A 57,345-nucleotide genomic window follows, 5' to 3' on the forward strand; every position below is an offset into this window, starting at 1 on the left:
GGCAGGCTCCGAACAGCCTGGGCATGGGCCCGCTGGGCAGCGCCCCGTTCGCCTCGGCGCAGCCCAGCGGCACCATCGACGTCTTCTGGAAGGGCAGTGGTGCCGGCAGCGGCAACATCTGGCACACCTTCTGGAACGGCGGCCGGATCTGGGCGCCGCCCGGTGACCTCGGCGGGAACATCGCCGAGAGTTGACCGGACATCGGACATCGGACATCGGACATCGGATATCGGACATCGGTCGAGCGGGCAGCAGCCCGCTCGACCGGTGACCGTCCGAGGACCGGCACCGTTTCTGCGGTGCCGGTCCTCGGTGTACCCGTACCGAGCGACGCCGGCGCGGTCGGCACCTGGGTGGCTGTGGCGGCGCCGGAGGACGGGCGCCGCCGGTCCGGGGTCAGCGCTCGGAGTGGCCGGGTAGGGGACCGTACTCGACGCAGTACGAACAGTCGCAGCTGGTGAGCGAGTTGGCCTGGCAGTGGGCGGTGGGGAAGTACCGCCCGGCGCAGGGCCCCGGTTCGACGGAAGCACCGTCCTCGGGCAGGGTGCGTCGGCACGCGCCGCAGCGGACGGCGACCGCCACACCCACCCGGCGCAGCTCGCGGGCGGCGGCCTCCGCGAGCTCGAACGGCACGTCGGCCAGGAGGGTGGCCGTGCCGGAGTCCAGGACCTGGCCGCTGTGCCACAGGCTCAGTCCGGTCACCCGGCGGACGGCCTTGAGGCGCGCCGCCCCGCGGGGCGAGACGCCCGCCAGCGCCACGGTGAACTGCGGGTCCTCCATGCCTCCCCCTCGGTGACGGGTACCGGATCCGGCGACCAGTCAACCCAGTTCGTTGTCGCACGGCCACTGGTTTTCCCGCCGGTGGCAGGCCGCGGGGACCGGGACGACCGGCGGTGCCGTACCGGGGCGACGACGAGGTGTGCGGTCTGTACGTGCTGCCCCTCGCCCGGTGGCCAGGCGGTCGGCCGCACCCGCGTCGTCGGCAGTCCGGCAGGTCCGCAGGTCCGCGGGTCGGCAGGCCCGGTCAGTCGGTCAGCAGGGCCTCGTGGATGAGCTGGACGGGGTGCCAGGAACGGCGTTGCGTCCCGTGCAGGATCTGTTGCCGGCAGGACGCGCCGGTGGCGACGACCACGGTGGATTCGGGTTCGGCGTCGACGGCGGGGAAGAGCCGGTCGCGTCCCACGGTCATCGAGACCTCGTAGTGCTCGCTCTCGTAACCGAAGGAACCCGCCATCCCGCAGCAGCCGGCGTCCAGTTCGACCACCTCGGTGCCGGGGATCCGGCGGAGCAGGGCCAGGGTGGCGGCCGTGCCGACCTCGGCCTTCTGGTGGCAGTGGCCGTGGTAGAGCAGTCGGCGGCCGGCGGGCCAGGCGTCGGGGCTCAGCCGGAGCCGTCCGGCGTCGATGGCCTCGGTGAGGAGCTCCTCCACCTGCCGGACCCGGCCCGCGAGGTCCTTGACCACCGGGTCGTCCGGGTGCAGGGTCAGGTGTTCGTCCCGGAGGGTCATCAGACAGGACGGCTCGCAGCCGGTGACCGGTGAGCCCGGGGCGCTGGTGGCGGCGAGGCGGTGGGCGAGGTCGGCGGACTGCCGTTTGGCGTCGTCCAGCAGGCCTTTGGAGAGGCTGGCGCGGCCGCAGCAGCCCTGGGCCGCGAGGCGGACCCGCCAGCCGGCCCGTTCCAGCAGTTCGACGGCGGCGCGGCCGATGGCCGGTTCGGTGTAGGTGGTGAACGAGTCGGCGAGGAAGGTGAGTTCACCCAGGGGGGTGGCGAGCGGGACCGCGCCCTGGTGGTGGCGGAACCAGCGCGGCAGGTTGTCCCGGGCGAAGGTCGGCAGCGGCCTGGCGCCGGTGATGCCCAGCCGACGTTCCAGCAGTCGGCGGACGAGCCGGTTGCGGCCCGGGAGGTTGGACAGCGGTGCGGTGGCCGAGCCGATCCGGTTGAGCAGGCGGATGGCGCCGAAGACCCGGGACCTGAGCGGCACGCCGTGCAGGTCGTGGTGGTGGGAGAGGGTCTCGGCCTTGAGGGCGGCCATGTCGACGCCGAGCGGGCACTCGCTCTTGCACGCCTTGCACATCAGGCAGAGGTCGAGGATGCCGTGCAGCCGCTCGTCCCCCAGGGCCTGCCGGGGGTCCGGCTCGGAGAGCGCCTTCACCAGGGCGTTGGCGCGGCCGCGGGTGGAGTGTTCCTCCTCGCGGGTGGCCATGTAGGAGGGGCACATGGTGCCGGTGCCGCTCTTGCGGCACAGCCCGATGTTCATGCACCGGTCGGCGGCTCCGCGCATGCCGCCGAGGACCTCGAAGGAGAGCCGGGTGCGCAGTTCGGGCGCGGGCGGCAGGGCGGGGTCGCGCAGGTGGTCGGTCATGGCGGGGGCGTCGACGATCTTGCCGGGGTTCAGCAGGTTCCGGGGGTCGAAGAGCCGCTTGGTCCCGCGCATCGCCTCGTAGAGGTCCCGCCCGAAGAGCAGCGGGTTGAACTCGCTGCGGGCCAGGCCGTCGCCGTGCTCACTGGAGTTGACGCCGCCGTACTCGGTGACCAGGTCGCGGATCTCCTCCGCGACGGCCCGCATGGTGGCCACCTGGGCGGGGTCGGTGAGGTCCACGAAGGGGCGGATGTGCAGGCAGCCGACCGAGCAGTGCCCGTAGAAGCCGGCCGTCAGGCCGTGGCGTTCCAGCACCTGTTGGAAGCGGCGGGTGTAGTCGGCGAGGTGGACCGGGTCGACGGCGGTGTCCTCGACGAAGGCGAGCGGCCGACGGGTGCCCTCGCCCGCCGCCATCAGCAGGCCGAGGCCGGCCGAGCGGACCTTGAGCAGGGCCTGCTGCTGGTGCGGGGTGACCGCGTGCAGCGTGTGGTAGCCGTGGCGGTGGCGGGCCCAGCTGGCGGTCAACTGCTGGAGCTTGCCGCGCAGTTCGCCCTCGTCGTCGCCGCTGAAGCTGACGAAGAGCAGGGCACCGGGGTCGCCCGTCAGGATGCTGCCGAGCGGGGCGTACTCGATCTTGCGCCGGGACAGCTCCAGGATCGTCCGGTCCATCAGCTCCACGGCGGCGGGGTCGCAGTCGAGCGCGGACTCGGTGGCGTCCACGGCGTGGGCGACGGACTCGAAGTGGCCGACGGCGATGACGGTGTGGGCCGGCCGGGGCACCAGGTCGACCAGGGCCCGGGTGGTGACGACCAGGGTGCCCTCCGACCCGACGACGAACTTGGCGAGGTCGAAGGGGCGGTCCGTACGGGCGAGCCGTTCGAGGCGGTAGCCGCCGGACCGGCGCCAGAACTCCGGGGTGCCCTCGGCGATGGCCCGGGCGTTGGCCCGGACGATCTGCGGGAGCCCGCGGTAGACGGCGCCCTCGAGGGTCGGCAGGGCGGCCCGGCGGCGGTGCTCGACCTCGTCGACGGGGGCGAAGTGGGCCGCAGAGGCGTCGGAGAGCACCACGTCGAGCTCCCGGACGTGGTCGATGGTCATCCCGTGGCGCAGCGATCCGCTGCCGCCCGAGTTGTTGCCGATCATGCCGCCGATGGTGGCCCGGTTGGCGGTGGAGGTGTCGGGGCCGAAGACCAGGCCCAACGGGGCTGCGGCACGGTTCAGTTGGGCCTGGACCACGCCGGGTTCCACCAGGGCGGTGCGGGCCTCGCGGTCCAGCGCCACGATCCGGTTGAGGTGCCGGGAGAGGTCCAGGACCAGGCCGGGGCCGACGGTCTGCCCCGCCAGGCTGGTGCCCGCGCCGCGCGGCACCAGCGGGACGCCGTGCTCGGCCGCCGCGGCGACCGCGGCCTGGACGTCCTCCGGGTGCCGGGGCAGCACCACGCCGACCGGGGTGATGGCGTACATGCTGGCGTCGCGGGAGTAGAGGTGGCGGGTGTAGTCGTCGAAGCGGACCTCGCCGTCGAGGTCGCGGCGGAGCCGCTGCTCCAGCGCGCGGGTGTCGGGGTCGGGAGCGGGGGTGGGGGCGCGGTCGGGCGGTGGGGTGTCGGGGGTGCTCGCGGTCATGTCCGGTCGGCTCCAAGCAAGGGAAGGAGGACGGGGTGTCGCGGTGCGGGGGCACAAGGGGGACTGGGAGGTAGCGGGTGCTACGGCTGTCGGAGCACGTCCAGTGCCGCGCCGAGGCCGGCCGGGTCGATCGGCACCCCGGCGAGTTCCAGCCCCAGTTGCACCCCGCCGAGGGTGCCGATGAGGGTCAGGTCGTTGAGGTGGCCGAGGTGGCCGATCCGGAAGACCCGGCCGGCGAGTCGGCCGAGGCCGGCGCCGAGCGACATGTCGAAGCGGTCCAGGACGAGTTCGCGGAACCGGTCGGCGTCGTGGTCGGCGGGCAGGAGGACGGCGGTGAGCGAGCCGGAGTACTCGCGCTCGTCCGCGCACAGGACCTCCAGGCCCCAGCCGCGGACGGCGGCGCGGGTGGCGGCGCCGTGCCGGGCGTGCCGGGCGTGGACGTTGGCGTGGCCCTCGGCGTCGAGGATGCGCAGGGCCTCGTCCAGGCCGTAGAGCAGGTTGGTGGCGGGGGTGTAGGGGAAGGCGTCGGCCCGGTTCGCCTCGATGACCGGTGCCCAGCTCCAGAAGGAGCGGGGGAGCCGGGCGGTGCGGGAGGCGACCAGCGCCTTGCGGCTGACGGCGTTGAAGCCCAGCCCGGGCGGCAGCATCAGGCCCTTCTGCGAGCCGGACACCGTGACGTCCACGCCCCAGTCGTCGTGCCGGTACTCGAGGCAGCCGAGCGAGGAGACCGCGTCGACCAGCAGCAGCGCCGGGTGGCCGGCCTCGTCCAGGGCGCGGCGCAGTTCCGGGATCCGGCTGGTCACGCCGGTGGAGGTCTCGTTGTGCACGACGCAGACCGCCTTGATGCTCCGGTCGGTGTCCGCGGCGAGCCGCTCGGCGAGCACCTCGGGGTCGGCGCCGTGCCGCCAGTCGCCGGGGACGAGGTCCACGGTCAGCCCGAGGGCCCGGGCCATCTCCTGCCAGAGCGTGGCGAACTGGCCGGTCTCGAAGCACAGCACCCGGTCGCCGGGGCTGAGGGTGTTGACCAGGGCGGCCTCCCAGGCGCCGGTGCCCGAGGCGGGGTAGATCACGACCGGGCCCGAGGTGCCGAACACCGGGCCGATCGCCTTCAGCAGGCGGCGCGTCAGTGCGGCGAACTCCGGGCCGCGGTGGTCCGTGGTGGGCGCGGCCATCGCCCTCAGCACGGAGTCGGGCACGTTGGTGGGGCCGGGGATCTGGAGGAAGTGGCGGCCGGTACGGAAGGACATGGGCGTCGAACCTCCTGGAGGCTTGTGCCGTGTGACGGCACGCCGTATCGTGATGCGGCATAGCGGAGCGTAGGCGCCGTCCTCGAAGGGGGTCAAGGATGCAGAGCGTGCTGAATGCGTTGCGGGTGCTGGAGGAGGTCGCCGGGCGGCAGCCGATCGGTGTCGCGGAGCTGGCGCGGGTCATGGAACTGCCGAAGAGCTCCGTGCAGCGGGCGTTGCAGACCCTGCACACCGCCGGGTGGCTGTGCCCGGCGGACGGGACGCCCACCCGGTGGCAGGTCACCGCCAAGGCGCTGCAGATCGGTCGGCGGGCCACCGGTGAACTGGACCTGCGGGACGCGGCCGTGCCGGTGATGGAGGAACTGCGCCGGCAGACCGGCGAGACGATCCACCTGGCCGTGCCGGAGGGCGGCCGGGTGATCCTGGTGGAGCGGCTGGAGACCAGCCAGCCGGTGCGGATCGTCCTCCCGCTCGGGCAGGACCTGCCCGCCCATGCCTCGGCCAACGGCAAGGCGGTGCTCGCCGCGAGCCCCGCCGAGGCCCTGGAGCGCTACCTGGCCGAGGGGCTGGCCCGGTACACCGACACGACGATCACCGAACCCCGGTTGCTGCTGGCCGAGTTGGCGGAGGTCCGGCGCCGCGGCTACGCGACCAACGGCGGCGAGTGGCGCTCCGACGTCTCGGCCGTCGCCGCCGCGGTGATCGGCAGGGGCGGCGTGCCGGTCGCGAGCCTCAGCGTCAACGTGCCCGCCAGCCGGGCCACCGACGACTCGCGGGCGGTGCACGGGGCGCTGGTCAGTGCGGCGGCGAAGCGGCTCGGCGTGGTGCTGGGGGCGCGCGGCTGACGGCTGATCCGCCATCTCTTCAAGGTTCCTGACGCATCGTCAGGAATGGCGGTTCCACTCGGGGGTGACGTTCCCGGCCTCTTGACGGCGGTACCGGCGGCTCCCATGCTTGGCGGCTGATGGAACATGGATTCCATCATGCGAAAACATGCGTGCGCCGATCGTCCGTGTCCGGACGGATCGAGCGTTCTTGCCTTCGCGGTCATCGCCGACTGGAGAAAGCGAGACCCACCCGTGTACCGCCAAGTCTCCGACCCGCTCGGGCACCCCGCCCTTGCCGCCCTGCTCGCTTCGACCCCGCTGCTCGTCCTGCTGGCCCTGCTCGGCGTGCTGCGCCTGAAATCGCACTGGGCCGCCCTCGCCGGGCTGGCCACCGCCTTCCTGATCGCCACCGCCGGCTACGGCATGCCGCTCGGCCAGGCCGCCGACGGCGCCCTGGAGGGGGCCGCCTTCGGCCTGTTCCCGATCGTCTGGATCATCCTCGGTGCGGTGTGGATCAACCGGCTGCAGCGCACCTCCGGGCACTTCGACCTGATCGGACAGACCTTCTCCTCGCTCTCCGACGACGTCCGGGTCCAGGCCGTCCTGATCGCCTTCTGCTTCGGGGCGATGATCGAATCCCTCTCGGGCTTCGGCACCCCCATCGCGGTCACCTCGCTGATCCTGCTCGGCCTGGGCCTGGAACCGCTGAAGGCCGCCGCCGTCGCGGCCTTCGCCAACACGGCCCCGGCGGCCTTCGGTTCGGTGGGCAATCCGATCCAGACCCTGGCCAAGGTCACCTCCCTGCCCGGCGCCGACCTCGGCGCCATGGTCGGCCGCCAGTCCGCCGTCATCGCGGCCCTGGTGCCGTTCGTCCTGCTGCTGCTCCTCGACGGGCGGCGCGGGCTGCGGGAGGCGTGGCCGGTGGCCCTGGTCGCCGGACTCGGCTTCGCCGTCGGCCAGTTCCTCTGCTCGAACTACCTCACCTACCAACTCACGGACCTGGCAGCCTCGTTGACGTCGCTCGCCGCGGTCGTCCTGCTGCTCCGGGTGCGCGGGCGCGGTACCGCCGGGCGTGGTGTTGGCGGTTCCGGCGTGGGCAGTTCGGGTGCGGGTGCTTCCGGTGCGGGTGGCTCCGGCGGGGAACGCGCCCCGCGGCGGGAGGTGCTGCTCGCCTTCCTCCCGTACGCGCTCATCACCGCACTGTTCGCGCTGGTGTCCTACGGCGGCCCGATCGCCCGCTTCGTGAAGGACCAGGACGTCTCCTTCCCCTGGCCCGGCCTCCACGTGGTGACCGCCACCGGTCGGCCGGTGGCGGTCACCACCTTCGACTTCGGCTGGCTCGGCGCGGCCGGGACGCTGCTCCTGGTCACCGGGGTGCTGACCGCCCTCGCCCTCCGGGTGCCGGCCCGGCGGGCCCTGCGCTGCTACCTGGACGCGCTGCACCAGATCCGTTGGGCGGCGGTCACCATCGGCTGCGTCCTCGCCCTCTCCTACCTGATGAACCTCTCCGGGATGGCGTTCTCGATCGGCACCTGGCTGGCGGGCCTCGGCGGGGCCTTCGCCCTGCTGTCCGGCTTCACCGGCTGGTTCGGCGTGGCCCTCACCGGATCCGACACCTCCTCCAACGCGCTGTTCGGGGCGATGCAGGTCTCCGCGGCCCAGCACATCGGGCTGTCCCCGCTGCTGGCCGCCGCGACCACCAGCACCGGCGGTGTCCAGGGCAAGGCCGTCGCCATGCAGAACCTGGTCATCGCCGCGAGCGCGGTGGGGAGGTACGGGCGGGAGGGGGAGGTGCTGCGCAGGATCATCGGCTGGAGCCTGGCCGTCCTCGCCGTGCTCTGCCTCCTCGCCTGGCTCCAGTCCACCCCGGTGCTCGGCTGGATGGTGCCCTGAGCGGGTGCGGTCCTCCCGGGTGCGGTGTGCGCCGGCCCGGGGTGGGGCCGGGCCGTGGGTGAGTCCGAGTCCTTGATCACGAATCGCCGACGGGTCGTAAGGTGATCGACATGGAACTCACCCCGCGGTTGCTCGAACAGTTCGTGGTGCTCGCCGAGGAGCGGCACTTCGGGCACGCGGCGGCACGGTTGTCGATGAGCCAGCCCCCGCTCAGCCAGGCGATCCAGCGGCTGGAGCGCGGCCTCGGCGTGCTGCTGCTGGAACGCACCAGCAGGGGCGTGCGGTTGACGGCGGCCGGGGCGGCGTTCGCGGTGGACGCCAAGCGGCTGCTGGAGGCGCAGGAGGCGGCGGTGGCGCGGGTGCGCCGGGTGGCCCGGGGCGTGGAAGGGGCGGTCCGGCTCGGCTACGTGAGCAGCCTGGGGTACTGGCACCTGCCCCGGCTGCTCGCGCTGGCCGCCCGGGAGGCGCCCGGCCTCGAACTGGTGGTCCGTCAACGGAGCTCCGCCGAACTGGCCGAGCAGGTCCGGCAGGGCGCGGTGGACCTGGCGCTGGTGCGGCTGCCGGTCTCCGACCGTACGGAGCTGGCGGTACGGGAGGTGGCCGAGGAGCGCACCGTGCTGGCCGTCCCGGTCGGGCACCCGCTGGCCGGCGCCGGCTCGGTGCCGCTCGCCCGGCTCCGCGACGAGGAGTTCGCGACCGCCGACGAGGCCGCCGTGCCCCGGATCCGCGAACTGATCGGCGCCGCCTGCCGGGAGGCCGGCTTCGAGCCGCGGATCCGGGCCCGGGCGGAGGACCTGACGAGCATGCTCGGCCACACCGCGGCCGGGGTCTGCGTCGCCTTCGTGCCCGAGCGGGTCTCGGCGCCGGGCCACGCCATGGTGTCCTTCGTCCCGGTCGAGGGCGGGGAACGGCTGGTCACCACGGTCGCGGCGCTGAGCCGACCGGACGCCGACCCGGCCGTCGCCACCCTGCTGGAGCTGCTGGGGCGGCACCGGGCCGAGTTCGAGGGCCCCGGGGCGGACTCCCGGGAGGGCAGTCCGGTGGGGCCATGACGACGGCCGAAGGCAATGGCCGTCACCAGGCCAGCGGGGAGGCGCCCAGCGGCTCCGCGGTGCGGGTCGGCCGGGGCAGCAGGGAGGAGTAGCCGACCTGGGTCGGCAGGTAGCACACCTCGCCGAACGGCCCGTGCACGGTGGTCAGTTCGACCTCCGCGTGGGCGGGGTCGGGGGCGGGCAGCTCGACCACGTCGGCCCGGGGGAGCAGGCCGAGGTCCTGGACCCACATGCAGACCCTCGCCAGGTCGACGTGCACCCGGTAGCTGCCGCCCTCCCGGGCTCGGCGGCGCAGCGCCTCCAGCGCCCCGGCGGTGCCGAGCACGGCCGCGAGGTAGTCGTTCAGCAGGTAGGTCGGGGGCAGCCGGGGCGCGTCGAAGGAGCCCTCCTCGGCGGCGAAACCGGTGGCGGCGGAGGCCAGTTGGTCGAAGCCGCCGCGCCCGGCCCACGGCCCGCCGGTGCCCCAGCCGAGGAAGTCCAGCACGACCAGTCCGGGCCGCTGGTCGACCAGCTCGGCCGGGCCGAAGCCCTTGGCGTCCAGGTTCAGGTAGTTGCAGACGTAGAGGTCGGTGCCGGCCAGGACGGACCGGAAGGCGGCGGCCTGTCGCGGGTCGAGCAGGTCGCAGAACGCGGCCCGCTTGCCGATGCCGGTCTCGACGACCATCCCGACCGGGTCCGGGTGGCCGGGGGAGGAGACGTGCAGGACGTGGGCGCCCAGTTCGGCGGTGATCCGTGCGGCGATCGGGCCGGCGATCACATGGGTGTTGTCCAGCACCCGCACCCCGGCGAGCGGGAGCCCGGCCGGTCCGGACGGGAACGGCTCTGGCGCGCTCCCGCCGAGCTTCTCGATCCGGATCAGCGGCCCGTCCGCCAGCAGCCGCCCCTGCGGGTGCCGCCGCCACTCCTCCCGGGTGCGCACCGCGAAGGCCGTGCCGCCGCGGGCGCAGATCGCCTCCTCCAGCTCCAGCGCGTTCCACCGGCCGACGGCGGCGGCGATCCGCTCGCGGTCCGGCGGGCAGTCCAGCACCCGGCAGGCGATGTCCCGCAACTGCGGGTAGGAGAACAGCAGATAGACGAAGCGGCCGTCGGCGGCGCGGTAGAAGTCGCTGTTGCCGAGCAGGTTGGGGTCGTCCATCAGCTGCCCGACCGGGACGCCCCGCATCCGGGTGAAGAAGACCGCCATCAGCTGGTGCACCGCCGCCTCGACCGAGACCGTGACGTCCTGCACCGCGCCGCCGCGCTCTCGGTGGACGGCCGCGACCTCGGTGCCCAGCGCCGCCAGCGCGGCGGCCGCGGCGTCGCCGATCCGGTGCACCGAGGGCGTCACCGGGTCGGCCCCGGAGATCGTCACGGTGCCGCCGGTGTCCGCCGCCGTGATCCCCAACTCGCGGTAGAGGCCCGCCAGGGCGTCGTATCCGGCGCTGGTGCGAGGGGTGTCCATGTCCGTTTCTCCTCAGGGGACTTGACGATCCGCGCGGTGCGCGGCGGCCGGCCCGACCGGGGCGGCCTCGACCAGCACAGCCGATCCGGGACGGCACCGTCCAATACCGCTTGCCCGAATCGCCGATATCCCCGGCCATATCACGCGAGTTGAATGGGGCCTCATATCCTCCGCCCTATCGATCCGACCTCCGATCCGTATTGGACGGAGTCGAATTCCCGGGGTTCTCTGGAGATCGGAACGAGGGGCCGCGACACCGGCCCCGGAAACCCCGTGATCCCAGGAGGTACCGGCACCATGACCGGGCAGCCGAACACCCCGTCCGGGCACGGACTCCTCGCCGGAGTCCGCGTCGTCGAACTGGCCAGCGTGATCATGGCCCCCTACGCCGCCCAGCAGCTCGGCGACCTGGGCGCCGACGTGATCAAGGTCGAGCCGCCCGCCGGCGACATGACCCGCCACTACCCGCCCCGCCGCCACCCCGGCATGGGCGGCGCGGCGCTCAACCTGAACCGCAACAAGCGCAGCGCCGTCATCGACCTCAAGGCCCCGCACGGCCGGGACGCCCTGCTCGCCCTGCTGCGCACCGCCGACGTCTTCCTCACCAACCTGCGCCCGCAGGCCCTGGAGCGGCTGCGCCTGGACTACGATGCGGTCGCCGCCGTCAACCCCGGGCTGGTCTACGCCAACGCCCAGGGCTTCCGCGCCGACAGTGCGTACGGCACCCACGCCGCCTACGACGACATCGTCCAGGCCGCGAGCGGACTGGTCTGGCTCAACCACCAGGTCTCCGGGCAGCCGCACTACGTACCGACCGTGCTCGCGGACAAGATCTGCGGGATGCAGATCGCCCAGTCGGTGCTGGCCGCGCTGCACTACCGGGACCACGGCGGCACCGGCCAGCACATCGAGGTCCCGATGGTCGACACCATGCTCGCCTTCAACCTGGTCGAGCACCTCGGGGCGGCCGCCCTGGAGCCGGACGGCGCCTTCGGCTCGCCGCGCTCGCTCAGCCCCGAGCGCCGCGCCCAGCGCACCGCCGACGGCTGGATGTGCATCCTGCCGCAGAGCGACCGCAACTGGCGGGACTTCACCGCCTTCGCCGGACGCCCCGAACTGGCCGAGGACCCGCGCTTCACCACCGGCCCCGACCGGGCCCGGCACGCGGACGCGCTCTACCGGGTGATGGCCGAGCTCACCCCGTTGCACCCCAGCGCCCGGTGGCAGGAGTTCTGCGACCGGACCGGCATCGCCGCCGCCCCCGTGCTCGATCTGGAGGCCGCCGCCACCACCGCCTACGCCCGCGAGGGCGGCCTGCTGTACGAGGCCGAGCACCCCACCGAGGGCCGGTACCGGGTCATCGGCCGCCCGGTGCGCTACTCGGCCGACCCCGAGCCGCCGCTGCGGCCCTGCCCGGGCATCGGGCAGCACACCGACGAGGTGCTGCGCGAGGCGGGCTTCGACCCCGCGCTGCTCCGGGCGGCGGGCTGACCGGCCTGCGGCGGCGCCGCCTGTGCGCACTGCCTTTCCTGCTGCCTTTCCGCGTCGCCCTTCTGGGCTTTCTTTCTGTGCCGCATTTCTGCATCGCCTTTTCGCGCCGCGACATCCGTGGTGATGTCCGGGCGGAATTCTATGGAAGCCCGACGCATTCCATCCATCCACCGAATCCGGGAGCGAACGCCCCATGCCCACCGCCACGTTGTCCCCGACCGCCGTGCCCGAAGCCGTCCTGCCCGCATCCGCCCGCCGACTGCGCGCCGAGGTCCGCGCCTTCCTGGACGAGGAACGCGCCCGCGGCACCGTGCTCGGCCGCCCCGACTCCTGGTTGGCCGGCTGGGACCCGGACTTCAGCCACCGCCTCGCCGAACGGGGCTGGGTCGGCATGGCCCTGCCCGTGGAGTACGGCGGCGCCGGCCGGGGCTTCCTGGAGCGCTACGTGGTGATCGAGGAACTGCTCGCCGCCGGAGCCCCGGTCAGCGCGCACTGGGTCTCCGACCGGCAGGCCGGCCCGTCCGTCCTCCAGCACGGCACCGAGGAGCAGCGCCGTTTCTTCCTGCCCCGGATCGCCGCCGGGGAGTGCTTCTTCTCCATCGGGATGAGTGAGAAGAGCAGCGGCTCCGACCTCGCCTCGGTCCGGACCCGGGCCGAACGCATCGACGGCGGCTGGCGGTTGACCGGCACCAAGATGTGGACCGGTGGCGCCCACGTCAACGACTACGCCATCGTGCTGGCCCGCACCGACGAGGCCGAGGACCGGCACGCCGGGCTCAGCCAGTTCATCGTCGACCTGCGCGCCCCCGGCGTGCGGATCGAGCCGATCCACCTGATGAGCGGCGAACACCGCTTCAACGCCTGCCACTTGGCGGGCGTCGAGGTCCCGGAGGGCATGCTGCTCGGCCGACAGGGCGACGGCTGGCGGCAGGTCACCGGCGAGCTGGCCTTCGAACGCAGCGGCCCCGAGCGCTACCTCTCCACCTTCCCGCTGCTGGTCTCCCTGCTCCGGGAGCTCGACCGACGTGCCGCGACCGCCGAACAGGCTTTCCAGGTAGGGCTGTTGACGGCCCGGCTGCACGGCATCCGTCGGCTCTCCCTCGGCGTGGCCGGGGCCCTGGACGCCGGAACCTCCCCCGACACCCAGGCCGCCCTGGTCAAGGACCTCGGCACCCGCCTGGAGGGCGCCCTGGTCGACACCGTCCGCGGCATCCTGCCGACCCCGGCCGACCCGGAGGCCACCCCCGGCAGCCATGCCGAACTCCTCGCCTTCGCCCTGCTGCACAGCCCGGGGTACACCCTGCGCGGCGGCACCAACGAGATCCTTCGCGGCATCATCACTCGCGGTCTGGAGCAGAACCGATGAACACCACCCGCCTCGCCGGCACCCACACCCTGGTCACCGACACTCCCGTCATCCCGGCCGACGCGTACGACACGGCCGCCTTCTTCGCCGACCCTGACGCCATCGCCGTCGTCGCCAACGCCACCGCTCCGGACGCCGTCGTCCTCCCCGGGCCCGCCGCGACCACCGCCGAACTCCTCACTGCTGTAAGGGAGGTGGGGCGGCGGGCGGTGCCCGGACCGTTCGCCGAGACCGCGGTGGTCGCCCGCCCGCTGCTGCGCCGCACCGGACTGCCCGTCCCGTCCGGCCCGTTGAGCTACGCCGTCGCACCCGAGCTGACCGTCCGGTACGCCCACCCGGCCGCCTCGGCCGTCGGCTCGGCCGGCAGCCTGGGCGAGGACGACACCCTGCTGGTGACCGGCACCCTGCGCCGGGTTCCCTGGGCGCGGGCCGCCGAGACCGTGGTCGTGCTCGCCACCGCGCCCTCCGGGCCCGTGCTGTTCACCCTGGCCCCGACGGAGGCCGCCTTCGCGCCCGGCGCCAACCTCGCCGGGGAGCCGCGCGACGACCTGTACCTGGCCGGCCTGGAGATCCCCGCCGCACGGGTCCGCCGGATCCCGCTGGACGTGCTGGAGGAGGCCGGGCTGCGCGCGGCCCTGGCCCGGGCCGCGCTGATCGCCGGCGCCGCCGAGCGCTGCGTCGAGCTGACCGTCGCCCACACCACCGCCCGCAGCCAGTTCGGCCGTCCGCTCAGCCGCTTCCAGGCCGTCAAGCAGGAGGAGGCACGGCTGATCGAGGAGGCCGCCCTGGTCGGCGCCGCCGTTCGGGCCGCCGCCGAACCGCTGGACGCGGGCGGGCCGATCGCCCGGTTCGCGGTCGCCGCCGCGAAGACCCAGGCCTCCGCCTCGGCCGCCGAGATCGCCCGGATCGCCCACCAACTCCACGGCGCCGTCGGCATCACCCGACTGCACCCGCTCCACCTCGCCACCACCCGCCTCTGGTCCTGGCGCGACGAGGACGGCGACGAGACCACCTGGGCGGCCCGCTTGGGCCGGTCCGTCACCGCCGACACCCTGTGGCCGGCGCTGACCGCCACGCCCTGACCGCCGGGCCGGCCGAGGCCGTCCGCCCCGCCGATCGGCGGGGCGGACCCACCGCCGGACATCGAACGGGTCGGCAACAGCGGCGATTTCGACCGCACCGGTCCGGGTTCCCCCAGGCTGGCCACGACTGCCGGGCGCGACGTCCACCACCTCCCGGCGGCGAACACGAGACACCCGGACACGCGGGCTCACCGGTCGCGGGTGACCGCCTCGGACGCCCGCTCCGTCGTCCCCGGTGCCTGGTCGGGCCCCGGGGGCGACGGCTGGTCGAACCCGGCCCCGGGCCGGGTGTGCGCCGCTAGGCTTCGAGGAGTTGCGCGGCGTACGGATGGGGGGCTCGCCTGTGAACGGTCCGGCCGAGGTGTCCGGTGGGCGGACGGACGGGCGGGCGGTGTCCGTGCCGCTGCGCGGGTGGCTCGGGGTGATGGCGGCCCTCGCCGCGCTGGTGGTGCTCGGGCTCGCCGTCCGGTACGCCGGAGAGAGCGAACCCGGCGGGCCGGACGCCCGGATCGGCGAGGCGCTGTACGGCGTCGGGTCGCCGTGGCACCAGGTCGCGTTGACCCTGGACACCTTGGGGGAGCCTGCGGGTTCGGGGGCACTGATGGTGGGCCTCGTGACGGCCTGCCTGGCCGCCCGGCGCGTCCGCGCGGCGGTGTTCGCCGTCGCCGGGGTCGGCCTGGCCGTGGGGGCGGCGACGCTGCTCAAGCACCTGGTGGGACGCACCATCCACGGCGAGAACCTGTCCTACCCGAGCGGGCACACCGCCTTCGCCACCGCGCTCGCCCTCGTGGTGGCGCTCCTGGCAGCCCAAGGCCGGCGCCGGGGCCCCGACGGCCCCGGCGCCCCGACGGCGTTCGGCGCGGCGCTGCTCGCCGGGGCGGCCATGGGCTGGGCGCAGATCGCCCTGGGCGCGCACTACCCGACCGACGTCCTCGGCGGCTGGTGCACCGCACTGGCCGTGGTCCCGGCCGCCGCCTGGCTGGTCGACCGGTCCTTCGACACCGTGCAGCGGAGGCAGAAGAGCTGACTCTGTGCCCGAGTCGAGCTGTTGCCGACCGTACGACCGCCGGAGCGGCGCGGTGGGACAGGACCTGTCGGCGGTGAGGTGCGGAACGGCCAGGCGGGCGGCCGGCCGCCGTGCCACCCGACACCGGGACGACGATGCCACCATGACAGCCTGAGCCGGTGGAAGATCTCATCGGTATCCAGACACCGCACCGCCGTCTGATCGACCCTGACGAGGCGATCACGGAACTCGAGCATGCCGTACCCGGCTTCAGCTCACTTCGTCTCGCGGTGCCCCAGGCCTTCGACTGGTCTGCACTCGAAGGCGAACTGGGAGCTTCACTCCCTGCCGACTACAAGCGGCTCTGCGAGCTCTACCCCACGTTCGTGCTCGGCGACTTCCTCTCCGTCTACTACCCGGCGGCCGGTCGCGAGCAGGACTGGCTGCAGGGAATCCAGGAGGATCTGGAGACTGTCATGGAGTGGTGCGAGGACAACGACCCCGTCATCCCGTTGCACCCGCACCCCGTCCCGGGCGGCTTGCTCCCCTGGGGCGGGTCGAACCAGGGCGACTTCTTCCTGTGGAGCACCAGCGCGGCAGGCCCGCAGGAGTGGACCGTGACCGTGGCCTCACGAAACGGTGATTGGTGGCATTACACCGGCGGGCTGGTGCAGTTCCTGGCCGAGCTGATCAGCGGTGTGCTGGAACCATGGGGACTGCCCGTGATTCGACCCGAAGTCCACGCATGGTGAGGTGCCGACACCGAGCCCGGCCCTCCTGCTGGTAGCCGGGGGTGTTCGCTGCAGCACACGCAGCGGTCTGCCGAGGGGCGACTCGCTCTGCCGCTCGTGCGGGGGCTTGCAACTCGCGGAGGCGGTTCACTGTCAGCGGCGGAGGCAACACCCTCGGTGACCCGGCGTCAGATGCCGGGTGCGCGCGACTTCTCGTGCCCGGTCGAGGACGACTCCCCGTGCCCAGCCGGGGAACGGATTGAGGGGGACTCCGTGGCGTCGACCACCCGCCGGCCCAAGCCGCCGAACGAGGCGCTCGCCCGGACGATCGAAAAGTGTGCGGGAGCCAGCCGCAAATCGCTGGCCCTGCGCGTGAACCAGCTCGCCCTCGAGTCCGGGCTGACCACCACGTACACGCACACCTCGATCGCGAACTGGTGCCGCCGGGGCATGGTCCCGGACTGGCCGGTGCCCAAGCTGTTGGCCCGGGCGATCGGCGAACGGCTCGGGCGGCCGGTGCAGTTGGCGGAGATCGGTATGGCGGATGCCGAGACGCCGGATGCCGCGGTGGGGTTGGATTTCCCGCGAGACCCCGCCGACGCCGTGCGCGCCGCCACTTCGTTCTGGAGCAGTGTGAACCGCCGCGACTTCCTCACCGGAACGGGCTTCGCCGTCTCCGCGTTCACCACCCCGGTCACCCGCTGGCTCGTCACCCCCGCCGACGACACCTCGACCCACCGCGGCAGTGGACGGGTCGGTGCCGCCGACCTGGCCGAACTGCGGGACGCCGCCGACGACGCCCGCAGGTGGGACTCGAAGTACGGTGGCGGGAACTGGAAGGCCAGCTCCGTCACCGCCTGCCTCCAGGAACGAGCGGTCCCGCTGCTGAACGGCTCGTTCAGCGACTCGGTGGGCCGCGAGCTGTTCTCGGTGACCGCCCAGCTGTCCCGCCTGGCCGGCTGGACGGCCTTCGACGTCAACCAACACGAAGCCGCCCAGCGGCACTTCATCCAGGCCCTCCGCCTCGCCCGGGCCGGCGGCGACGTCCAGCTCGGCTGCCATGTGCTCACCACCATGGCGATGCAGACCCTGCTGCGGGGCTTCACCGGCGAGGCGATCGACATGACCCAGGGCGCCCACGAGCGGGCCAAGGGCCAGGCGGCGCCCCGGGTCCTGGCCTTCACCAAGCTCATCGAGGCCCGGGCCCATGCCCGTGACAACGACGCCGGAGCCGCCTCGGCCGCGCTGGCCGCCTCCGAGACCCTGCTCGGCCAGGCCCGCGACGGCGCCGACGAACCGGCGTGGATCGACTTCTTCCACCACGCCCGGCTCTCCGCGGACGCCGCCGAGGTGTTCCGCGACCTGAAGAACCCCAGGGCCGCCCTGGCCTGGAACGCGCAGGCGGCCGCCATGCCGACCGGGGTGTTCACCCGCTCCGTCGGCATGCGCCTGGCGATCGTCGGGACCGCCCACCTCCAGGCGAAGGACCTCGACCAGGGCCTCGCGCTCGGCAACCAGGCCGTCGACACCCTCGCCCGCGTCCAGTCCTCCCGGGCTCTGGACTACGTACGCGAGTTCAACGGCGCCCTCACCCCCTGGCGCCGGGAGACCGCCGTCCGGGAGCTTCTGCACCGGACCCGCAGCGAGCTCGGCGTCGCGGCCTGAACCTGGGGGCAGGGACATGGACCCGTCGCGCAGGGGCGTACGCGGGACGGGACCCGGAGGTGTCGCGGGGCGGGATGGCATGGGCGGAGGTCGCGAGTGCGAGGTCCGGCCAGGCGGACGGCCGGCCTGGTGGCGCCCCGAGGCGCGGCCGACCGCCCCCGCTCCGTCCTACTTCTCCTCCGGCTCCCAGGCGCGGAGCAGGTCGAGCAGCCCGGCGTCCCCGTCGACGTGCAGGGAGTCGGCCTTGATCCGGTCGTACAGGTAGAGGACCAGCTCGCCGGCCGTGCCGTGGACGGCGGCGCCGGCTGCGTCCTCGTCCTCGTCGGTTGCGGCGGTGGGCGCGGGGATGCGGGTGACCCGTGCGCCGTCGCCGTCGACGGTGAGGCGCCAGGAGCGGCCCTCGGCGGCGTGGAAGTCGAAGGCCGTGGGCTTGTGGGGCCAGGCGCTCGGCGTCGCGCAGACGGTGAACAGGAACTCCTCGACACCGTCGAGGGACGGCCCGACCGGCAGCGGCTGCGGTGCGCCCCAGGCGAGTTGGGCGTCGTAGGTGTGCACCGCGGTCTCCTGGACCCGGTGCCGGGCGGTGCCGCCGGCGGTCTGCGGTGACTGCGACGCGGGCCACCACGTCCAACAGCCGCTCTCCGGCCCCGCCGCGCGGAGGGCGTCCAGCAGGAGCTGCGTCGACTCCTCCAACCAGGCGAGCAGGGCCTCGCGCTCCTGCGGGAGTTCGAGCGCGGCGCGCGCGGCGACGGCCTCGGCCGGGGGTGCGTCGGCGGGCCCCGCGCCGACGATGGCGGCCCAGAACCGGTCGCCCCCGCCCAGGTGCTGCACCAGATCGAACAGCGTCCACCCGGGGCAGGTCGGCACCTGCGCGTCGAGAGCGGGCGCGGCGGCGATCGCGGCACGGAAGGCGACCGACCGTTCGTCGATCAGGCGCAGCAACTCGGGGAACTCAAGAGTGTTTTCCACGCGGGATGTCTACCACCGTGCTCCGGTGGTCGGACAGCGATTTTCCGGTGGGCGCCGCCGACCGAGTCGGCGGGGCCGCGTCAGGAGAGAGTCGCCGGCCAGGAAATCGGATGTCCTGTTGGCGGGGCCGTGTGAGCATCGACGGGTGATCAACCATGAGGAGCTGTCCGCCGCCGACCTGATCGGGAGGCGACTGCTGAGGGTGTCCACGGCTTGGCATCACTACGCGGACGACGATCCGTCGCTGATGTACCTGTGGCTTCATCTGGAGGGGCTGGGCCCGGTTCTGGTCCGCGCACCCTCGACCGGTGTGTCCCTGCGAGCCGAGCAGCCGCACGGGCCGTACTCGATGGAGGAGTACGGCAGCGTCTCCGTGACCGACGATTCGCCGGATGTGCCGGTGACCCGGTTCCTCGGCCAGACGATCCGGTCGGTTCGGCAGATCGACTACGACGACGGCCGGGTCGGCTTCGCGGCCGGCCTCGTGCTCCAGTTCCCCGGCGGCAGCATTCGCCTGCTCGGTCTGGTGGACGACCTCCTCATCGCCCACGACCAGGATTTGGGCGCTGTCGAGGCCCACCTGCACGAGGACGTGACCCCGCTCGGGTAGTGCACACTTCCGCCCGCGGCGAATGGCGGCGGGGTGCGCGCGATCATGCTGCTGGTGGGCCTGGCTCGGGGTCATCGGGCGGCGGGCGGTGGGAAGTGTCCGGTGCGGTGGAAGAAGTGGATCATGTTGTCCAGGAGGACGTGGTCGACGGGTGGGCAGGTGATCCCGGAGCCCGCCAGGCCGGCTTCGAGCCGGCTGTGGTCCAGTCGGGGGAAGTACGCGGCGCCGGACAGTTCGGCCACGGTGATCCCGCGGGTCGCGGCCGGGTTGGTGAAGAGCGGCTCGAAGGGGCCGAAGGGGTGGTCGGGGTGGTCGGCCAGGTGGCGGGTCATCGCCCGGCACCAGTCGCCGTAGGGGACGGTGCGGAGCGGGTAGCCGTGGTGGCGGAGCCTGTCCACCAGGACGTCGAGCAGGCAGGCGCGGGGGTTGACGATGTGGAAGGTCCGCCCCCGGGCGGGCTGGGTGAGGCTGAGGTGGACGACCGCCCGGGCGGTGACGTCGGACGGTACGAGGTTCAGGGGGAGGTCCCAGTCGGGGGCCAGGCCCAGCTCCACGATGAGCCTGAAGAACTGGGAGAGCGCCGCGGCGTGGTCCCAGGTGTGGGTGACGGTGTCCCCGGTGATGTCGTACGGGCGGTAGACCGCGGTGGGCAGGCCCCGGGCCGCGGCGTCGCGGATCAGTTGCTCGGCCACCCATTTGCTCTCGTAGTACCCCATCGACAGCAGTTCGACGTGGTCGACCGGGGTGTCCTCGGTGAGGTGCCGCACGCCCAGCGCGTCGATGCCCCGGACCACCCCCACGGTGGAGATGTAGTGCACCGGGACGGCGCGGCGGGACGCCAGCGCGATGATCTCCCGGGTGCCGTCGACGTTCGCCGGGCGCAACTGCTCGTACGGGTAGAGGAAGTTGGCGTGGGCGCCGCAGTGGTGGACGGCGTCGGCGGTGGCGGCCTGGTGCTCCCACGTGGCGTCGTCGAGGCCGAGGCGCGGGAGGGCGAGGTCGCCCGGCAGGGGGTGGACGCGGCCGTCGGGGAGGTCGCCGGCGATGCCGTAGCGGGCCCGGGCCTGGAGGAGGCGCCGGCGGGCGTGGCCGGTGTCGCGGGCGCGGACCAGGACGTGGACGTCGGCGTCGGTCCTGGCCAGCAGTTCGTCGAGCAGGCGTGAACCGAGGAAGCCGGTGGCGCCGGTGAGCAGCAGGTTCCGCGGCGCCTGCGGGCGCGGGGCGGGGGGTTCGGCGAGGACGGGCGGTGCGTCCCGGGTCAGGTCCTCGCGCCACCTGTCACCGGTCGAGGAGGTCGGCGCCGGCTCGGCGACGATGCGTTCGACCGCGGCGGTGAACGCGTCCATCGTCGGCTCCGCGAACAGCGCGGTGACCAGCCGGTAGCCGTGTGCGCTGTCGACCTGGAGGTGGTGCTGCAGGCGGATGACCAGCTGGGCGGCCTGGAGCGAGCTGCCGCCGCACGCGGCGAAGCTCCCCTCGCCGGTGGCTCCGTCCGGCAGTGCGGCGGCCCACGCCTCGGCCACCGCCTGACGGGTCGACCGCGGCCGGGCGTCGTCGTCCGGAGCGTCCAGGGCGTTCGGAGCGGCCAGGGCGTTCGGAGCATCCGGGGCGTCCGGTCGGGGCCGCGGGGTGGACAGGGCAGCGGACAGCGCGGCGCGGTCGACCTTGCCGTTGGCCAGCAGGGGGAGCCGGTCCAGCACGGTGACCACGGCCGGGACCATGAAGGCGGGGAGCCGCCCGGCCAGGTAGGCGCGCAACTGCGACCCGGTGGGCGGCGCGGCCGGGTCCCGGCCGGCCGCGTGGGCGGCCAGGTACCTGCTGGTGTCGTCCTCGTGGGTCAGCACGACGGCGTCGGCGACGTCGGGGTGTTCGACCAGGGCCGCGCGGACCTCCTCCAGCTCGATCCGGAAGCCGCGGACCTTGACCTGGTCGTCGCGCCGCCCGCGGAACTCGTACAGCCCGTCCGGGCCGTCGGGTCTGCGCCGGACGAAGTCGCCCGTCCGGTAGAGCAGTTGAGGCACGCCGCCGGGGACCGTGAGGACCCGGAAGCGCTCGGCGCTCTCCCGCGGGTTGTCCAGGTAGCCGCGGGCGACACCGCCGCCCCCGATGTAGAGCTCGCCCTCCTCTCCCGGCTCCGTCGGGGTGCCGTCCGCGCGCAGCACATGGCACACGGTGTCGGCGACGGGGCGGCCGATCGGGACGGAGGTGGCCTGCGGGTCCAGTTGCTGGACGTCGTGGGTGAGGGTGAAGACCGTGGCCTCGGTGGGGCCGTAGCCGTTGATGAGGTGCAGCGGACGCCCGTGTTCCAGCACGCGCCGCGCCGCGTCGGGGCGCATCGCCTCGCCGCCGGCCAGGACGTACCGCAGGCCGGCGAAGGTCTCCGGGCGCTCCCTGGCGACGTGGTGGAAGATGCTGGTGGTCAGCCACACGATGCTGATGCGCTCCCGCTCGACGCGCCGGTGCAGCTCGTAGGGGGCCAGCAGGACCTGCTGCTCGACGGGGACCAGGCAGGCGCCGTTGAGCAGCGTCGCCCAGATCTCCAGGGTGGACGCGTCGAACGACAACGACGCGGCGTGCAGCACCCGGTCCTCGGGCAGCACGTTCATGAACCCGTTGTCCAGCGCGATCCGCGCGACCCCGCGCTGAGGTGCGGGGACCGCCTTCGGTTCGCCGGTCGACCCGGAGGTGAACATCACGTAGGCGGGCGTGGCCAAGGCGTCGGCCGCACCGGGCAGTTCCAGGCGCCCGGAGCCGAGGCCACCGAGGCTGACGAGGCCGCCGAGGCCGCCGAGGCCGTCGGCCAGGACGTCCGCGAGGTCCACGACCTCGGCCTCGACGTCCACCGGGACAGCCGCGCCGGGCCACCGGACGACCAGGCCCGCCCCGGCGAGGCGCAGCATCGCCCGTATCCGGTCCGCCGGGAACACCGTGTCCACCGGCAGGTACGTCGCCCCCGCGTAGACCACCCCCAGGATCGCGAGGATCGCGTCCCCGCCGCGCGGACCGGCCACCGCGACGACCGCCCCGGGAACCACGCCCCGCCGCCGCAGACCGCGCGCACAGCGCTCCGCGTCGGAGGCGAGCTCGGCATACGTCCGCCGCCGCCCCGCCGCGTCGATCGCCACGTTCTGCGGACGCCGCCGGGCCTGTTCGTCGAACAGCTCCGCGAGCGACCGGTTCCACAACGATGATTCGGACACCGCGCCCCCTCCGTCACCAGACCCGAGCACGGCCCGGTGGCAAGCCCGATGCCCGACCCGACCGACTCTCTCCGTCGCACGGCGCTGAGGGACGCCACCGCGGCTGCACCCACACTGTGACAGACCCCTGCCAGGAGGCGGACGTCCTGCCGGGGGCCGGGCGGCCGGCCGGCTCCGGAACCCGGCGCTCCGGCGGAGCCGGGCCGCCCGGAGCCTTCGCCGGCGCTGCGCCGCGCGGTGCTGGACGAGGCCGGGGAACGCCTCCGGCGGTCCGAGCTGCGGGGTGTTCGGGTGGGAGTGTCGGTGCGGGCGACTCGACCGGGCACCGAGTGTCGGCTTCGGTTCGGCGGGGCGGAGTAGGGCGCCGTGATGAGTTGGGCGTAGGTGATGCCGAGCGCGCGCTTCCCGACCGACGCGCCGGGCGGCCGGTGCACCGTGTCGGCGGTGGTACCGGTGACTGCCCGGGCGGTCGATCGGGTAGCGGGGAAGAGATCGTTCAGGCGCGGCGGCGGAAGACCGGCTTCACCGGCCGGCCGCCGAGCCACGGGGTGGGGTCGCCGGCGTCGAGCGCCTTGCGGTAGACCGCGCAGGCCGCGGAGACGGCCTCGACGGTGTGGTCGATGTCGGCCTCCGTCAGCGCGCTGCTGACCACGAAGGACGGGGCCAGCACGCCGCCCGCGAGCAACTGCCGCAGGAACAGCGTGCGGTAGGGCTGGGAGGGCCGGCGCAGCTCGTCGAGGGTGGCGAAGACCAGGTTGCTGGCCCGGCCCCGGACCAGCACGTGGTCGGCGACGCCCATCCCGGCGGCGGCCTCCCGGACCCCGGCGGCCAGGCGTTCGCCGAGGGCGTGCAGCTTGGCGGTGATGCCCTCCTCGACGTAGGTGGTCTGGACGGCCGTCGCGGCGGCCAGCGCGTGGGTCTCGGCGCCGTGGGTGGTGGAGAGCAGGAACACCCGGTCGCCCGCATGGCGCAGCCCGCCGTGCTCCATCAGGTCGCGGCGCCCGGCGAGGGCGGAGACGGCGAAGCCGTTGCCCAGCGCCTTGCCGAAGGTGGAGAGGTCGGGGACGACGCCGTACAGGCCCTGGGCGCCGGCCGCGGACCAGCGCAGGCCGGTGATCATCTCGTCGAAGACCAGCACGCAGCCGTGCCGGTCGGCGAGTTCGCGCAGGCCCGCGAGGTAGCCGGGCGGCGGCTCGGTGTGTCCGGCGGGTTCGAGGACCAGACAGGCGATCCCGCCCCGGTGACGGGTGAGCAGTTCCTCGGTCGCGGCCAGGTCCCCGTAGGGGAAGGCCACGGTGAGGTCGGTGATCGCGGCCGGGATGCCCGCGTCCATCGGGGTGGTGCCGATGAACCAGTCGTCGACGGAGAAGAACGGGTGGTCGGCGCAGACCGCCACCAGCGCGCGCCCGGTGACGGCGCGGGCGAGGCGGACGGCGGCGGTGGTGACGTCGGAGCCGTTCTTGGCGAACTTCACCATCTCGGCGGTCGGTACCGTCTCCAGGAACCGTTCGGCGGCCTCGAGTTCGAGGACGGACGGCCGGACGAAGTTGCTGCCCCGGTCGAGCTCGCGGCGCACCGCCTCGACCACCCGGGGGTGGGCGTGGCCGAGGCTGACCGAGCGCAGCCCGGAGCCGTACTCGACGTAACGGTTGCCGTCGACGTCCCACACGTGGGCGCCGCGGCCGTGGCTGATCACCGGGGCCAGGCCCTCGGGGTACTGGTCGTCGCCCTTGGCGTAGGTGTGGGCGCCGCCGGGGATCAGGGCGTGCAGCCGCTCGTTGGCGGCCCGGGACGCGGGGAGCTGGAAGTCGGCAACGGACACGGGGATCAGCTCTCCTCGGAACGCAGGACCTCGGCGAGGCTCGGCGCCCCGCGGTCCCGCTCGGACATCGACACGGCCGGCAGCGGCCAGGGGACGGCGAGTTCGGGGTCATCGAAGGCGATCGTCACGTCCTCGGCCGGGTCGTGCGGACGGTCGATCCGGTAGGAGACGTCGGCGTCGGTGAGCGCCTGGAAGCCGTGGGCGCAGCCCGCCGGGATGTAGACGCTGGCCTGGGTCTCGCCGGAGAGCTCGAAGGTGGCCACGTTGCGGTAGGTCGGCGAGTCCGGCCGCAGGTCCACCACGACGTCGAAGACCTCCCCGTGCGAGCAGCGCACGATCTTCGCCTCCCCGGCGCCGGAGCGCAGGTGCAGGCCGCGCAGCACGCCGCGCACCGAACGGGAGACGCTGTGCTGGACGAAGGCGTCGGGGTCGAGGCCGACCGAGCGGAGCACCTCGGCGTCGAAGGTGCGGCAGAAGAAGCCGCGCTCGTCGGCGTACGGGGTCGGGGTGAAGAGGTACGCACCGGCGATCGCCGGTACTTCGGTCGCCTTCACAGGGATTCCTTCGGGAAGAGGGCCGCGGTCAGGGCGGCGAACTGGTGCTCAAGGCGTCGGCGGGCGGCCAGGTTCCGTTCGGTCAGGGTCTGCCGCAGCTCCGCCGCCCGCTTCTCCAACTCCCGGAACTGCTCGATCAGTCGGTCGGCGTCGACCTCGCGGGCCGGGTGGCGGAACTCGCCCAGCCCCATCAGCTCCATCAGGGCATCGCTCTTGCCCGCGTAGCTGAGGGCGAGGGTCGGGGTGCCGGACTTCAGCGCGCAGACCAGGTTGTGGTACCTGGTCGCCACCACGGCGTCGGCGGCGGCGGTCTCCGCCGTCAGCTCGGCCAGCGAGGACGCGTCGGAGGCGGTGACCAGCGGGGAGCCGACGGCCTCGATGATCGCCCCGACCACGGCGAAGTCGGCGCCGTCGCCGGTGAGCAGCCGCACCTGTCGGCCGTCCTCGACCAGCGCGCGGACGAACCGGGTGGTGCCGTCGACGTAGCGCCGGTGGATCTCCTCGGCCCGGTCCCGGTCGTCGTTGCCGCCGTGGAAGTCCATGACGCCCACGCAGACCCGCCCGGGCGTGGGCTCCTCGACGACCGGTGTCGGCAGCGAGAAGGCGAGGTCCGGGTAGACCTCGTCCCGCGTGGTGTCCACGCCCATCTCCCGCATCGCCGCGCGGGACAGCTCGTCCCGGTACGAGCGGTACGCGGCCAGCCGGGCCGACCGGCGCACCAGGGCCCGGACCGCCCGGTCGGCGATCGGGGCGGCGCCGACGCCGGCCAGCGCCACCCTGGTGCCGAACAGCCGCCCGGAGGCGCAGAGCAGGAACAGCGCGTACGGGAAGCCCCACGGCCGCAGCGGCAGGGTGGCCTCCAGGACGCCCATGCCGGGCACGATCACCACGTCGTGCCGGCGCACCCAGGCGGCGGTGCGCACGACGTCGACGAGTTTGCCCACCGCCTTGCCCGCGATCGAGCCCGCCCGGGAGGCCGTCCGGTACTCGCCGCGGTACCAGTGCAGCCGGGTCGCCGGGATCCGGTACCGGGCCCGCACCGCCTCGGGCCCGCCGCACAGCGCGTCCACGACCGCCGCCGGGTGCTCGGTCCGGAGGTAGCCGAGTACGGCCTCCAGCGACCCGTCGTTGCCGAGGTTGCCGGAGCCGAGCAGGCCGAACACCCCGACCCGCAGCGGGCGTCGGGCGGTCACGACCGCCTCCCCTCGCGCCCGGCCACCAGGTCGTCCACGGAGACGGCGACCTCGGGCGGTACGACCGGTGCGCGGTCCTCGACCCGCTCGCCGGCGCCCGAGCGGCGGCGGCTGGTCAGCCAGGAGCGCAGGGCGCGGTAGCACGCGCGGCGGTCCTGCGGGGACAGCGGCGCCCGCCGGATCGCCTCGATGAAGCCCCAGACGTACTCGACGAGCAGCCGCGGCGTCGGGTGCAGCAGCCCGGCCCGGCGCGGGTCCAGGTTGACGCAGCGCGAGCGCTTGGACGGGTTGGCCCGCTCGGCCCGGGTGGGGTGGTCGCGGCGGAAGTAGAGCAGCTCGGGCACCTGGTGGAAGGGGCCGTGCAAGGTGATCTCGGCGACGAAGGTGCGGTCGGCGTGGTGGTAGCTGTCGTGCGGCTTGACGCGGCGCAGCACGTCGGCCCGCATCACCCCGTAGAAGTCGTCCCCGCCGGGCTCGAACAGCAGGCTGCGGAAGCGGACGGGGGCGGACGGCGAGTCGGTGGCCAGCCCGTACGCGTACGGCACCTTGACCCTGCCGGTCTCGTCGATGACGGCCTGGTCGGAGTGGGCGAGGATGACGTCGGGCCGTTCGTCCAGCGCCTCGACGCAGCGCAGCAGGAGGTCCCGGGCGTACAGGTCGTCGTGCGAGGCCCACTTGAACAGTTCGCCGCGGCACTGGGTGAACACGTAGTTGTGGTTGGGCGCCGCGCCGACGTTCACGGGCAGCCGGAGGTAGCGGATCCGGGAGTCCTTCGCGGCGTAGTCGCGGCAGATCTCCTCGGTGGTGTCGGTCGAGGCGTTGTCGGAGATGACCAGCTCGAAGTCCGCGTAGGTCTGGCCGAGCAGGGCGTCGAGGGACTCGGCGAGGTACTCCTCGCCGTTGTAGACGGGCAGCCCGATGCTCAACCGGGGAACGGCGGTCATTGCGTCCTCACAGGGGAGTTGCCTTCACGTGCTTCGGAAGAGGTGCCGCGGTGGTGCTCGCGCAGGGCGGCCCGCAGTTGCAGCCACCACACGGCCGAGCCGCAGGCGGTCGCGGTGGCGACGCCCCAGGCCGAGCCGACGGTGCCGGCCGCGGCCGCCCCGCCGAGCCCGCCGGCCAGGTAGCAGGCGGAGGCGAACAGTTGGCAGCGCAGGCTGCGCCGGGCGGCGGCGAGCGCGCGCAGCCCGGCGGCGGCGCCGCTGCCGAGGCCGGCGCCGGCGACGCCGAGGGTGGCGGGCACGATGAGCGGGGCGGCGGAGTGCCAGACGTCGCCGAGCACCAGCTCGCCGGCCCGGTCCGGCAGCAGCAGCAGGGTCGCGCCCCACAGCAGGGCGGCGCCGGCCTGGCCGCCGCCCAGCAGGAGGCAGAACCGGCCGAGCCGCCGCGGTTCCTGCCGCAGCACCCGGGCCGCCTCCGCGACGGTGACCAGGGACAGTCCCATCAGCAGGGCCAGGAACGGCCCCTGCAGCAGTTCGGCGCCGCGGACCGCGCCCACCGCGGCGACCCCGACGATGGCGCCGAGCCCGTACGCCCGCAGCTGGCCGGCGCCGCTCAGGCTGACGTTCTCGACCAGGTAGCGGGAGCCGAGGTCGCGCTGCTCGCGCAGCCAGCCGCGGGCCTGGGTGACCCGGGGCCGGATGCCGGACTGGAGGAAGCCGTACCCGGCGGCGGCCGCGGCCGCCGCACCCCAGGCCAGGACGAAGGCGGCCACGGTGCCGACCCGGGCCGCCACCACCATGGCCGGGATCAGCGCGACGCCCTGCACCAGGTCGTTGGCGAAGGCCTTCTGTCCGGTGCCGGCGGCGAAGAAGGCGAACCGCCGGGAGTCCTGCAGCAGCAGGAACGGCAGGGCGAGGCCGAGCGCGGCGAAGGCGGGCCCGACCTCGCCGCCGATGCCGAGCCCGACCAGCAGGCAGGCCGTCCCGAGGGTGCCGCCGACGGCGAGCGCGGCCCCCGAGGCCCGGCCCGCGGCGGCCCGCCAGACGGCCTCCGGCACCCCGCTGAACCGCACCATCAGCGGGTCGGTGGCCACCCCGCGGGAGACGTTGAGCACCACGCCGTAGGTGAGCCAGGCCAGGCTGAACACGCCGAAGGCGTGCACTCCCAGTTCCCGGGCGACGTAGGCGCCCACCACGAAGTTGATCATGCTGTTGACCGCCTGGTCGGCCAGCCCCCAGGACAGCCGCCCGAGCACGCCCCGCTTGGCACTCCGCCCGGCCTGCGCGGGCGGGGCCGCCGTCCGCACCCCCTCGGTGGCCATCGGCGTCACTCCTTGATCAGTCCGGCGCCCCGGAGGGCGTCGGCCGCGGCGGCCACGGTGTCGAAGGGCAGTGCGGCGCGCTCGGCGACGTCCAGCAGGCTGTGCTCCCCGTCGGACAGGCTGAGCACCCACAGCATCGCCAGCTGCGCCTGCTTGGCGTCGCTGCGGCCGCCGAGCGAGTCGTACAGCCCGCGCCGGCCCAACTGCGGTTCGCCGTACGGGCTGAGGTTGCGGTAGCGGCGGTTGCGGTCGAGCACGGCGAACGCCTCGCGGCAGACCGCCAGGGTGTCCGCCAGCGCCTCCGGGGTGACGAAGTCCGGGTTGTCCCCCGAGGTGTGGTACTCGGGGTACCCGGCGTACGGGGTGCGGCTGAGCGAGCCGACGCCGAGGTCGAAGCCGGGCGAGCAGTACTGCCGCTCGTCGTAGCCGTACGGGGTGAACTCGCGGATCTCGTGCGGCCGTTCGGAAACGGCGAGGACGTGTCGGAGTACCCGGTCGATCTCCGCGTCGCCGCGCCGGCTCTGCTTGTACGTGAGCCGGCCCCGGTCGCCGGCGCAGGCCAGCACCAGGCCGTGCTCGACCTGGTCGATCCGCTCCGCGTTGCGGGCCAGCCAGGTGATCGCCCCGATGGTGCCGGGGGCGAAGACGAACCGGTAGGTGTACCGGTTGTCGCGCTTCGCCAGCTCCTTGGCCAGGAAGACCGCCACCGCCACGCCCGCCATGTTGTCGTTGGCGAGCGCGGGGTGGCAGACGTGGGTGGAGACGATGACCTCGTCGGCGACCCGGCCGGGCACCACGTGCTCGGCGTAGGTGAGGTGGCCGTCGGCGAGCGTCGAGTCGATCCGCACCTCGTAGTCGCCCTCGGGCAGGGCGTCCAGGGTCTCCTGCGCCAGGCAGAAGCCCCACTGGGGCTGGTAGTAGCTGGTGCGGTACGGCACCAGCGAGGGCTGGTCGGGCAGGGTGTACAGGTGCGGCCGCAGCTCGCTCAGCGGCATGGTCGCCGCCACCGGCACGCTGTAGCCCAGCACGTGCAGGCTGGAGGCGGCGAAGTCCACGACCCGCCGCCCGGAGGCGTCCGCCACGTACGCGTCGCGGATGTTCCACTCCTGCGGCACCGTCCAGTCCAGCACCTGGGTGCCGGTGGGCACCTCGTGGACCTGGAGCGGGAGGTGCTCGCCGACGATGTCGAGGGTCGCGCGCACGCCGTCGCCGGTGATGCTGCGGCAGAGCGGGTAGAGCCGCTCCACCAGGGCGTGCATCTGCGCGCCGACCGCAGCCGCGGCCGTCTCCTCCCCGATCGCGGTCATCGGCGCCACCGCAGGGTGTCGTCGACGGTGCCGGCCCCGGTGGCCCCGCGCAGCACGGCCAGCCGGGTGAAGCGCTGCTCGAAGTCGGCCCTGGTCAGCCCGAACTCACGGTAGGCCTCGGCGAGTTCGAGGGCGCCCCGCTTGACCGTCCACTCGCAGTCGAAGCCGGGCAGGGCGGCCCGGACCCGGGAGAAGTCCACCCGGTAGGAGCGCGGGTCGGCGCCGTTCTCGCCGGTGATCCGCACCGCGGCGCCGTCCACCGCCTCGGCGACCTGCTCGGCGATCTCGGCGACCGTGACGTTGTTGACCTCGCTGCCGATGTTGAACGCCCGGTCGTGCACCGCCTCGCGCGGCGCCTCCAGCGCGGCCGTGAAGGCCCGGGCGATGTCGGCGGCGTGCACCAGCGGGCGCCAGGGGGTGCCGTCGGAGAGCACCAGCACCTCGCCGGAGAGCAGCGCGTGGCCCACCAGGTTGTTCAGCACGATGTCGGCGCGCAGCCGGGGGGAGTAGCCGAAGGCGGTGGCGTTGCGCAGGTACACCGGGCTGAAGTCGCCGTCGGCGAGCTCGTGCAGGTCGTCCTCCACCCGCACCTTGGACTCCGCGTACGGCGTCACCGGGCGCAGCGGGGCGTCCTCGGTCACCAGGTCGTCGCCGCCGGCGGCGCCGTAGACGGAGCAGGTCGAGGCGTACAGGAAGCGCCGCACCCCGGCCTCGCGGGCCAGCCGGGCCAGCCGGACCGAGGCGTGGTGGTTGATGTCGTAGGTGAGGTCGGGCGCCAGCGAGCCCAGCGGGTCGTTGGAGAGCGCGGCCAGGTGGACCACCGCGTCCACCCCGGCCACGTGCTCGGCCGTGACGTCGCGCAGGTCCACCCGGTGGCCGGGCGGGTCGGCGGGCGCCGGGCCGAGCAGGCAGTCGGCGAACAGGCCGGCGTCCAGGCCGACGACTTCGTGCCCGGCGGCCGCGAGGACCGGGGCCATCACGGTGCCCAGGTAGCCCTGGTGTCCGGTCAGCAGTACGCGCATGGGTCAGCCCTCCAGATCAAGAGTCAGTTTGGTGACGGCGAACGCCTCGGCGTAGCGGGTGTGGCACTCGATGCCGCGGATCCGCGCCAGTCCGAGGAAGGCCTCCCGGTCGTACCAGGGCCGGTGCCGCTGGGAGGGGTAGTGCTCCAGCAGCAGCCGGACCTTGGACTCGGCGACCTCGGGGGCGAGCGGCTGGTAGGCGGTCGGGCGGCCGAGGTCGCCGTCCCACTTGACGATCTCGTAGCCGAGCACCAGGTGGTCGCGGAAGGCGGTGATCATCAGCTTCGCCAGGCCGCGGTGGTCCTGGTGGGCGTCCTCGGTGCGCGGGGCGAGCACCAGGTCCGGTTCGGTCCGGGCGCGCAGTTCCTCGACCGCGGCCTTGGCCTCGTCCCAGTGCGCGGGCAGCCGGCCGTCCGGCAGCTTGAGGACGGTCAGCCGCAGGTCGGCGCCCGGGCAGAAGGCGGCCAGCGCGGCCCGCTCCTCCTGCTCGCGCTCGCCGCCGCCGCCGGAGAGCACCAGCGCGTCCACCCGCAGCCCGGGACGCGCCAGGCACATCGTCAGCAGGGTGCCGCCGGCGCCGATGGCGAGGTCGTCGCAGTGCGCGCCGACGGCGACGACCCCGCTCAGGCCCGCGGCTCCGAGGCGGATCACGCGGTCCTCACGCCGGAGCCGTCCTTCTCCCACACGGCCCACGGCCGGTCGCCCCGGGCGTAGGCGGCGTCCAGCGCGGCCCGCTCCTTCACGGTGTCGGTCGGCTTCCAGAAGCCGCGGTGCCGGTGGGCCACCAGCCGGCCCTGCTTGGCCAGTCCGGCGCAGCCGTCGGCGACCAGGTCCCCGTTCTCCGGGATGTGGTCGAAGACCTCCTGGCGGAGCACGAAGTAGCCGCCGTTCTCCCACAGCGGCATGTCGCTCACCGCGGTGATCCCGCCGACCAGGTTGTCCTCGCCCAACTCCACGCAGTGGAAGGAGGACTGCGGCGGAACCACCATCATCGAGGCGCCGGCGTCGCGCCGGGAGAACTTCTCGATCATCTCCGGCAGCGGGGCGTCGGTCAGCACGTCGGCGTAGTTGGCGAGGAACATCTCGTCGCCGTCCAGGTGGTGGCGCACCCGGCGCAGCCGCTCGCCGATCGGCGACTCGATGCCGGTCTGGGCGAAGGTGATCGTCCAGGAGGAGATGTCGGTGGAGAGCAGCTCGGTCCGCCCGCCCCGCAGCACGAAGTCGTTGGACGCCGTCTCCTCGTAGGTGAGGAAGAAGTCCTTGATGTGCCGGGCCCCGTAGCCGAGGCACAGGATGAACTCGGTGTGCCCGTAGTACGCGTAGTAGCGCATCACGTGCCAGATCAGCGGCCGCGGCCCGACCATCGCCATCGGCTTGGGCACGTCGTCGGAGGAGCCGCTGCGCATCCGCAGCCCGTAACCGCCGCAGAACAGGACGACCTTCACCGCTGCACCTCGACAATGCTGAGTTCCGGGATGGGGAAGACCAGGCGGCCGCCCCACTCGTGCACGAAGGACAACTGCTCGGTCAGTTCGGCCCGCAGGTTCCACGGGAGCACCAGGACGTAGTCCGGCCGGTCGGTGCGGATCTGCTCGGGCGGCAGGATCGGGATGCGGGTGCCCGGGGTGAACCGGCCGTGCTTGTAGGGGTTGCGGTCGACCGTGTACGGGAGCAGGTCGGGCCGGATGCCGCAGTGGTTGAGCAGGGTGTTGCCCTTGCCGGGGGCGCCGTAGCCGACGACCGTCTCGCCGCGCTCGGCCGCGTCGATCAGGAACCGCAGGAGGTCCCGGCGCACCTTGGCGACCCGGGCGGAGAACTCGGTGTACCCGGAGGTCTCCTGGAGCCCGGCGGCCTTCTCCCGGTCCAGCACCTCGGCCACCCGCCGGGTCGGCTCGCCGGCCGCCGCGTCCGGGCGGGCCCACAGCCGGATCGAGCCGCCGTGGGTGGGCAGCAGCTCGACGTCCACCAGGGTGAGGCCGCCGCCGGCCAGCGCCCGGGCGGCGGAGGCGACGGTGTAGTACTGGAAGTGCTCGTGGTAGATGGTGTCGTACTGGTTCTCCTCGATCAGAGTGAGCAGGTGCTGCACCTCGATCGACACCCAGCCGTCGTCGGCCACCAGGGCGCGCAGCCCGCGGGTGAAGCCGACCACGTCGGGGATGTGGGCGTACACGTTGTTCGCCACCACCAGGTCCGCCGGGCCGTGCTCGGCCCGAACGGCCGCGCCGGTGGCCGGGTCCAGGAACTCGGTGAGCGTGGGCACCCCGGCCTCCCGGGCGGCGGCGCCGACGTTCACCGAGGGCTCGATGCCCAGGCAGCGGATCCCCCGGTCCACCACGTGCCGCAGCAGGTAGCCGTCGTTGCTCGCCACCTCGACCACGAAGGCGTCCGGGCCGAGCTCCAGCCGCCGCACCGCGCCCTCGACGAAGTCGCGGGCGTGCTCCACCCAGGAGGTCGAGTAGGAGGAGAAGTAGGCGTACTCCGAGAAGGTCTCCTCCGGCGTGATCAGCGGGGGGAGCTGCGCCAGCCAGCAGTCCGTGCAGACCCGCAGGTGCAGCGGGTACGCCGGCTCCGGCCGGTCCAGTTGGTCGACGGCGAGGAAGCTCTCGCACGGCGGGGTCGCCCCCAGGTCGACGACGCTCCCCATCGCCGTCGAGCCGCACAGCCGGCATCGTGTCATCTACTGCTCCCGATTCCCGCCCGCGCGGGAGTCCCGCCGCGGGCCAGCGTGTCCGTTCCCTACCGGCGGCGCGCCGTTCGCGCCGCCGGACCGCCGCGCGATCGCGCCGCGGTACCCCTCCACCAGGCGCTCCAGCCCGACGCTCGGGCTGAACCCCTGCTCGTAGCGGAGCCGGGCCGCCCGGCCCAGCTCCCGGTTGAACTCCGGTCCGGCGGTGAGCCGGCGGATGCCGTCGGCCAGCGAGGCGGGGTCGCCCGGCCGGTGCAACAGCCCGGTCACCCCGTCCTCGACCAGTTCGGTGAAGGCGCCGTGACCGGCCGCGACCACCGGCACGCCGGCCGCCATCGCCTCCACGACGACCAGGCCGAACGCCTCCAGCCAGGTCGAGGGCGCCAGCACGGCGACCGACCGGGCGACGGCCTGCCGGCACTGCTCCGGGTCGTACAGGCCGACGTAGCGCACGTCGGCGCGGTCCGCGGCCCAGTCGGCCACCTCCCGCTCCAGCGGCCCGGTCCCGGCGACCACCAGCGGCACGCCCACCCCGCCGGCCGCGGCGAGCGCGTCCCAGGCGGTCATCAGCAGGCGCACGCCCTTGGCCTCGGCGAGCCGGCCGAGGTAGAGCAGGTGCTCACCGGCCCCGCTCCGGCGGACGCCCGGCTCCGGCACGAAGTTGTGCTTCACCGTCAGGCGCCCGGCGGGCATCCCGGAGCGCACCAGCACGTCGCGCTGCGCCGCCGAGATGCAGAAGAACCGCTCCACCCCGGACCACCAGCGCCGCCGGTTGACCGCCAGGCTGACCGCGAGCGGCACCGTCGCCAGCCGGGAGTTGCGGTAGCAGCCGTGCCGGACGGCGGGCAGCGGGGACGCCCCGACGCACTCGCTGCACGGCCGGCCGTCCCGCTGGAGCGTGCCCGGCGGGCAGACCTGGGTGTAGTTGTGCAGCGTGGCGACGACCGGCACCCCGGCGTCGGCGCAGGCGGCCAGCACGGCGGGCGACAGCAGCGGGAAGACGTTGTGGACGTGCACCACGTCCGGCCGCTCGGCGCGCAGCCGGGCGGCGAGCTGCGCGCGGACCGCGGGGTTCCACGGGACCAGCAGCGGCACCGCGGCCTTGGCCGGCAGGGACTTGGCGGCGATCGAGTCGCTGCGCCGCTCGAACAGCCCGACCCGGTGGCCGGCCCCGCGCAGCAGCGCCGTCTCCTGGTCGACGACGGTGTTCTCGCCGCTCGGCTGGGCCGAGGCGTAGCGGTTGTGCACGACGAGGACGTGCATGCTCAGGTTCCCTCCGGGGTGCGGGCCCGGTGCGCGGTGCGCGGCCGGGGGACGTCGGGCGCCGGGAGGGGGGCCGCCGGGGCGGGCGGCACCAGCAGCGAGGCGGCCACGGTCAGGTGCAGCAGGTACGGCGAGGCGTCGCCCAGCCCGGCCTCGGTGTAGGAGGCGATCGCGCAGTAGCTGATCAGGAAGATGGCGCCGGCCCGGGCCAGGGACGGCGGCCGCAGCAGGGCGACGCCGCCCAGCACGACGAACACCGCCGCCACGAGGGCGACCCCGGCCAGGCCCTGTTCGTTGTAGACGGCCAGCCAGCTGTTGTCGATCGGCAGCCCGCCGTAGGACTTGTCGCCCAGGCCCACGCCGAACAGCTGCTCCAGGGTCGTCCGGGGCGCCGCCAGCAGGGCGTCCCAGACCTTGGCCCGGCCGGTGAGGTTGGAGAAGTTCTCCTGGCTCTGGCCGCGCAGGAACCAGGCCTGGAGCAGCGAACTCAGGCCCACCGCGGCCACGGTGGCGCACACCACCGCCCAGGCGAAGAACCGGCGGGCGGCGGCGCTGGTCAGCAGCAGCGAGCCGATCGCCAGCACCAGGCCGATGATCAGACCGAGGGTGGCGGTGCGGGTGTGGGTCAGCGCGAGCAGCAGCAGCGAGGGGACGATGACCAGGGCCGCGTCCCGCCCGGTGGTGCGGCGGTCCAGCAGGAGCAGCACCGTCAGCCCGACGATCACCGCGGCGTACTGGCCGATCTGCGGCGGGGTGAGCGGCCACAGCGCGCCGACCAGCCGCCCGCCGTACACGTCCGGGAAGGCCAGGCCGGGGGAGGCGACCAGACCGGCCGCCACCGTGACGAGCACCAGGAAGTACGCCCGGATGTGGTGCCGGACGAACTCCTCGCCGCCGTCCCACCAGCGGCTGAGCAGCCACAGCGTGCCGACGAACAGGGCCAGCCGGAAGCAGCGGAACAGCGCGCCGAAGCCGGACTCCAGGTTCGCGCTGGAGATCACGCTCAGCACCAGCAGCAGGGTGAGCAGGAACAGGTAGCCGCTGGGCCGCAGCCGCAGCCGCAGGTTGAGCACCAGCGCCAGCACGAACGCGGAGACCAGCGCGCCCATGGTGGCCATCTGGATGAGCGAGCGGGGCAGCGGCACGACGGTCACCGCCCCGGCGGAGCCCAGGGTGTTGAGGATCAGCAGGCCCCAGATCAGCCCGACGACCTTCGGGGCGGCCGGCCGGTCCGGCGTCGGTGCTCCGCCCACCTCAATCACCGGCCCCGGGCCGCAGGGTGCTGCCCGCGTCCTGCTGGTAGGGCGCGCCCTGCCACTGGCCGAAGTCGAGGGTGCGGCTGGGGTCGTGGGCGACGAAGCTCCACGGCCCGACGTACGTGTTGTCGTGCCAGCGGTTCTGCTGCTTGCCGGTGATCGCGTCGGCCACCGGCTGGCCCTTGTACGGCGACCAGTCGGGGTAGCTGCCGTAGTTGGACAGCACGGCCATCCGGCCGCAGTCCACTGTGCAGCCGACCACGGACGGGTCGAAGGCGAAGCGGTTGTCGTGGATGTCCACCCGCTGGGTCTTCCAGCGGCAGTCGGCGTACAGCGGCGCGCTGGCGATCGTCGGCTGGGCGCAGCGGGAGGTGTCCTTCACCAGCAGGGTGCAGTCGCCGGAGGAGGTGTTGGCCGGGCTGTTGCAGAACCGGTCGGCGTTCTCCCACAGGGTGATCCCGGACCAGTTGTCCTCCAGCTGGTTGTGGTCGATCTCCAGCTTGTCGGTGCGGGCCGGGACCCTCGGCTCGCCGCCGGACTCGGAGATGTAGACGGTCGCGTACGGGAAGGTGTCGCCGCGGTCGGCGGAGCGGCGGCCCTCGACCCAGTCGTTGTGCCGGATGGTGTTGCCGCGGATGACCGCGTTGTAGCTGGTCTCGTAGATCAGCGCGGCACCGTCGTTGGCCTCCAGCAGGTTGTCCTCGATGCGGAAGTCGTTGTCGTTGGTGTCCGCCCACAGTCCGGGGCCGCGGTTGTCGTGCACCCAGTTGCCGCGCACGTCGGCGGTGTTGACGGCCCAGAACTTGACCCCGCCGGTGCAGCCGCAGCCCGGCTGGCGCTGCTCCCAGCCGTCGGTGTCGTTGCCGGTGATCTCGTTGCCCTCGACCACCAGGTTGGTGACCGCGGCCCCGGTCTTGTAGGCGTTCATCCCGTACTGCCCGTTGTCCCGCAGGCAGTTCGCGCGGACCTGCTGGTGGGCGCCGGCCATCAGCCCGGCGCCGGAGTTGCGCTGGATCGTGTTGTGCTCGATCACCCAGCCGTCGGCCGAGTCGTGGTTGACCACGCCCTCGTTCTGCGGGGCGACGAAGCCCTGCACGGTCAGGTAGCGGATGGTGACGCCGGTGGCGGAGCCGGTGAAGGCGTACTGGTTGGTCTTCCCGCCGTCGAGCACCGCGCCGGGCGCGCCGAGGTAGCTGTCGCCCTCCTTGGGGGCGACCTGGGCGTACTGGTCCGCTTCGAGCCGGTGGGTGCCCGGGGCGAGCCAGAACACGGTGTTCGGCGGGCTGTTCCTGGTCTTGACGGTGAGGTCGCCGACCACGGCCGGGTCGACCGTGACCGCGCCCGCCGGGGCGGCCGACGGCCCGGCCGCGGCCTGGTCGCAGACCCGGGCCACGGCCACCGGCGCGGGCGGCGGGGTGGTCGGCGCCGGGTGGGTGCCGTCCGAGCCGCCGGAGCAGCCGGTCGCCAGCAGCGCCAGCGCCAGCACCGCCGCCGTCGCTGTCGCCGGGAGCCGCCTTCTGATCCGCACCTCCGCCCCCTAGCCCCGGAACCTGAGCACGGTGGTGAGGCCCTGGGTGCCGTCGGCGGTGCCGGTGCCGACCAGGGTGGTGGCGGGCTCCCGGCGGCCGAAGCCGGCCGAGTACCAGCCGAGCGGCGGCGCGGTCTCGCCGCGGTGCGCCCGCCAGGTCAGCTGCCCGGGCAGGTCGAGCACCGCGGAGCACAGCTCGCCGTCCCGGGTCCAGGTCAACTCGGCGCGGTTGCCGGTCAGTTCGGCGGTGACCGTCGGGCCGAGGTGGAAGGCCAGCCGGGCGGCCGCCGCCCGCGGGCCGCGCACGTCGTCGATCACGTGCAACTCCCGCTCGGCGGCGTGCAGTTCGACCCGGCGCCGGTGCACGACGGGCCGGTAGCCGTCGTGCTCGGCGCACCACCGGGCCACTCCCGGGTCGGAGGTGTCGGCGACCAGGACCCGGCTGCGGGCGTGCCTGGTCCACAGGAACGGGCCGCCGGAGACGGACTGGTCGGCGCCGTCCAGCTCCAGGGTGTTGTGGCCCAGCGTCGAGCGGAAGTAGCGCCGCCACTCGGGCTGCCCGTGGTAGCAGTACGTCCCCGGGTCGGCGAGCACGTCGACGCCGTCCTGCCGGACCTCCAGGGACAGTGCGTCCGCGTGGCCGTGCGCGGCGATCGACAGGAAGCCGTGCGGGCCGCCGTCGCAGCGGCACCAGATCCCCGCCGGGCCGCGCAGGACGGTCATCCCGGCGTCGGGGAAGTGCACCGGCCGGCTCGCCGGGCGGGCCACCCCGCCGTTGCGCCCGTAGGGGCGCAGCAGCGCGGCCAGCAGCGGGGTGCGCACATCGGTGCCCGCCGGCGCAGGCCACCAGGGGAGCCGGCCGAACACGGCCTCCCCGGTGGCCAGCAGCGAGGCCCAGCGGTCGGTGCCCGCGCCGTCCAGGACGAGCCCGTGCCCGTCGTCCGCGTCGCCCTGGCGGGGCGGGCGCAGCCGGTCGTCCACGACGGCGGCGAGCGCGTCGCTCATCCGCAGCAGCACCAGCCGGACGGTGCGGGGGACGGGCACGGCGGCGGCGTCCGCCTCGGCCAGCGCGGCCAGGCCGAGCTCCAGGACGAGCCCGTGGTACTCGGTGGCCAGCTCGCGGTTGAGGCCGGAGGGGAAGGTGTTGCCGCGCAGGTGCCGTTCCAGTGAGCGCAGCGCCTCGGCCCGCCAGCGGGCCGAGGCGGGGAACCAGTCGAACGCGCAGGCCGCGGCGAACTGCCCGGCGGCCTCGGCGATGACGTGGTTGTTGGCCGAGGAGCCGCGGCTGGGGAACGCGGCCAGCCAGCGCTGGTGGTGCCAGATCTGCTCCAGCGCCACCGGGTTGGACTCGAACAGGGCGGCCGCGCCGGGCCAGCCGTCGAGCAGCCGGCGCACCCACACCCAGGACAGCAGCCGGATGCCCAGCTCGATGCCGCTGATCCAGTGCACCCCGCGCAGCGGCGGGTTGGCCTCCCACCAGGAGCGCAGGTGCTCGGAAGTCCGCTGGGCGTAGCGCTCGTTGCCGGTGAGCGCGTAGGCGGCGGCGAGCACCGTCAGGTGCTGGTGCCGGGACGGCTCCCAGATCTGCTTGATGTCGCCGACCGCGTCCTCGTCCCGGTACGGCAGGTCGAAGGAGTAGCCGGCGGGGGCCCGGCGGCCGGTCTTCGGGTCGAACGACCAGTCCGGGGCGGCCAGGTCGGTGCGCGGCACCCCGAAGTACTCGGCGTGCCCGTCCATCAGCCGGTCCGCCGCGGCGACCAGGCGCTTGGCGGCGTCGGCCGGCACCGCGGCGACCGCCCCGGCGGGCAGTGCGGCGGTGAACCGGGCGCCGGGGACCGCCGGGGCGTGCGGCGGCGCGGAGCGCCAGCGCCGCCTGCGCAGCGCGTCGCCGACCCGGCCGCCGACCTCCTGCGGGCCCATCCGGGAGAGCCGGCGCAGGTACCAGCCCGCGCCCATGCTCACAGCGGCCTCGCCAGGGTCACCGGGGCGCCGGCGGCCAGGCTCGCCCGCACCGCGAGGGTGGCCGCGGTGGTGGCGACCAGCGACTCCAGCGGCACCGGCATCGGCCCGCCGGTCCGCACCGCCCGGACGAAGGAGGCCAGTTCGGCGGACTGGCCCTTGTCCCGGGCCTTGGGCAGCCGCGAGCTGACCCACCGCTTGCGTCCGTCGAAGTGGACCGACGCCCGGACGAAGTCGTCGAGCTTGAGCACCTTGCCGTCCGCCAGGAGGTCCAGGGTCTCCTTGGGGAAGCCGGACGCTCCGGTGGTGACGTAGCTGAGGGTGGCGGTGGAGCCGTCCGGGTAGCGCAGCACGATCTGGAGGTCCTCGTTGCCGGCCGGCGCGACCGCGTACACCGAGACCGGGTCGGCGCCCAGCAGCCAGCTCGCGGTGTCGATGAAGTGCCCGCCCTCGCCCTCGAAGCGCGAGCCCTCGGTGCCCTGCTGGAGGTACCAGCTGCCGTGCTGGAGCCGCCCCGCGTTGACCAGGTAGCGCAGGCCGGCCGGGCCGGTCCGGGTGCCGAGGCGCTGCTTGGCCTCGCGCAGCAGCGGTGCGAAGCGGCGGTTGAAGCCCACCTGGAGGCGGTCGTTGCCGGACTCCTCCACCGTCGCGAGCACGGCGGCCAGTTCGTCCTCGGTCAGGGCCAGCGGCTTCTCCACGAAGACCGCCTTGCCGGCCAGCAGCGCCCTGCGGGTCAGGTCGGCGTGCGAGCTGTGCCGGGTGACCACGAACACCGCGTCGATCGAGGGGTCGCCGAGCACGGCGTCCAGGTCGGTGGTCGCCCCGGCGAAGCCGAACTTGCGCCGGGCGTTGGCCGCGGACAGCGCCGTGGTGGTGACGACGGTGGACAGCACGACGCCCTCGCGCCGGGCGAGGTGCGGCAGCAGCATCGAGCTCGCGTAGTTGCCCGCGCCGATGAACGCCAGCCGGACCGGGGACGAGCCGGTGCGGGTCGGCGCGGCCGGCGCGGCGGCGCGCCGGACGGCGGGGACGGCCAGCTCCGGGGCCGGGGCCTCCACCGGGGCCGAGGCGTACCGGAACAGCACCGCCACGGCCTTCAACTCGCCCTCCTTCAGGCGCCGGTAGGTCTCCACGGCGTCCTCGAAGTCGGCGACGTGGGACACCAGCGGCTCCACGTCGACCCGGCCGCGGGCCATCAGGTCGAGGAAGCAGGCCAGGTTGCGGCGCTCCGTCCAGCGCACGTAGCCGATCGGGTAGTCCCGCCCCTCCAGCTCGTACGAGGGGTCGTAGCGCCCGGGGCCGTAGGAGCGGGAGAACCGGACGTCCAACTCCTTCTCGTAGTAGGCGTTCCACGGCAGGTCCAGCCGGCACTTGCCGATGTCCACCACCCGGCCGCGGTCCCGGGCCAGCCGGGCGGCCAGCTCGACCGGCTGGTTGCTGCCGCCGCCGGCGGCCAGGTACACCTGGTCCACGCCGTGGCCGTCGGTCAGCTCGGCGACGGCGTTCTCCACCGCCGTGGACCCGGGGTCGCCGCAGGCCACGGCGCCCAGCCGCTCGGCGAGTCCGCAGCGCGCGGGGTCGGGGTCGGCCCCGACCACCCGCACCCCGGCGGCGGTGAGCAGCTGCACCACCAGCTGCCCGATCAGCCCGAGGCCGATCACCAGCGCCGACTCGCCGAGCTGCGGCTCGCCCTGGCGCACGCCCTGGAGCGCGATCGACCCGACCGTGCCGAAGGCGGCGTGGCGCGGGGCGAGGCCGTCCGGCACCGGGCTGTAGAGGTTCTTGGGCACCCAGTTCAGCTCGGCGTGCAGCGCGTGCTCGTTGCCGGCGCAGGCCACCAGGTCGCCGACCTTCACGTCGTCGACCCCGGCGCCGACCTGCTCGACCACCCCGCACAGCGAGTAGCCCAGCGGCGTGTACGAGTCCAGCTTGCCCATCACCTTGCGGTAGGTGGCGGGCAGTCCGTTGACGGCCACGCTCTGCATCACCTTGGCGACCTGGTCCGGCCGGGAGCGGGCCTTGCCCACCATCGACATGCCGGCCTCGGACACCTTCATCAGCTCGGTCCCGGTGGAGATCAGCGAGAAGGCGGTGCGGACCAGCACCCCGCCCGGCTTGCACCCCGGCACCGGCACGTCGAGCACCGCCAGCTCGCCGCTCTTGTAGTTCTGCACAACCTGTTTCACCGGAAGTCCCCTCGTGTCTGAGCCAGTTGCTGTCATGCGGAAGAAGACCGAAGGCGCCGTGGGACGCCGAACGGCCGACGGCGCCGGAGCCGTCAGACGGGCCGGCCGGAGCCGGAGGTCGCGCCGCGGTACCAGTACTCCAGGGTCAGCACGTGCCAGAGGTGCTTGGAGTAGTCCTGCTGCCCGGCGGCGTCCGCGGCGGCGAGCCGGGCCAGCGCGTCGCGGCGCAGGAACCCGGACCGGACGAGCTCGCCGTCGTTGATCACCTCGCGCACCAGCGGCGCCAGGTCCCGGCTCATCCAGGCCCGCAGCGGGGCGCTGAACAGGCCCTTGGGCCGGTACACGATCTCCCGGGGCAGCACCGAGACGGCCGCCTCCTTGAGCACGGCCTTGCCCTGGCGGCCGACGATCTTGCGGTCGCCCGGCACCGTGAAGGCCGCCCGGACCACCTCGACGTCCACGTACGGCACCCGCACCTCGGTCGACGCGGCCATGCTGGAGCGGTCCGTGTAGGCGAGGTTGAGGCCCGGCAGGAACATCCGGGCGTCGCCCAGGCACATCCGGTTGACGAAGTCGTCGAGGTCGTTGTCCAGGTACACGTCCGCGTGCTCGGTCAGCACGTCCTGGACCGTCCCGGCGAGGTCCGGGTCGACCAGGGCGAGCAGTTCGTCCCGGTCGTACATGGTGTAGCTGCGCCGGAACGCGGTCTCCTCCGGCAGGTCGGCGAAGGAGAGGAAGCGCTTCGCGACGCGCACCGACCGGAACCCCCGGCGGGAGGTGGCCACCGGCAGCCGGTCCACGGCCGCCGACAGGCCGCGCCGCAGCGGCCGCGGGACGCGCTGGTAGCGCAGCGCCAGCCGGTTCGCCAGGTGCTTGCGGTAGCCGGCGAACAGCTCGTCCGCGCCCATCCCGGAGAGCAGCACCTTCACCCCGGCCTCCCGGGCGGCCGTGCAGATCAGGAAGGTGTTGATCGCGGCCGGGTCCCCGATCGGCTCGTCCAGGTGGTACGTCATCCGCGGCAGCAGGTCCAGCACGTCCGGGGCGATCTCGATCTCGTGCAGGTCGACGCCGAACCGGTCGGCCACCTGGCGGGCGTAGCGCAGGTCGTCCGGCATCGCCTCGAACCGGGCGTCCTCGGCCCGGAACCCGATCGTGTAGGCGGAGATCCCGGGGCTGTCCCGGGCCGCCAGCGCGGTCAGGTAGCTGGAGTCCAGCCCGCCGGAGAGGAAGGTCGCCACCGGGACGTCGGCGAGCAGGTGACGCCGGGTCGACTCCTCGACGACGGCGGCGAGGTCCGGCAGCTCACCGGCCCGGGCCCGCTCCCGGCCCTCGGCGGCGACCTCCCGCAGGTGCCAGAACCGGCCGCGCTCCACCCGGCCGTCGGGCCGGCAGCGCAGCCAGCTGCCCGGCGGCAGCTTCTCCGCCCCGCGGAAGGCGCACCGGGAGTCCGGCACCCAGTAGTACAGCAGCGAGGCCACCATCGCCCCGTGGTCCACCTCCAGCGACCCGCCGGTGGCGGCGGCCAGCGCCTTGAGCTCGGAGGCGAACACCAGGCCCTCGCCGCGCCGCACCAGGAACAGCGGCTTGATGCCGAGCTGGTCGCGGACCAGCACCAGCTCCCCGGTGCGCTCGTCGAAGACCCCGAACGCGAACATCCCGCGCAGCCGGGGCAGGCAGTCGGTGCCCCAGCGCCGCCAGGCCTCCAGCAGCACCTCGGTGTCGGAGGTGCCGCGGAAGCGCACCCCGGCGGCGGACAGTTCGGCCCGCAGCTCGGGCGCGTTGTACAGCTCGCCGTTGTAGGTCAGCACCAGGCCGTCCGAGACCATCGGCTGGGCGCCGGTCCCGGACAGGTCGACGATGGCCAGCCGGCGGTGCCCCAGCTGCACCTCGCCGTCGCCCACGGGGTGGCCGTAGCGGCCCGCGCCGTCCGGGCCGCGGTGGGCGAGGGTGTCGGTGAGCAGGTCGGTCACGGCCTTCCCGTCCGGCCATCGGTACGTGCCTGCGATGCCGCACATGGGCTACCTCGCCTCCTGATCGCTGTCCGGGACCCGTGCGGTCCACATCGGTAGTCGTTCCGTCCGCCGCCGCACCGGGCCGCCCGGCCGGACCGGACGGTCGGTGCGGGCGCGCGGTGCGCTGCGCGGCCCGTCCCACAGGGTGCCGTCGGTGCGGTCGCGCGGATCGGGGTCGATCAGCACCACGCCGAGCACCGGGATGCGCTGGTCGGCGAGCTGCCGGGCCACCGTGTGCAGCCAGGCGGCGCTGCCGTGGCCGGCCCGGACCACGAGCACCGTCCGGGGGCCGAGGTACTGCAGGTCGGTCCACGCGGTGCCGGGGGAGACCGAGCCGACGCCGAGCCGGCGGTCCTGCCGGGGCAGGTCCGCGACGCGGTCGCCGCCGACCACGGTCGGATCCCCCGGCTGCGCCCGGCGCTTGGCGAGCTGCGGGCCGGGCAGGCCGTCGACGACGACCACCGGCCCCTCCGCCGCCAGCTCCCCGGCGAGGTCCAGCGCGATCACCGCCGCGCTGCGCGCGCAGCCCCGCTCCAGCAGCGACACCCCCTCCGCGGAGCCGCGCACGGTGCGGGCCAGGGTCGTGGTGAGCCTGGTGCGCGCCGCCCGGCCGCGCCGACCCTGCCACCGGCCGGCGGTCCGGCGCGGCACCCCGCGCAGCTCGGCGATCACCGAGGCGCCGAGGTGCGCGGCGATCTCCCGGCGCAGCACCGGCCGGTCCGCGACCACCGCGCCGACCGCGGCCACCGCGAGCCCGAGCACCAGCCCGAGCACCAGCCCGACCCCGGCGTCGGTGGCGGCCGTGACGGGCAGCGACAGGCGCACCGCGCGCGGGGCGTCCACGATCTGGGTGCCGGCCACCAGCCGGGGCGTGCCGACCTGGGCCTCCGCGGCCCGCTGGCCGAAGTCGGTGATCCGCGAGGTGAGTTCGGCCCGGCTGGCGTAGAGCGACTCCAGGTTCGCCGAGGCGTTCGGCCCGGTCTGCTTCGATCCGGTGCCGATCGCCTGGTTGACCTGGGCGAGTTCGTCGCGCATCCGGTCCCGCTGGTCCAGCAGGGCCTTGGCCTCGGCGTCCGCGGCCTCCTTGATCCGCTTCACGTGGTCGGCGACGAAGGCGTCGGCCAGCGCCTTGGCCCGGGCCTGCGCCTGCGCGTCGTCGGGGGCGGTCACGGTGATCTGCAGCAGGTTGTTGGTCAGGCCGGCGCCGGTGTACTCCTTCATGAAGTCCTCCGGCTTCTCCGTGGAGCCGAGGGCCTTCAGGGCCTGGTCGGCGATCCCGGTGGTCTGGAGCAGGGCGACGTCGGTGCGGATCAGCGTGCCGGGGTCGTTCGGCTGGTCGGCCTGGTGCGCGACCAGCACCTTGGCCACCGCGGTCGGCGGCGGCGGGCGCAGCACCGCCACCGCCGCGCCGAGCAGCAGCCCGACCAGCGCGGTGGCGCACCAGAGGCGGCGGCGCCGGCGCACCGCGACCACCAGCGTCTGGAGGTCCAGCAGCGGCGCGGGGGGCGGGTCCGAGGCGGTGCGCGTGCTGCTCACCCCGCACCCCGCCCCGGGCCGTCGCCGCCCACGGACACCGGCACGGCACCCGCCGGGGCGTGGTCGGCGGAGCGCGCCGGCCGGGCCCGGACCGGACCGGCCACGACGACGCCGACCAGCTCGTGCCCGCCGTCGGCACAGGCCTCGGCGAGGCCGGCCAGCTCCGCCGCCGTCCGGCTGCCCGGGCTGAGCACGATCAGGGCGCCGGACTCGTCCTCGCGGTCCGGCAGCAGCGGCCGCTCCGCCGGGACCTCCACGACCCGCAGCGGCGGATCGTCCGACGCCTCGGCGGCGAGCTGTCCGGCGGCCCGCCGGGCCGGTTCGTCGCCGTCCGGGACGACCACCAACAGCGGCCTGGTGGAGGGCAGTTGCTCCCGGATCCGGGAGCACACCCGCCGGTAGCGGAGCTGCCGGCCGGCCTCGTCGCCGGAGGCCTGCGGGGGCGGGACGTCCCAGCGGACGTCGGTGCCCAGCAGCCGCCCGGCCAGCGCCCGCGGGCCCCGCCCCCGCGACCGCCGGACGGCCCGTTCGCCGGGAACGTCGACGGTGCCGAGCAGCGCCGAGCCCAGCGCCGAGGCGATCTCCGGCCCGGTGCGCAGCCGACGGCTCGCCCGGGCCGCGGTGAGGTGGCCGACGACCGCCAGCAGGAGGAACAACAGCGCCCCCGCCGCGACCAGTTGGGTCCTGGTCGGCGGCGCCTCGCCGGTCGGCCGGGCGGCCGACCCCATGACGACCATGTTGGCCTTGTTGGCGGCCGGGTCGACCTGGTCCAGCTTCTTGATGGCGTCCTGCAGCGTGGTGCGCAGCTTCTCCAGCTCGGTACGGGTCTGCACGCTCTCCACCGTCTGCCCCGGGTCGACCGCGGCCGCCAGGTCGGTGATCCGGCGGCTGGCCTGCACCACCAACTGCCGCAGCGCCTCGGGCTGCGCCGCCTCGGGGGCGGTGCTGTCGCCCGCGACCCGCGCGGCGAACGCGACGAACTGGTGGGCGACCTGGTCGGAGAGCTGCTGGGCGCGCTCCGGGGTCTCCGCGGTGCCGGAGATCTTGATGATGTTTCCGTCCGCGGCCGAGGCGCTCACCCGGTCCTGCAGCTTGCTGCCGCCGATCCCGGGCCAGTTGAGCGCCGCGGCCGCCCGGTCGACCACCACCGAACTGGTCGCGATCTCCGCCTGTGTCAGCAACTCGCGGTCCTGCCAGACCCCGGGCAGCAGCACCGAGGTCGAGGTGGTGTAGCTCGGCGGGAACAGCAGCGAGCCGCCGTAGCCGACCAGCGCACCCAGCACGGTGAGGACGGCGAGCAGCCGCCAGCGCCGACGCAGGATCCGGCCGATCGTGACCAGGCGTATCGTGTCGTCGCTCAACGCCGCGGCCTTCTCCCGGGCCGCTTCCGCGCACCGCCACCGGTACCGCCGGCGGAACCGGTGCCGGTGCCGTCACCGCAGGCCGCGGCGTAGGCGGCCAGCAGCGCCCGCTGGGAGTTGCGCCAGGCCAGCGGCCCGTTGATCCGCTCCTGGCCGACCTTGCCCATCAGGGCCCGCCGCTCCGGGTCGTCCATCAGCTGGGCGACCAGCCGGGCGAACGCGGACTCGTCGTTCGCGGGCGCGTAGACGGCGGCGTCGCCCGCCGAGACCCGGGCCTCCCGCAGGTCGAAGGAGACGATCGGCCGGCCCATCACCATGTACTCGAGGACCTTGTTCATGGTCGACACGTCGTTGAGCGGGTTGCGCGGGTCGGGGGAGAGGCAGACGTCCGCGCTGGACAGGTGGCGCACCAGGTCGGCGTCCGGGACCCGGCCGGTGAACTCCACCTGCTCCGCGAGCCCGAGCCGCTGCGACAGCTCCACCATCGCGTCGAAGGTGTCGCCGCCGCCGACGAACACCGCGTGCCAGTCCGTCCGCCCGAGCTCGTCGCGCAGCTTCGCCAGCGCCCGCAGCGCGTAGTCGACGCCGTCCTGCGGCCCCATCACGCCGAGGTAGCACAGCAGATGGGGCTTGCCGCGCTTCAGCTCCGGCTCGGGCGGCACCGGTCGGAACCGGTCGGTGTCCGGGGCGCTGCGCACCACGAAGACGTCCTCGGGCCGCTTGCCGCCGCGCCGCAGCGCGACGTCCCGGTAGCTCTCGTTGGTGGCGAGCACCACGTCCGCGGCCCGGTAGGTCATCCGCTCCAGCGCGCAGACCCCGCGGTAGAGCAGGTCCCGGCCGCGGTCGAACCGGGACAGGTACAGCTCGGGGACCAGGTCGTGCTGGTCGAACACGAACCGGGCGCCGCGCCGCTTCAGCCACAGCGCGGGCAGGAACAGCAGGTCGGGCGGGTTGCAGGCGTGCACCACGTCCACCGGGCCGACCCGGCGGGCCAGCCGGGCGGTGTGCCACAGCGCCGACCCGTACTCCTGGAGGTAGCCGGCCGGACCGCCGGTGGCCGCGCGCAGCGGGTAGCGGTGGATCCGTACCCCGTCGACCACCGCCTCCGGCTCGGTGTCCCGCTTGCTGCCCTGCGGGCAGATGACGTCCACCGTCCAGCCCGCGTCGCGCAGCGTCGTGCACTCCTGCCACACCCGCCGGTCGAAGGGCACCGACAGGTTCTCCACCAGGATCAGCGCGCGCCGGCCCCGCCCGTCGCCGCCGACCGCGTCATCGAACTGCGCGTCACCAAGCAAGGCCCGTGTACCCCGGTTCGGCCCGGCGCAGCTCGGCGTCGGGAAGGCGGACGAGATCGACGATCGCCGGACCGGCACCGTGCGGCAGCGCCGCCAGCACCTCCGGGTCCCTGGTCCCGACCACGCACACCTCGGCGTGGTCGAGCACCTCGCCGACGGACTCGGCGAGCAGCTGGGCCAGGTGCGGCAGCCGGTTCTCGATGTACTCGCGGTTCGCGCCGAGCAGCCGGGACAGGTTCACGTTGGGGTCGTAGATCCGCAGGTCGTAGCCCTTGCCGAAGAGCCGCTCGGCCAGCTCGACCAGCGGGCTCTCGCGCAGGTCGTCGGTGCCGGGCTTGAAGGACAGCCCGAACAGGCCCACCCGGCGCCGGCCGGTGCGCTCGACCAGCTCCACCGCGCGGGCCAGGTGGTCGGCGTTGGAGGGCAGCACGTGGGAGAGGATCGGCACCGAGACGTCGGCCCGCTGCGCCGCGTGCACCAGGCTGCGCAGGTCCTTGGGCAGGCAGGAGCCGCCGAAGGCGAAGCCGGGCCGCAGGTAGGCGGGGCTGATGTTGAGCTTGCGGTCGGCCAGGAACACGTCCATCACCTGGTGCGAGTCCACGCCGAGGGCCTGGCAGACCGCGCCCAGCTCGTTCGCGAAACCGATCTTGAGGCCGTGGAAGGCGTTGTCCGCGTACTTGATCGCCTCGGCGACCGGGACGGGCACCCGGAACACCTCGCCGGGCAGGCCGTCGTACAGCGCGGCGACCACGTCGCCGCTGGCCGGGTCGAGTTCGCCGATGACGGTCTTCGGCGGGTCGAAGAAGTCCCGCACGCTGGTGCCCTCGCGCAGGAACTCCGGGTTGACCGCGACCCCGACGTCCACCCCGGCGGTGCCGCCCAGGTGCTTCTCCAGGATCGGCAGCAGCAGGTCGAGGCAGGTGCCCGGGAGCATGGTGCTGCGGAACACCACGGTGTGCCGCCCGCCCTTCCCGGCGACCGCGGTGCCGATCTGCTCGGTGACCCGCTCCAGATAGGTGGTGCACAGGCTGCCGTTGGGCTCCGAGGGCGTGCCCACGCAGACCAGCGACACCTCGCTGCCCAGCACCGCCTCGCGGACGTCCCCGGTGGCGCGCAGCGCCCCGCTCCGCACCACCTCGGCGATCAGCTCGCCGATCCGTTCCTCGACCACCGGGGCCTTGCCGTCGTTGACCAGGTCGACCTTCACCTGGTTGACGTCCACCCCGATGACCTCGTGTCCCAGACTCGCCAGGCACGCGGCCGACACGCAGCCCACGTAGCCGAGCCCCAACACGCTGACCCGCATGACCCGTTCCTCCCCTCGGGCAGGCCTCACGGCCGGCCATCCGGGCGCCGATCGCACGGCGCCCCCCACCCATCCGTCAGTAGGCCCCCTGGCCCTGGAGCACCGCGCGCAGCGTCTTCCACAGAATCACCGCGTCCAGGGCGAGCGACCAGTCCTCCACGTACCGCAGGTCCAGCCGGACCGCCTCCTCCCACGGGAGGTCGCTGCGCCCGCTGATCTGCCACAGCCCGGTGAGCCCGGGCTTGACGAGCAGTCGCCGCCGGATGTCCGGGCCGTACGCGGCGGACTCCTCCGGCAGCGGCGGCCGCGGGCCGACCAGCGACATCGAGCCGGTCAGCACGTTGACCAGCTGCGGCAGCTCGTCCAGCGAGTACCGGCGCAGCACCCCGCCGACCCGGGTGACCCTGGGGTCCCGGCGGAGCTTGAACAGCAGCCCGGCGCCCTCGTTGCGGTCGGCCAGCTCGGCCCGGGCCCGGTCGGCGCCGGCCACCATGGTGCGGAACTTGACCAGGGTGAACGTGCGGCCGTCCTTGCCGATCCGGTGCTGCCGGTAGAACGCCCCGCCCCGGCTGTCGGCCAGCACGAGCAGCCCGACGGCCAGCATCAGCGGGGAGAACAGGACCAGCAGGACCGCGGCGCCCAGCCGGTCGACGACCTCCTTGACGGCCCGGGGGCCGCCGGTGAAGGTCGGCATGCTGACCCGCAGCATCGGGATCCCGAGCACCGCGTCGACGTGCAGTCGCGGACCGGCCACCTCCATCAGGACCGGCGCCACCACCATCTCGGCGTCGCCGCCCTCCAGGTTCCAGGCCAGCCGCTGCAGCCGGTCCGGTGTCCAGTGCGGGTCCGGGGTGACCGCGACGACCCGGTAGCCGTCCCGGTGCACGTGGTTGGCGACGTCCGTCAGGCGGCCGACCACCGGCACGCCGTCCAGCCGGTCACCGCCCGGCCCGAGCGAGTACGGCGTGCACACCGCCGCCACCCGCCAGCCCAGGTGCGGGAACTTGCGGGTCCGGGCGATCAGGTCGCGCACCGTGGCCGGGCTCCCGGCGGCGAGCACCGGGCGCAGGCACCGCCCCTCGTTGCGCTGCTTGTGCAGCCACAATCGCAGCAGGTACCGCTCGGTCATGGTGACGCCGGTGATCGCCGGGATCGCGACGAAGATCCAGAGCCGGATGTTGTGCGAGCCGAGGGCGATCCCGCCGAGTGCCAGGACGACGGCTGCGGTGAACAGCGCGCGCCCGAGCCGGCGGAACTCCTCGGCGCCCTGGCCGAGTACGGCCGCGGCCCACGCGCGGGTCGTCGCCAGCGCTCCCAGCACCAGCAGTTCGGTGCCGAAGGCGAGGATGCCCCACTTCTCGTGCCAGTTGGCCGCGTCCCGGACCCCGAAGAAGCCGCCGATTGCCGCCACCACGAGGGCGGTGGCCCCGGTGTCGCTGATCATCACGGTCCGGCGGTACTGCTGCTCCCAGTCGATCCCGGTGCGGCCGAACCTCCGGTCCGCCGGGTGCCTGCGGGTCGACGGGGACGGGGCGACTAATTCCCCCTCCTCCTGCTCAACGGCCCCTTCCAAGTCGCCAGTGGGTTCGACGTGTTCGCTCCACACGGTTCCTCCCCCCGGGAGGCCGGGGCCTCCCGCAGTGTTCCTCCCCTAAGGAGGCCCTACCTCCCGTGCCGCGCTGTTCCTACCTCCGGGAGGCCCCCGCCCCCGGCGCATGGCAAAGCCGTCCGTTGCAGCGCTACGTGAAGATCCCGGTCCGGCACCGGGAGACGCTCGTCCCCGCGCCCGCCCGTCCGGGGCACGACCACCGGCCGCTCGCAGCGCGGACCGTGGGTCGGGTGAATGCCGCCTTCCGCCCAACCGGGCGGGGCGAAAATCAATGTAGAGCATCCGGGTCGCCCAAAGAGCGGGATGTGTGAAACAGGTGCTCGACATTTGAAGAAGGATCTTCGGACGGTGATCGCCGAAGTCCTTTCCGGTGCCGCCGGAATGCCCGGTGACCTGCGCGGAACCGGCTTTCCGGGCGACCGTCGCACTGTGAAGAATCGGGCCGGTGAGGGGTGATTTCCCGATGGGGCCGAAGTGACCGGTGGTGCGGGAGAAGGTCGGCGGGAATGCAGGGCACCCGTGGGGTCGGGCCGTGCATATGCCGTCCGGGGTCGGTGGACGGGCGGTCGCGGCGTTGCTCCTCACCGGGCGGCGGCACCGACCCGCCCATGATCGCCCGCGGCGTCGGCACGGCCGTCAACCTGCCTCTTTCGCAGGGGAATTCGAAGGCGAACCGGGCCTCTTGCGCGGGGCGGCTGATCGCGTACAGTCGACAGCGGTGTGCCGGGAAGTCTGGTCGGCGTGAAGGTCGCGTGTGCCTCCTCGCGGTCGGGTGGTGCCGTCGACGGATCCCGACCGCTGGAGCGCGCCATGGACGTCGCCGTCCCCCTCGTGTTCTTCCTCGCCTTCGTCACCCTGGTGCTCACCGCGCCGCGCCTCGACGCGTTCCGCGGCCGGCGCCGGGCCGGTGGCCTCGCCCGAGAACTGATGAGTCGTCACGGATTCTCCGCAAAGCCGGAGTTCACCGCCTCGCGGCTGCCGGTGGCCGGCCCGCCCTTCCACTACGGCGCCGCCCAGCGGCTCACCGACCAGGTCGGCGGCACGGTCGACGGGCTGGCGCTCACCGCCGCCGGCTACCGCTGCCGGTACAACGGGGAGACCCATGTCTACGGCGTCGCGGTGGTGTCGCTGCCCTCCCCGGTGGACGGGATCGAGGTGCGGCACGAACGGGCCTTCCACTCCGTCCTGGTCCCCGAACCGGTGCCGGACGGGCGGATCGCCAGCGGGGAGCCGGAGTTCGACGGCCGGTACCGGAGCTACGCGACCGATCCGGGCCAGGCGCGGCGGGTGCTGTCCGTCCCGCGGGTCCGCACCCTGGCCGCCGCACCGCAGCCGTTCAGCTGGCGGGTGGACGGCACGGACCTGCTGCTCTGGCGCTCCGGCGGCTGGGAGTCGGCGGAGGCGCTGATCGGCTGCGTCCGGGCGGTGACCTCGGTGCTCCGGCCCGCGGACGCCTGACGCCGGCCGGGCGTCAGGCGTCAGGCGTCCGCGGGCCGGTCAGTGCCCGGCGAGGCGCTGGAAGTCCCGGTCCCCGTGGAGGAGTTCGTCGTACCGCCCGGCCGCGGTGGCGGTGCCCCCGGAAAGCATCACCACGGTGTCGGCCGCCTCGATGGTGGACATCCGGTGGGCGATGACCAGCAGGGCGCACTCCTTGCGCAGGTTGTTGAGGTTCACCGTCAGCGCGGCCTCGTTGGCCGGGTCCAGATGGGCCGTGGGCTCGTCCATCAGCAGCAGCCGGGGCCGGGCCAGCAGCGCGCGGGCGATGGCGATCCGCTGGCGTTCGCCGCTGGACAGCCGGAGCCCGCGCTCGCCGACCTCGGAGTCGAGCCCGGCCGGGAGACCGTGCACCTTCTCGGTGAGGTTGACCAGGTCGAGGACCTCCCAGAGCCGGTCCTCGGTGACCTCCGGGGCGGCGTAGCGCAGGTTGTCGCGGAGGGTGCCGTGCAGGATCGGGCAGTCCTGTTCGACCCAGCCGATGTGCGAGCGCCAGTCCTGGAGGCCGATCTCCGCGGCGGGCCGCCCGGCCAGGCGGATGCTGCCGCTCCAGGGCTCGTAGAACCGGTTGATCAGGGCGAAGGTGGTCGACTTGCCGGCCCCGGACGGGCCGACCAGGGCGACCAGCGCGTGCGGCGGGACGGTGAGCGACAGCCCCTGGAGGATCGGGGTGTCCGGGCTGTAGCCGAACCGCAGGTCGCGGATCTCCAACGGCGGGGCGGCCGGGCCGGGGCCGGTGGCGTCGAGGGCGCCCGGGCCGGTGCTGTCGAGGGCGGCCGGGCCGGGAAGGGCGCCGTCGTCCTCGACCGGGAGGGCGTGCACCTCCTCGATCCGGTCGAGGGAGCCCTTGGCCCGGTTCACCGAGGCGATGCCCTCCATCAGCTCGGTGACCGGTCCGGTCAACTGGGTCGCGTACAGCAGCATCGCCACCAGGGCGCCGAGCGACAGCGCGCCCCGGTCGACCCGGGCCGCGCCGAACAGCAGGACCAGCACGAAGGCGGCGTTGATGGCGAGTTGGGCGGTCGGGGCGATCAGGGCGGTGAGCCGGGCGCCGCGCAGTGCGGCGTCGTAGGCGCCGCGGGCGAGGGTGCCGAGCTGGTCGATCTCCCGCTGCTCGGCCCGGTTGGCCCGGACCGTCCGCAGGGCGGACAGGGCCCGCTCCAGCCCGGCCGAGATCGCCCCGACGGTGCCCTGCAACTCGGTGGAGGAGCGGCCGATCTCCGCCGACAGCCGGTTGATGACCAGGCCGCAGGCGCCCAGGACGCCCAGGATGAGCAGCATCAGGACCGGGTCCAGCACGAACATCGCCACGACGCTGCCCAGGGCGACGCACAGGTTGGTGGCGATCTGCACCGAGACGTGGGTCAGCGCCTCGCGCAGGACGACGACGTCCGTCGAGGCGCGGGCCATCAGGTCGCCGACGCGCAGCCGGTCGAAGGCCTCCATCCGGACCCGTAACAGGCGCGAGATCAGCCCGGTCCGCAGGCCCAGCACGAAACGCTCGCCGGTGCGTTCCAGCAGGAACACGGCGACCGCGCCGACGAGCGCCTGGGCCAGCAGCAGCAGGACGAGGACGGTGACGGGGAACAGCAGCGGCCGGTGCGCGGTGAGCGCGTCGACCACCCCCTTGGCGGCCAGCGGCTGGGCGATGCCCACGGCGGCCGCGGTCAGGGTGAGCAGCAGGGCGGCGCCCAGGGCGCGTCGTTGCCCCTCGGTCAGGTTCCACAGCTGTCGAAGCATCGGGTGCGCGGCTCCCCTCGGAGGCCGGGCCCGGGGCGGTGCCCCGGGGTCAGCGGGCCTCCACCAGTCCGGAGGAGCGGAGTTGGTCGGTCAGCGCGGTGAGGTCCTGCTGGGCCTCGGCCGCCTCGATGCCGAAGTGGGCGGCGAACTCCTCGGCCACCTCGTCCAGGGTGTGGCCGTCGAGCAGGCGCTGGAGCGCGTAGGCGCCGGTCTGGTTGAGCTGCCAGTAGGCGCCGGTGCGTCGGCTCAGCAGCACGGCGCCGTCGTCGGTGTCGGTGGACACCGTGTGGGTGGTCAGGCGGAGCGTCATGCGGCCCTCCCGGGCGTGGTCGTGGCGTGGGCGCGGCGTGGGCCGGCCGTCGTCAGGCGGTGGGCGCGGGCTGTTCGGGGGCGACGGCCCCGGCCGCCGCCCGCTTCGGGGCGACGGTGACCATCGGCCGGAAGTAGCCGTCGGGGTAGGGCTCGTCGATGATCCGGCCCTCGGCCTCCACCCAGGCGTGGGCGCCGAACGGGGTGGTGCGCACCCCGGCCTGCCAGGTGGGCCAGCCGCCCCGGAACCGGCACAGGACGGCGGTGGCGATCGACCGCTGGAGGCAGTTGTGGACGGCACAGCGCAGGCTGACCGCGACCACCGCGTTGCGGGCCGCGGAGGCCCGGGCCGCCGTGACCGGCCGGGCGCCGGTGCTCAGCGCGCCGAGCACGGTGCTCAGCCGCCCGGGCGACAGCCTGGCCAGCGGACGGGCGATGGCCACCGCGGCCAGCGGCAGCAGGCGCCGGTGCAGCGGCAGTCGGGCGCGGGGCTGGAGTGCGCAGGGCGGGCTGGTCACGGCGTCTCCTCGGGGTCGGCGGCGGGGGCCGGGCGGTCGGCGCCGCCGCGGGCGGGTCCGGCCAGGGCCGGCTGGGGGGCGGGGCGGGCGGCGATCTCCCGCAGCCACAGTTCGGCGCCGATGGTCGCCTCCAGCTGGGCGGACCAGACGTCCCCGGCGCGCGGCGGGGTGACCAGCGTGGTGCGCAGCCGGCGGACGTCGATCAGGCCGCGCCGGGCCAGTTCGGAGTCGGCGAAGAGGTCCAGCAGGTCGGGGACGTGCTCCTGGAGGGCGCGGTCGACGGGCTCCTCGCAGTCGCCCTTGGTGGTCCGGGTGAGGATCACGTCGGGCACCAGCCCCTCCATCGCGGTGGCCAGGGCCGGCTTGTACCGCCAGGGGCTGAAGCGTTCGTGGGTGCGGATGGCCAGTACGGCCTCGACCACCCGGTCGTCCAGGTACGGCAGTTCGAGCGGCAGCCCGGCGGCGGCGAACTCGCGGCAGATCAGCCGGAGCACCGGGCCGGCGCTGCGCAGGGCGGTGAGGGCCTCGTGCTGGCCGCGGTCGGGCGCCAGCGGGGTGACCCGGGCGGCGACGTCCTGGAAGACCGCCCGGGTGGTGCGCACCGCCTCGGCGGTGGCCCACGGCGTCGCCGGCAGGCGTTCGCCCCAGCCCAGGGAGGGGGAGCGGGGCAGCGGCGCGCTGCGGGCGAGGTCGTCGGCGCTCTGCCGCCACCAGTCGGCGAGGTCGCCGCCGCGCAGCAGCCCGGCCAGGCTGGGCAGCAACGGCCAGTCGTGGAGCGCCTGGTGGGCCCGGAGTTGCCGCCAGGCGGTGAGCGGGCTGGTGCGCAGCAGGGTGTGCAGGTAGGCCGCGCCGCCGGTGAAGAGTTCGTCCGCCCCGTGTCCGGCCAGGTGCCGGGTGGCGCCGTGGTCGAGCAGGTGCCGGATGCCGAAGCGGATCGCGTTCATCCCGCGGGTGGCCGCGCGCGGGGCCTCGGTGTCGATCGTCCAGTACGGCGGGGCGAACACCGGCGGGGCGTCGGTGTCCGGCACGGTGAGGTGCCGGCCGCGGGCCAGCAGCCGGGCGGCCTGGCCCGCGTACAGCGGGTCGTCGTTGATCGCGCTGCCGCCGGTCCAGCAGAAGGTCATCAGGTCCGGGTCGTGCTCGGCGGCGAGGAAGCAGAGCGAGGTGGAGTCCATGCCGCCGGAGAGGTCGGCGGACAGCGTGCCCTGGTCGAGCCGGCGTTGGGCCACCGCCGCCCGCAGCGCCTCGCGGACCGCCACCGCCCCTTCGGCGAGCGGGACGTCCGGCTCGGGCGGCTGCCACCAGCGGGCCGTCCGGGCGGCGCCCTCGGCGGGGAGCAGCAGGCAGGAGTCGGCGGGCACCTGGTGCACGCCGCGCCACCAACTGCGCTCGCTCAGCGGCGCGAAGAGCATCCCGTAGGTGACGCTGGTGGCGATCAGCTCCTCGTCCGGCTCGGCACCGATCGACGCGGCCAGCACGTCGGCCCGGTCGGCGGCGACCGGTACGCCGTCCACCCGGGCGGTGTACACGCAGCGGGTGCCGGTGACGGTGCCCTGGAAGCGCACCTGCCCGTGCACGGAGGCCACCAGGTGGGTGTTGCCGGGAAGGCTGCGGGCCAGGGCGTCGAGGTCCGAGAGCTCGCGCACCGAGGAGACCAGCGCGTCCAGCCGGGCGGGCGCGACCGGGCACGGTCCGTAGACCGCGACCCGGACCGGACCGGCCTCCGCGACGACCAGGTCCCCGGGCGCCCAGGAGCCGACCAGCCACGGCCGACCGGAGGGGTGGTTCACCAGCTGTGGTACTTCGCCACCGATCCGACGGTGGGCCCGGGCGCCGCCCGGGGAATCCGGAAAGACCATGAGGTGGTCATTGTGCGACGTCACCTCTCTCACCCCCCACGTATCACGGTTATCAGGGCTCAATCAGCACCACGGGTGCTTCGCCCCAGAACCGTGCACCACCGTGGGGGGTCGCACAACCGGCTGAAACCGTTCCCCTTGCCGATTGCGCCATTCGGGAGCGGGGTTCTTCACGCCATCAGGCGTCGATAATATGCCGATCATGAAAGGCTTGATCCTAGATTTGATCGATTTTGATCGTTTCGATGCCTGTCATGTCCACTTCGCTAAATGGGTTGATCATCCAATGATTTGTTGACGATTCACCCGTATGAATATCGAAGCCGACTCGCATTGGCTGGATCGGCATTGTCCGTGTAGACACCATGGGCGGGCGGCGGCTCAATGAGAGCGAGGCCACGCCAGGCCTCGCTCTCGATGGATTGGAGAACATCGTGACGAAGAACCAGAAGCTCCCCGTGCGTTACACCCCGCCGGCGGCCGCCAAGGTCGGCGACTTCACCAAGGACACGGACGGCACCATCTACACCCTCAAGGACGCGACGACCCTGGGCTTCAAGAAGCCGCGTTGATGCCCGTCCCGCCCGGATAGGCCAGAGTGACCGGACGGGCCCCCCCCCCCCCCGGCGGGGCGGCCCCGTGCCCCCGCCCCCGGCGGTGCGCCGCACGTCGCCCGCCGTCGGCCCGCCCGGCGCGTGTGGCGCG

General features: G+C 74.0%; 44 protein-coding genes. 13 read left to right on the forward strand and 31 right to left on the reverse strand.

Going from position 1 to position 57,345, the window contains the following annotated elements:
• Positions 1-194 (forward strand): hypothetical protein (locus tag AB0O91_RS12655; protein WP_363430991.1); only part of this gene is annotated, 194 nt, incomplete at its 5' end.
• A 202-nt stretch (positions 195-396) separates the two neighbouring features.
• Here the strand turns inward: AB0O91_RS12655 and AB0O91_RS12660 are convergent.
• The 3 genes from AB0O91_RS12660 to AB0O91_RS12670 all read right to left on the reverse strand — a co-directional run bounded on the left by AB0O91_RS12660 (position 397) and on the right by AB0O91_RS12670 (position 5,229).
• Positions 397-780, reverse strand: coding sequence for a ribosomal protein L7/L12 (locus AB0O91_RS12660; RefSeq protein WP_363430994.1), 384 nt, complete (start codon positions 778-780; stop codon positions 397-399).
• 244 nt (positions 781-1,024) lie between these two features.
• Positions 1,025-3,982: an FAD-linked oxidase C-terminal domain-containing protein gene (locus AB0O91_RS12665; RefSeq protein WP_363430996.1), complete on the reverse strand. Its 2,958-nt coding sequence runs from the start codon at positions 3,980-3,982 to the stop codon at positions 1,025-1,027.
• An 80-nt stretch (positions 3,983-4,062) separates the two neighbouring features.
• Entirely contained in the window at positions 4,063-5,229 is a 1,167-nt protein-coding gene (locus tag AB0O91_RS12670) for an aminotransferase class V-fold PLP-dependent enzyme (protein WP_363430999.1), read from the reverse strand.
• Between the two features lie 98 nt (positions 5,230-5,327).
• Between AB0O91_RS12670 and AB0O91_RS12675 the strand changes: the two genes are divergently transcribed.
• The 3 genes from AB0O91_RS12675 (at position 5,328) to AB0O91_RS12685 (ending at position 9,001) form a co-directional block, all read left to right on the forward strand.
• A complete protein-coding gene (locus tag AB0O91_RS12675) occupies positions 5,328-6,074 on the forward strand; it encodes an IclR family transcriptional regulator (RefSeq protein ID WP_363431001.1) in 747 nt (248 codons plus the stop codon).
• A gap of 234 nt (positions 6,075-6,308) precedes the next feature.
• Positions 6,309-7,949, forward strand: a complete 1,641-nt coding sequence (locus AB0O91_RS12680; protein ID WP_363431003.1) for an L-lactate permease — start codon at positions 6,309-6,311, stop codon at positions 7,947-7,949.
• 110 nt (positions 7,950-8,059) lie between these two features.
• Entirely contained in the window at positions 8,060-9,001 is a 942-nt protein-coding gene (locus AB0O91_RS12685) for a LysR family transcriptional regulator (protein ID WP_363431006.1), read from the forward strand.
• 22 nt (positions 9,002-9,023) lie between these two features.
• Here the strand turns inward: AB0O91_RS12685 and AB0O91_RS12690 are convergent, their stop codons facing one another.
• A complete protein-coding gene (locus tag AB0O91_RS12690) occupies positions 9,024-10,442 on the reverse strand; it encodes a CoA transferase (RefSeq protein ID WP_363431009.1) in 1,419 nt (472 codons plus the stop codon).
• A 297-nt stretch (positions 10,443-10,739) separates the two neighbouring features.
• On the opposite strand from AB0O91_RS12690, the gene AB0O91_RS12695 reads away from it, so the two are divergent.
• The 6 genes from AB0O91_RS12695 (at position 10,740) to AB0O91_RS12720 (ending at position 17,783) form a co-directional block, all read left to right on the forward strand.
• Complete coding sequence (locus AB0O91_RS12695; protein WP_363431011.1) at positions 10,740-11,933, forward strand: CoA transferase; 1,194 nt, start codon at positions 10,740-10,742, stop codon at positions 11,931-11,933.
• A 193-nt stretch (positions 11,934-12,126) separates the two neighbouring features.
• Positions 12,127-13,299: an acyl-CoA dehydrogenase family protein gene (locus tag AB0O91_RS12700; RefSeq protein ID WP_363431014.1), complete on the forward strand. Its 1,173-nt coding sequence runs from the start codon at positions 12,127-12,129 to the stop codon at positions 13,297-13,299.
• Positions 13,296-14,381: an acyl-CoA dehydrogenase family protein gene (locus tag AB0O91_RS12705; protein WP_363431016.1), complete on the forward strand. Its 1,086-nt coding sequence runs from the start codon at positions 13,296-13,298 to the stop codon at positions 14,379-14,381. Before AB0O91_RS12700 ends, AB0O91_RS12705 begins: the two co-directional genes overlap by 4 nt.
• A gap of 424 nt (positions 14,382-14,805) precedes the next feature.
• Positions 14,806-15,408 (forward strand): phosphatase PAP2 family protein, encoded by a 603-nt coding sequence (locus AB0O91_RS12710; protein WP_363431159.1) that lies wholly within the window; start codon positions 14,806-14,808, stop codon positions 15,406-15,408.
• 158 nt (positions 15,409-15,566) lie between these two features.
• Positions 15,567-16,139 carry an SMI1/KNR4 family protein gene (locus tag AB0O91_RS12715; RefSeq protein WP_363431018.1) on the forward strand — a complete coding sequence of 191 codons (573 nt, stop codon included), beginning with the start codon at positions 15,567-15,569 and terminating at the stop codon, positions 16,137-16,139.
• A 252-nt stretch (positions 16,140-16,391) separates the two neighbouring features.
• Positions 16,392-17,783 carry a sporulation protein gene (locus tag AB0O91_RS12720; protein ID WP_363431021.1) on the forward strand — a complete coding sequence of 464 codons (1,392 nt, stop codon included), beginning with the start codon at positions 16,392-16,394 and terminating at the stop codon, positions 17,781-17,783.
• 168 nt (positions 17,784-17,951) lie between these two features.
• On the opposite strand, the gene AB0O91_RS12725 is transcribed toward AB0O91_RS12720, so the two are convergent.
• Positions 17,952-18,752, reverse strand: coding sequence for a maleylpyruvate isomerase family mycothiol-dependent enzyme (locus AB0O91_RS12725; RefSeq protein ID WP_363431024.1), 801 nt, complete (start codon positions 18,750-18,752; stop codon positions 17,952-17,954).
• 145 nt (positions 18,753-18,897) lie between these two features.
• Here AB0O91_RS12725 and AB0O91_RS12730 point away from each other — a divergent pair, with 145 nt between their 5' ends.
• A complete protein-coding gene (locus AB0O91_RS12730; RefSeq protein WP_363431026.1) occupies positions 18,898-19,362 on the forward strand; it encodes a hypothetical protein in 465 nt (154 codons plus the stop codon).
• Positions 19,363-19,433: 71 nt separating this feature from the next.
• Here the strand turns inward: AB0O91_RS12730 and AB0O91_RS12735 are convergent, their stop codons facing one another.
• The 22 genes from AB0O91_RS12735 to AB0O91_RS12840 form a co-directional block, all read right to left on the reverse strand.
• Positions 19,434-22,562 carry an amino acid adenylation domain-containing protein gene (locus tag AB0O91_RS12735; RefSeq protein WP_363431029.1) on the reverse strand — a complete coding sequence of 1,043 codons (3,129 nt, stop codon included), beginning with the start codon at positions 22,560-22,562 and terminating at the stop codon, positions 19,434-19,436.
• A 496-nt stretch (positions 22,563-23,058) separates the two neighbouring features.
• Positions 23,059-24,384, reverse strand: a complete 1,326-nt coding sequence (locus AB0O91_RS12740) for a glutamate-1-semialdehyde 2,1-aminomutase (protein ID WP_363431032.1) — start codon at positions 24,382-24,384, stop codon at positions 23,059-23,061.
• A gap of 5 nt (positions 24,385-24,389) precedes the next feature.
• Positions 24,390-24,938 (reverse strand): dTDP-4-dehydrorhamnose 3,5-epimerase, encoded by a 549-nt coding sequence (gene rfbC / locus AB0O91_RS12745; protein WP_363431035.1) that lies wholly within the window; start codon positions 24,936-24,938, stop codon positions 24,390-24,392.
• The gene (locus AB0O91_RS12750) at positions 24,935-26,131 is read right to left on the reverse strand and encodes a polysaccharide pyruvyl transferase family protein (RefSeq protein ID WP_363431037.1); all 1,197 of its coding nucleotides are present in this window, start codon (positions 26,129-26,131) and stop codon (positions 24,935-24,937) included. Before AB0O91_RS12750 ends, rfbC begins: the two co-directional genes overlap by 4 nt.
• Positions 26,128-27,075 (reverse strand): glycosyltransferase family 2 protein, encoded by a 948-nt coding sequence (locus AB0O91_RS12755; protein WP_363431040.1) that lies wholly within the window; start codon positions 27,073-27,075, stop codon positions 26,128-26,130. Before AB0O91_RS12755 ends, AB0O91_RS12750 begins: the two co-directional genes overlap by 4 nt.
• Positions 27,072-28,394 (reverse strand): hypothetical protein, encoded by a 1,323-nt coding sequence (locus AB0O91_RS12760; protein WP_363431042.1) that lies wholly within the window; start codon positions 28,392-28,394, stop codon positions 27,072-27,074. The genes AB0O91_RS12755 and AB0O91_RS12760 overlap by 4 nt, the downstream gene beginning before the upstream one ends.
• A 5-nt stretch (positions 28,395-28,399) precedes the next feature.
• Positions 28,400-29,701 carry a DUF4910 domain-containing protein gene (locus tag AB0O91_RS12765; protein WP_363431044.1) on the reverse strand — a complete coding sequence of 434 codons (1,302 nt, stop codon included), beginning with the start codon at positions 29,699-29,701 and terminating at the stop codon, positions 28,400-28,402.
• Positions 29,698-30,723, reverse strand: a complete 1,026-nt coding sequence (locus AB0O91_RS12770; RefSeq protein ID WP_363431046.1) for an SDR family oxidoreductase — start codon at positions 30,721-30,723, stop codon at positions 29,698-29,700. Before AB0O91_RS12770 ends, AB0O91_RS12765 begins: the two co-directional genes overlap by 4 nt.
• Positions 30,724-30,726: 3 nt before the next feature.
• Positions 30,727-31,374 (reverse strand): PIG-L family deacetylase, encoded by a 648-nt coding sequence (locus tag AB0O91_RS12775; RefSeq protein WP_363431048.1) that lies wholly within the window; start codon positions 31,372-31,374, stop codon positions 30,727-30,729.
• Complete coding sequence (locus AB0O91_RS12780) at positions 31,371-32,168, reverse strand: glucose-1-phosphate cytidylyltransferase (RefSeq protein WP_363431051.1); 798 nt, start codon at positions 32,166-32,168, stop codon at positions 31,371-31,373. Before AB0O91_RS12780 ends, AB0O91_RS12775 begins: the two co-directional genes overlap by 4 nt.
• The gene (locus AB0O91_RS12785; protein WP_363431054.1) at positions 32,165-33,400 is read right to left on the reverse strand and encodes a class I SAM-dependent methyltransferase; all 1,236 of its coding nucleotides are present in this window, start codon (positions 33,398-33,400) and stop codon (positions 32,165-32,167) included. The genes AB0O91_RS12780 and AB0O91_RS12785 overlap by 4 nt, the downstream gene beginning before the upstream one ends.
• Positions 33,401-34,672 (reverse strand): glycosyltransferase, encoded by a 1,272-nt coding sequence (locus tag AB0O91_RS12790; RefSeq protein WP_363431057.1) that lies wholly within the window; start codon positions 34,670-34,672, stop codon positions 33,401-33,403. It abuts the gene before it with no gap.
• Between the two features lie 2 nt (positions 34,673-34,674).
• The gene (locus AB0O91_RS12795; protein WP_363431060.1) at positions 34,675-35,925 is read right to left on the reverse strand and encodes an O-antigen ligase domain-containing protein; all 1,251 of its coding nucleotides are present in this window, start codon (positions 35,923-35,925) and stop codon (positions 34,675-34,677) included.
• 1 nt (position 35,926) lies between these two features.
• Entirely contained in the window at positions 35,927-37,456 is a 1,530-nt protein-coding gene (locus AB0O91_RS12800; protein ID WP_363431063.1) for a right-handed parallel beta-helix repeat-containing protein, read from the reverse strand.
• A gap of 9 nt (positions 37,457-37,465) precedes the next feature.
• Positions 37,466-39,412 carry an alginate lyase family protein gene (locus AB0O91_RS12805; protein WP_363431162.1) on the reverse strand — a complete coding sequence of 649 codons (1,947 nt, stop codon included), beginning with the start codon at positions 39,410-39,412 and terminating at the stop codon, positions 37,466-37,468.
• Between the two features lie 2 nt (positions 39,413-39,414).
• Positions 39,415-41,601 carry a bi-domain-containing oxidoreductase gene (locus AB0O91_RS12810; protein ID WP_363431065.1) on the reverse strand — a complete coding sequence of 729 codons (2,187 nt, stop codon included), beginning with the start codon at positions 41,599-41,601 and terminating at the stop codon, positions 39,415-39,417.
• A gap of 92 nt (positions 41,602-41,693) precedes the next feature.
• Positions 41,694-43,616, reverse strand: coding sequence for an asparagine synthase (glutamine-hydrolyzing) (gene asnB / locus AB0O91_RS12815; RefSeq protein WP_363431068.1), 1,923 nt, complete (start codon positions 43,614-43,616; stop codon positions 41,694-41,696).
• A gap of 3 nt (positions 43,617-43,619) precedes the next feature.
• Positions 43,620-45,149 (reverse strand): Wzz/FepE/Etk N-terminal domain-containing protein, encoded by a 1,530-nt coding sequence (locus AB0O91_RS12820; RefSeq protein WP_363431070.1) that lies wholly within the window; start codon positions 45,147-45,149, stop codon positions 43,620-43,622.
• On the reverse strand, positions 45,146-46,510 hold the full coding sequence (locus AB0O91_RS12825) for a Wzz/FepE/Etk N-terminal domain-containing protein (RefSeq protein WP_363431073.1): 1,365 nt from the start codon (positions 46,508-46,510) through the stop codon (positions 45,146-45,148). The genes AB0O91_RS12820 and AB0O91_RS12825 overlap by 4 nt, the downstream gene beginning before the upstream one ends.
• Positions 46,507-47,805, reverse strand: coding sequence for a glycosyltransferase family 4 protein (locus tag AB0O91_RS12830; protein WP_363431076.1), 1,299 nt, complete (start codon positions 47,803-47,805; stop codon positions 46,507-46,509). The genes AB0O91_RS12825 and AB0O91_RS12830 overlap by 4 nt, the downstream gene beginning before the upstream one ends.
• The gene (locus AB0O91_RS12835; RefSeq protein WP_363431079.1) at positions 47,795-49,111 is read right to left on the reverse strand and encodes a nucleotide sugar dehydrogenase; all 1,317 of its coding nucleotides are present in this window, start codon (positions 49,109-49,111) and stop codon (positions 47,795-47,797) included. Before AB0O91_RS12835 ends, AB0O91_RS12830 begins: the two co-directional genes overlap by 11 nt.
• Positions 49,112-49,187: 76 nt before the next feature.
• Complete coding sequence (locus tag AB0O91_RS12840) at positions 49,188-50,555, reverse strand: sugar transferase (RefSeq protein ID WP_363431165.1); 1,368 nt, start codon at positions 50,553-50,555, stop codon at positions 49,188-49,190.
• Between the two features lie 975 nt (positions 50,556-51,530).
• Here AB0O91_RS12840 and AB0O91_RS12845 point away from each other — a divergent pair.
• A complete protein-coding gene (locus AB0O91_RS12845) occupies positions 51,531-52,178 on the forward strand; it encodes a hypothetical protein (protein ID WP_363431081.1) in 648 nt (215 codons plus the stop codon).
• Positions 52,179-52,217: 39 nt separating this feature from the next.
• Here AB0O91_RS12845 and AB0O91_RS12850 read toward each other — a convergent pair whose 3' ends face one another.
• Genes AB0O91_RS12850 through AB0O91_RS12865 form a run of 4 tightly spaced genes read right to left on the reverse strand, consistent with a single transcriptional unit; the run spans position 52,218 to position 56,571 of the window.
• Positions 52,218-53,954 carry an ABC transporter ATP-binding protein gene (locus AB0O91_RS12850; protein WP_363431084.1) on the reverse strand — a complete coding sequence of 579 codons (1,737 nt, stop codon included), beginning with the start codon at positions 53,952-53,954 and terminating at the stop codon, positions 52,218-52,220.
• Between the two features lie 49 nt (positions 53,955-54,003).
• The gene (locus AB0O91_RS12855) at positions 54,004-54,264 is read right to left on the reverse strand and encodes a lasso peptide biosynthesis PqqD family chaperone (RefSeq protein WP_363431087.1); all 261 of its coding nucleotides are present in this window, start codon (positions 54,262-54,264) and stop codon (positions 54,004-54,006) included.
• Positions 54,265-54,316: 52 nt separating this feature from the next.
• Positions 54,317-54,781 (reverse strand): lasso peptide biosynthesis B2 protein, encoded by a 465-nt coding sequence (locus AB0O91_RS12860; protein ID WP_363431089.1) that lies wholly within the window; start codon positions 54,779-54,781, stop codon positions 54,317-54,319.
• Positions 54,778-56,571 carry an asparagine synthase-related protein gene (locus AB0O91_RS12865; protein ID WP_363431092.1) on the reverse strand — a complete coding sequence of 598 codons (1,794 nt, stop codon included), beginning with the start codon at positions 56,569-56,571 and terminating at the stop codon, positions 54,778-54,780. Before AB0O91_RS12865 ends, AB0O91_RS12860 begins: the two co-directional genes overlap by 4 nt.
• A gap of 503 nt (positions 56,572-57,074) precedes the next feature.
• On the opposite strand from AB0O91_RS12865, the gene AB0O91_RS12870 reads away from it, so the two are divergent.
• A complete protein-coding gene (locus AB0O91_RS12870) occupies positions 57,075-57,212 on the forward strand; it encodes a hypothetical protein (RefSeq protein ID WP_363431094.1) in 138 nt (45 codons plus the stop codon).
• Positions 57,213-57,345: the final 133 nt, after the last annotated feature.

It is taken from the genome of Kitasatospora sp. NPDC089797, from assembly GCF_040684795.1.
In the GTDB taxonomy this organism is placed as follows: domain Bacteria; phylum Actinomycetota; class Actinomycetes; order Streptomycetales; family Streptomycetaceae; genus Kitasatospora.

Coding starts and splice junctions, on each gene's coding strand:
- AB0O91_RS12710 (WP_363431159.1), top strand. CDS start 14,806: ATGGCGGCCCTCGCCGCGCTGGTGGTGCTCGGGCTCGCCGTCCGGTAC.
- AB0O91_RS12695 (WP_363431011.1), top strand. CDS start 10,740: ATGACCGGGCAGCCGAACACCCCGTCCGGGCACGGACTCCTCGCCGGA.
- AB0O91_RS12760 (WP_363431042.1), bottom strand. CDS start 28,394: ATGGCCACCGAGGGGGTGCGGACGGCGGCCCCGCCCGCGCAGGCCGGG.
- AB0O91_RS12685 (WP_363431006.1), top strand. CDS start 8,060: ATGGAACTCACCCCGCGGTTGCTCGAACAGTTCGTGGTGCTCGCCGAG.
- AB0O91_RS12785 (WP_363431054.1), bottom strand. CDS start 33,400: ATGACACGATGCCGGCTGTGCGGCTCGACGGCGATGGGGAGCGTCGTC.
- AB0O91_RS12765 (WP_363431044.1), bottom strand. CDS start 29,701: ATGACCGCGATCGGGGAGGAGACGGCCGCGGCTGCGGTCGGCGCGCAG.
- AB0O91_RS12850 (WP_363431084.1), bottom strand. CDS start 53,954: ATGCTTCGACAGCTGTGGAACCTGACCGAGGGGCAACGACGCGCCCTG.
- AB0O91_RS12855 (WP_363431087.1), bottom strand. CDS start 54,264: ATGACGCTCCGCCTGACCACCCACACGGTGTCCACCGACACCGACGAC.
- AB0O91_RS12670 (WP_363430999.1), bottom strand. CDS start 5,229: ATGTCCTTCCGTACCGGCCGCCACTTCCTCCAGATCCCCGGCCCCACC.
- AB0O91_RS12755 (WP_363431040.1), bottom strand. CDS start 27,075: ATGACCGCCGTTCCCCGGTTGAGCATCGGGCTGCCCGTCTACAACGGC.
- asnB (WP_363431068.1), bottom strand. CDS start 43,616: ATGTGCGGCATCGCAGGCACGTACCGATGGCCGGACGGGAAGGCCGTG.
- AB0O91_RS12770 (WP_363431046.1), bottom strand. CDS start 30,723: ATGCGCGTACTGCTGACCGGACACCAGGGCTACCTGGGCACCGTGATG.
- AB0O91_RS12660 (WP_363430994.1), bottom strand. CDS start 780: ATGGAGGACCCGCAGTTCACCGTGGCGCTGGCGGGCGTCTCGCCCCGC.
- AB0O91_RS12845 (WP_363431081.1), top strand. CDS start 51,531: ATGGACGTCGCCGTCCCCCTCGTGTTCTTCCTCGCCTTCGTCACCCTG.
- AB0O91_RS12675 (WP_363431001.1), top strand. CDS start 5,328: ATGCAGAGCGTGCTGAATGCGTTGCGGGTGCTGGAGGAGGTCGCCGGG.
- AB0O91_RS12705 (WP_363431016.1), top strand. CDS start 13,296: ATGAACACCACCCGCCTCGCCGGCACCCACACCCTGGTCACCGACACT.
- AB0O91_RS12840 (WP_363431165.1), bottom strand. CDS start 50,555: ATGATCAGCGACACCGGGGCCACCGCCCTCGTGGTGGCGGCAATCGGC.
- AB0O91_RS12835 (WP_363431079.1), bottom strand. CDS start 49,111: ATGCGGGTCAGCGTGTTGGGGCTCGGCTACGTGGGCTGCGTGTCGGCC.
- AB0O91_RS12805 (WP_363431162.1), bottom strand. CDS start 39,412: ATGGGCGCGGGCTGGTACCTGCGCCGGCTCTCCCGGATGGGCCCGCAG.
- AB0O91_RS12665 (WP_363430996.1), bottom strand. CDS start 3,982: ATGACCGCGAGCACCCCCGACACCCCACCGCCCGACCGCGCCCCCACC.
- AB0O91_RS12790 (WP_363431057.1), bottom strand. CDS start 34,672: ATGCACGTCCTCGTCGTGCACAACCGCTACGCCTCGGCCCAGCCGAGC.
- AB0O91_RS12690 (WP_363431009.1), bottom strand. CDS start 10,442: ATGGACACCCCTCGCACCAGCGCCGGATACGACGCCCTGGCGGGCCTC.
- AB0O91_RS12700 (WP_363431014.1), top strand. CDS start 12,127: ATGCCCACCGCCACGTTGTCCCCGACCGCCGTGCCCGAAGCCGTCCTG.